This is a genomic window from Leifsonia sp. NPDC056824, assembly GCF_042789575.1.
Lineage (GTDB): Bacteria > Actinomycetota > Actinomycetes > Actinomycetales > Microbacteriaceae > Leifsonia.
In genome coordinates, this window is the sequence record NZ_JBHUAV010000001.1 from 109,381 (window position 1) to 163,667 (window position 54,287).

At 71.4% G+C, this 54,287-nt stretch carries 56 protein-coding genes and 1 tRNA gene (1 of these 57 running past the window's edge); 30 read left to right on the top strand and 27 right to left on the bottom strand.

Annotated features, from left to right (window positions below; all coding sequences use genetic code 11):
• Positions 1-102 precede the first annotated feature (102 nt).
• Positions 103-795: a response regulator transcription factor gene (locus ACFRFH_RS00580; RefSeq protein ID WP_179605211.1), complete on the top strand. Its 693-nt coding sequence runs from the start codon at positions 103-105 to the stop codon at positions 793-795.
• Positions 796-845: 50 nt separating this feature from the next.
• The gene (locus tag ACFRFH_RS00585; RefSeq protein ID WP_382461091.1) at positions 846-2,558 is read left to right on the top strand and encodes an ATP-binding protein; all 1,713 of its coding nucleotides are present in this window, start codon (positions 846-848) and stop codon (positions 2,556-2,558) included.
• 20 nt (positions 2,559-2,578) lie between these two features.
• Here ACFRFH_RS00585 and ACFRFH_RS00590 read toward each other — a convergent pair whose 3' ends face one another.
• The 5 genes from ACFRFH_RS00590 to ACFRFH_RS00610 form a co-directional block, all read right to left on the bottom strand.
• Entirely contained in the window at positions 2,579-3,697 is a 1,119-nt protein-coding gene (locus tag ACFRFH_RS00590; protein ID WP_382461092.1) for a hypothetical protein, read from the bottom strand.
• Positions 3,698-3,789: 92 nt separating this feature from the next.
• Positions 3,790-5,409 carry a chaperonin GroEL gene (gene groL / locus ACFRFH_RS00595; RefSeq protein WP_382461093.1) on the bottom strand — a complete coding sequence of 540 codons (1,620 nt, stop codon included), beginning with the start codon at positions 5,407-5,409 and terminating at the stop codon, positions 3,790-3,792.
• A gap of 193 nt (positions 5,410-5,602) precedes the next feature.
• The gene (locus ACFRFH_RS00600) at positions 5,603-5,806 is read right to left on the bottom strand and encodes a cold-shock protein (protein ID WP_382461094.1); all 204 of its coding nucleotides are present in this window, start codon (positions 5,804-5,806) and stop codon (positions 5,603-5,605) included.
• A 180-nt stretch (positions 5,807-5,986) separates the two neighbouring features.
• On the bottom strand, positions 5,987-6,535 hold the full coding sequence (locus ACFRFH_RS00605) for a LytR C-terminal domain-containing protein (RefSeq protein ID WP_382461095.1): 549 nt from the start codon (positions 6,533-6,535) through the stop codon (positions 5,987-5,989).
• A gap of 22 nt (positions 6,536-6,557) precedes the next feature.
• Positions 6,558-6,851 (bottom strand): DUF3263 domain-containing protein, encoded by a 294-nt coding sequence (locus tag ACFRFH_RS00610; protein ID WP_382461096.1) that lies wholly within the window; start codon positions 6,849-6,851, stop codon positions 6,558-6,560.
• Between the two features lie 177 nt (positions 6,852-7,028).
• Here ACFRFH_RS00610 and msrB point away from each other — a divergent pair, with 177 nt between their 5' ends.
• Both msrB and ACFRFH_RS00620 read left to right on the top strand, forming a co-directional pair.
• Complete coding sequence (msrB, locus tag ACFRFH_RS00615; protein WP_382461097.1) at positions 7,029-7,460, top strand: peptide-methionine (R)-S-oxide reductase MsrB; 432 nt, start codon at positions 7,029-7,031, stop codon at positions 7,458-7,460.
• Positions 7,460-8,011, top strand: coding sequence for a nitroreductase family protein (locus ACFRFH_RS00620; protein WP_382461098.1), 552 nt, complete (start codon positions 7,460-7,462; stop codon positions 8,009-8,011). The genes msrB and ACFRFH_RS00620 overlap by 1 nt, the downstream gene beginning before the upstream one ends.
• Before the next feature lie 78 nt (positions 8,012-8,089).
• Here the strand turns inward: ACFRFH_RS00620 and ACFRFH_RS00625 are convergent, their stop codons facing one another.
• The 5 genes from ACFRFH_RS00625 to pdhA form a co-directional block, all read right to left on the bottom strand.
• Positions 8,090-9,049: a DMT family transporter gene (locus ACFRFH_RS00625; protein ID WP_382461099.1), complete on the bottom strand. Its 960-nt coding sequence runs from the start codon at positions 9,047-9,049 to the stop codon at positions 8,090-8,092.
• A gap of 80 nt (positions 9,050-9,129) precedes the next feature.
• Complete coding sequence (locus ACFRFH_RS00630; RefSeq protein WP_382461100.1) at positions 9,130-9,297, bottom strand: hypothetical protein; 168 nt, start codon at positions 9,295-9,297, stop codon at positions 9,130-9,132.
• A complete protein-coding gene (locus tag ACFRFH_RS00635; RefSeq protein WP_382461101.1) occupies positions 9,294-10,676 on the bottom strand; it encodes a dihydrolipoamide acetyltransferase family protein in 1,383 nt (460 codons plus the stop codon). Before ACFRFH_RS00635 ends, ACFRFH_RS00630 begins: the two co-directional genes overlap by 4 nt.
• A complete protein-coding gene (locus ACFRFH_RS00640) occupies positions 10,673-11,734 on the bottom strand; it encodes an alpha-ketoacid dehydrogenase subunit beta (RefSeq protein WP_382461102.1) in 1,062 nt (353 codons plus the stop codon). The genes ACFRFH_RS00635 and ACFRFH_RS00640 overlap by 4 nt, the downstream gene beginning before the upstream one ends.
• A complete protein-coding gene (gene pdhA, locus ACFRFH_RS00645) occupies positions 11,731-12,846 on the bottom strand; it encodes a pyruvate dehydrogenase (acetyl-transferring) E1 component subunit alpha (protein ID WP_382461103.1) in 1,116 nt (371 codons plus the stop codon). The genes ACFRFH_RS00640 and pdhA overlap by 4 nt, the downstream gene beginning before the upstream one ends.
• A gap of 127 nt (positions 12,847-12,973) precedes the next feature.
• Between pdhA and ACFRFH_RS00650 the strand changes: the two genes are divergently transcribed.
• From ACFRFH_RS00650 to ACFRFH_RS00680, 7 genes are all read left to right on the top strand, one after another.
• The gene (locus ACFRFH_RS00650) at positions 12,974-13,402 is read left to right on the top strand and encodes an Lrp/AsnC family transcriptional regulator (RefSeq protein ID WP_382461104.1); all 429 of its coding nucleotides are present in this window, start codon (positions 12,974-12,976) and stop codon (positions 13,400-13,402) included.
• A gap of 108 nt (positions 13,403-13,510) precedes the next feature.
• Entirely contained in the window at positions 13,511-13,909 is a 399-nt protein-coding gene (locus ACFRFH_RS00655; protein ID WP_382461105.1) for a hypothetical protein, read from the top strand.
• Positions 13,906-14,145: a hypothetical protein gene (locus ACFRFH_RS00660; protein WP_382461106.1), complete on the top strand. Its 240-nt coding sequence runs from the start codon at positions 13,906-13,908 to the stop codon at positions 14,143-14,145. Before ACFRFH_RS00655 ends, ACFRFH_RS00660 begins: the two co-directional genes overlap by 4 nt.
• On the top strand, positions 14,142-15,338 hold the full coding sequence (locus tag ACFRFH_RS00665) for a low temperature requirement protein A (protein ID WP_382461107.1): 1,197 nt from the start codon (positions 14,142-14,144) through the stop codon (positions 15,336-15,338). Before ACFRFH_RS00660 ends, ACFRFH_RS00665 begins: the two co-directional genes overlap by 4 nt.
• 39 nt (positions 15,339-15,377) lie before the next feature.
• Positions 15,378-16,574 (top strand): thiolase family protein, encoded by a 1,197-nt coding sequence (locus ACFRFH_RS00670; protein WP_382461108.1) that lies wholly within the window; start codon positions 15,378-15,380, stop codon positions 16,572-16,574.
• Positions 16,574-17,317: an enoyl-CoA hydratase/isomerase family protein gene (locus ACFRFH_RS00675; RefSeq protein WP_382461109.1), complete on the top strand. Its 744-nt coding sequence runs from the start codon at positions 16,574-16,576 to the stop codon at positions 17,315-17,317. Before ACFRFH_RS00670 ends, ACFRFH_RS00675 begins: the two co-directional genes overlap by 1 nt.
• Positions 17,314-18,216, top strand: a complete 903-nt coding sequence (locus ACFRFH_RS00680) for a 3-hydroxyacyl-CoA dehydrogenase family protein (protein ID WP_382461110.1) — start codon at positions 17,314-17,316, stop codon at positions 18,214-18,216. Before ACFRFH_RS00675 ends, ACFRFH_RS00680 begins: the two co-directional genes overlap by 4 nt.
• Here ACFRFH_RS00680 and ACFRFH_RS00685 read toward each other — a convergent pair.
• A complete protein-coding gene (locus ACFRFH_RS00685; RefSeq protein WP_382462710.1) occupies positions 18,188-18,544 on the bottom strand; it encodes a PaaI family thioesterase in 357 nt (118 codons plus the stop codon). The genes ACFRFH_RS00680 and ACFRFH_RS00685 overlap by 29 nt on opposite strands.
• Before the next feature lie 114 nt (positions 18,545-18,658).
• Between ACFRFH_RS00685 and paaZ the strand changes: the two genes are divergently transcribed.
• Positions 18,659-20,710: a phenylacetic acid degradation bifunctional protein PaaZ gene (gene paaZ / locus ACFRFH_RS00690; protein WP_382461111.1), complete on the top strand. Its 2,052-nt coding sequence runs from the start codon at positions 18,659-18,661 to the stop codon at positions 20,708-20,710.
• Between the two features lie 68 nt (positions 20,711-20,778).
• On the opposite strand, the gene ACFRFH_RS00695 is transcribed toward paaZ, so the two are convergent.
• Together ACFRFH_RS00695 and ACFRFH_RS00700 are read right to left on the bottom strand one after the other, a co-directional pair.
• A complete protein-coding gene (locus ACFRFH_RS00695) occupies positions 20,779-21,387 on the bottom strand; it encodes a TetR/AcrR family transcriptional regulator (protein ID WP_382461112.1) in 609 nt (202 codons plus the stop codon).
• Between the two features lie 88 nt (positions 21,388-21,475).
• A complete protein-coding gene (locus tag ACFRFH_RS00700; RefSeq protein WP_382461113.1) occupies positions 21,476-22,933 on the bottom strand; it encodes a PLP-dependent aminotransferase family protein in 1,458 nt (485 codons plus the stop codon).
• Between ACFRFH_RS00700 and ACFRFH_RS00705 the strand changes: the two genes are divergently transcribed.
• The 8 genes from ACFRFH_RS00705 (at position 22,932) to ACFRFH_RS00740 (ending at position 30,006) form a co-directional block, all read left to right on the top strand.
• Positions 22,932-23,900, top strand: coding sequence for a DMT family transporter (locus ACFRFH_RS00705; protein ID WP_382461114.1), 969 nt, complete (start codon positions 22,932-22,934; stop codon positions 23,898-23,900). The two genes, ACFRFH_RS00700 and ACFRFH_RS00705, sit on opposite strands and share 2 nt — an antisense overlap.
• 86 nt (positions 23,901-23,986) lie before the next feature.
• The gene (paaA, locus tag ACFRFH_RS00710) at positions 23,987-24,973 is read left to right on the top strand and encodes a 1,2-phenylacetyl-CoA epoxidase subunit PaaA (protein ID WP_382461115.1); all 987 of its coding nucleotides are present in this window, start codon (positions 23,987-23,989) and stop codon (positions 24,971-24,973) included.
• Positions 24,970-25,275, top strand: a complete 306-nt coding sequence (gene paaB, locus ACFRFH_RS00715) for a 1,2-phenylacetyl-CoA epoxidase subunit PaaB (protein ID WP_382461116.1) — start codon at positions 24,970-24,972, stop codon at positions 25,273-25,275. Before paaA ends, paaB begins: the two co-directional genes overlap by 4 nt.
• Entirely contained in the window at positions 25,272-26,108 is an 837-nt protein-coding gene (gene paaC, locus ACFRFH_RS00720; protein WP_382461117.1) for a 1,2-phenylacetyl-CoA epoxidase subunit PaaC, read from the top strand. Before paaB ends, paaC begins: the two co-directional genes overlap by 4 nt.
• A complete protein-coding gene (gene paaD / locus ACFRFH_RS00725; RefSeq protein WP_382461118.1) occupies positions 26,105-26,587 on the top strand; it encodes a 1,2-phenylacetyl-CoA epoxidase subunit PaaD in 483 nt (160 codons plus the stop codon). Before paaC ends, paaD begins: the two co-directional genes overlap by 4 nt.
• Before the next feature lie 10 nt (positions 26,588-26,597).
• Complete coding sequence (paaE, locus tag ACFRFH_RS00730) at positions 26,598-27,686, top strand: 1,2-phenylacetyl-CoA epoxidase subunit PaaE (protein ID WP_382461119.1); 1,089 nt, start codon at positions 26,598-26,600, stop codon at positions 27,684-27,686.
• 27 nt (positions 27,687-27,713) lie between these two features.
• Positions 27,714-28,484 carry an enoyl-CoA hydratase/isomerase family protein gene (locus ACFRFH_RS00735; RefSeq protein ID WP_382461120.1) on the top strand — a complete coding sequence of 257 codons (771 nt, stop codon included), beginning with the start codon at positions 27,714-27,716 and terminating at the stop codon, positions 28,482-28,484.
• 136 nt (positions 28,485-28,620) lie between these two features.
• On the top strand, positions 28,621-30,006 hold the full coding sequence (locus ACFRFH_RS00740) for an LLM class flavin-dependent oxidoreductase (protein ID WP_382461121.1): 1,386 nt from the start codon (positions 28,621-28,623) through the stop codon (positions 30,004-30,006).
• A gap of 170 nt (positions 30,007-30,176) precedes the next feature.
• On the opposite strand, the gene ACFRFH_RS00745 is transcribed toward ACFRFH_RS00740, so the two are convergent.
• Together ACFRFH_RS00745 and ACFRFH_RS00750 are read right to left on the bottom strand one after the other, a co-directional pair.
• Complete coding sequence (locus tag ACFRFH_RS00745; RefSeq protein ID WP_382461122.1) at positions 30,177-31,532, bottom strand: hypothetical protein; 1,356 nt, start codon at positions 31,530-31,532, stop codon at positions 30,177-30,179.
• A 19-nt stretch (positions 31,533-31,551) separates the two neighbouring features.
• On the bottom strand, positions 31,552-32,991 hold the full coding sequence (locus tag ACFRFH_RS00750) for a M23 family metallopeptidase (RefSeq protein WP_382461123.1): 1,440 nt from the start codon (positions 32,989-32,991) through the stop codon (positions 31,552-31,554).
• A 260-nt stretch (positions 32,992-33,251) separates the two neighbouring features.
• On the opposite strand from ACFRFH_RS00750, the gene lepB reads away from it, so the two are divergent.
• The gene (gene lepB / locus ACFRFH_RS00755) at positions 33,252-33,962 is read left to right on the top strand and encodes a signal peptidase I (RefSeq protein WP_382462711.1); all 711 of its coding nucleotides are present in this window, start codon (positions 33,252-33,254) and stop codon (positions 33,960-33,962) included.
• A 4-nt stretch (positions 33,963-33,966) separates the two neighbouring features.
• On the opposite strand, the gene ACFRFH_RS00760 is transcribed toward lepB, so the two are convergent.
• Positions 33,967-34,887, bottom strand: a complete 921-nt coding sequence (locus tag ACFRFH_RS00760) for a siderophore-interacting protein (protein ID WP_382461124.1) — start codon at positions 34,885-34,887, stop codon at positions 33,967-33,969.
• A 112-nt stretch (positions 34,888-34,999) separates the two neighbouring features.
• Between ACFRFH_RS00760 and ACFRFH_RS00765 the strand changes: the two genes are divergently transcribed.
• From ACFRFH_RS00765 to ACFRFH_RS00775, 3 genes are read left to right on the top strand one after another with little or no spacing between them, the layout of a single operon-like run.
• Positions 35,000-35,464 (top strand): hypothetical protein, encoded by a 465-nt coding sequence (locus ACFRFH_RS00765; RefSeq protein WP_382461125.1) that lies wholly within the window; start codon positions 35,000-35,002, stop codon positions 35,462-35,464.
• Positions 35,465-35,497: 33 nt separating this feature from the next.
• Entirely contained in the window at positions 35,498-35,827 is a 330-nt protein-coding gene (locus tag ACFRFH_RS00770) for a YciI family protein (protein ID WP_382461126.1), read from the top strand.
• A gap of 22 nt (positions 35,828-35,849) precedes the next feature.
• Positions 35,850-36,227: a PLD nuclease N-terminal domain-containing protein gene (locus ACFRFH_RS00775; RefSeq protein WP_382461127.1), complete on the top strand. Its 378-nt coding sequence runs from the start codon at positions 35,850-35,852 to the stop codon at positions 36,225-36,227.
• A 67-nt stretch (positions 36,228-36,294) separates the two neighbouring features.
• On the opposite strand, the gene ACFRFH_RS00780 is transcribed toward ACFRFH_RS00775, so the two are convergent.
• The 4 genes from ACFRFH_RS00780 to ACFRFH_RS00795 form a co-directional block, all read right to left on the bottom strand.
• Entirely contained in the window at positions 36,295-38,076 is a 1,782-nt protein-coding gene (locus ACFRFH_RS00780; protein ID WP_382461128.1) for a beta-galactosidase family protein, read from the bottom strand.
• Between the two features lie 63 nt (positions 38,077-38,139).
• The gene (locus ACFRFH_RS00785; RefSeq protein ID WP_382461129.1) at positions 38,140-39,489 is read right to left on the bottom strand and encodes an ABC transporter substrate-binding protein; all 1,350 of its coding nucleotides are present in this window, start codon (positions 39,487-39,489) and stop codon (positions 38,140-38,142) included.
• Between the two features lie 47 nt (positions 39,490-39,536).
• Entirely contained in the window at positions 39,537-40,472 is a 936-nt protein-coding gene (locus ACFRFH_RS00790) for a carbohydrate ABC transporter permease (RefSeq protein ID WP_382461130.1), read from the bottom strand.
• Positions 40,472-41,398 (bottom strand): carbohydrate ABC transporter permease, encoded by a 927-nt coding sequence (locus ACFRFH_RS00795; protein ID WP_370054443.1) that lies wholly within the window; start codon positions 41,396-41,398, stop codon positions 40,472-40,474. The genes ACFRFH_RS00790 and ACFRFH_RS00795 overlap by 1 nt, the downstream gene beginning before the upstream one ends.
• A gap of 185 nt (positions 41,399-41,583) precedes the next feature.
• On the opposite strand from ACFRFH_RS00795, the gene ACFRFH_RS00800 reads away from it, so the two are divergent.
• The gene (locus tag ACFRFH_RS00800; RefSeq protein ID WP_382461131.1) at positions 41,584-42,654 is read left to right on the top strand and encodes a LacI family DNA-binding transcriptional regulator; all 1,071 of its coding nucleotides are present in this window, start codon (positions 41,584-41,586) and stop codon (positions 42,652-42,654) included.
• 6 nt (positions 42,655-42,660) lie between these two features.
• Here ACFRFH_RS00800 and ACFRFH_RS00805 read toward each other — a convergent pair whose 3' ends face one another.
• Positions 42,661-43,455: an SDR family oxidoreductase gene (locus ACFRFH_RS00805; protein WP_382461132.1), complete on the bottom strand. Its 795-nt coding sequence runs from the start codon at positions 43,453-43,455 to the stop codon at positions 42,661-42,663.
• Positions 43,456-43,526: 71 nt separating this feature from the next.
• On the opposite strand from ACFRFH_RS00805, the gene ACFRFH_RS00810 reads away from it, so the two are divergent.
• Positions 43,527-44,387 (top strand): sigma-70 family RNA polymerase sigma factor, encoded by an 861-nt coding sequence (locus ACFRFH_RS00810; protein ID WP_382461133.1) that lies wholly within the window; start codon positions 43,527-43,529, stop codon positions 44,385-44,387.
• Between the two features lie 78 nt (positions 44,388-44,465).
• Here the strand turns inward: ACFRFH_RS00810 and ACFRFH_RS00815 are convergent, their stop codons facing one another.
• Complete coding sequence (locus ACFRFH_RS00815; RefSeq protein ID WP_382461134.1) at positions 44,466-44,846, bottom strand: VOC family protein; 381 nt, start codon at positions 44,844-44,846, stop codon at positions 44,466-44,468.
• 140 nt (positions 44,847-44,986) lie between these two features.
• Positions 44,987-45,340 (bottom strand): YciI family protein, encoded by a 354-nt coding sequence (locus ACFRFH_RS00820; protein WP_382461135.1) that lies wholly within the window; start codon positions 45,338-45,340, stop codon positions 44,987-44,989.
• 199 nt (positions 45,341-45,539) lie between these two features.
• On the opposite strand from ACFRFH_RS00820, the gene ACFRFH_RS00825 reads away from it, so the two are divergent.
• Positions 45,540-47,192, top strand: coding sequence for a thiamine pyrophosphate-binding protein (locus ACFRFH_RS00825; protein ID WP_382461136.1), 1,653 nt, complete (start codon positions 45,540-45,542; stop codon positions 47,190-47,192).
• Between the two features lie 150 nt (positions 47,193-47,342).
• Positions 47,343-48,167 carry an aldo/keto reductase gene (locus ACFRFH_RS00830; protein WP_382461137.1) on the top strand — a complete coding sequence of 275 codons (825 nt, stop codon included), beginning with the start codon at positions 47,343-47,345 and terminating at the stop codon, positions 48,165-48,167.
• A gap of 10 nt (positions 48,168-48,177) precedes the next feature.
• Here ACFRFH_RS00830 and ACFRFH_RS00835 read toward each other — a convergent pair whose 3' ends face one another.
• On the bottom strand, positions 48,178-49,578 hold the full coding sequence (locus ACFRFH_RS00835) for an MFS transporter (RefSeq protein WP_382461138.1): 1,401 nt from the start codon (positions 49,576-49,578) through the stop codon (positions 48,178-48,180).
• Positions 49,579-49,724: 146 nt separating this feature from the next.
• On the opposite strand from ACFRFH_RS00835, the gene ACFRFH_RS00840 reads away from it, so the two are divergent.
• On the top strand, positions 49,725-50,468 hold the full coding sequence (locus tag ACFRFH_RS00840) for an IclR family transcriptional regulator (protein ID WP_382461139.1): 744 nt from the start codon (positions 49,725-49,727) through the stop codon (positions 50,466-50,468).
• 54 nt (positions 50,469-50,522) lie between these two features.
• Here the strand turns inward: ACFRFH_RS00840 and ACFRFH_RS00845 are convergent, their stop codons facing one another.
• From ACFRFH_RS00845 to ACFRFH_RS00855, 3 genes are all read right to left on the bottom strand, one after another.
• Positions 50,523-52,424, bottom strand: a complete 1,902-nt coding sequence (locus ACFRFH_RS00845) for an FAD-binding monooxygenase (protein WP_382461140.1) — start codon at positions 52,422-52,424, stop codon at positions 50,523-50,525.
• Positions 52,425-52,566: 142 nt separating this feature from the next.
• Positions 52,567-52,639: transfer RNA gene (locus ACFRFH_RS00850), tRNA-Thr, on the bottom strand.
• A 79-nt stretch (positions 52,640-52,718) separates the two neighbouring features.
• On the bottom strand, positions 52,719-53,618 hold the full coding sequence (locus ACFRFH_RS00855; RefSeq protein WP_382461141.1) for a DsbA family protein: 900 nt from the start codon (positions 53,616-53,618) through the stop codon (positions 52,719-52,721).
• 345 nt (positions 53,619-53,963) lie between these two features.
• On the opposite strand from ACFRFH_RS00855, the gene ACFRFH_RS00860 reads away from it, so the two are divergent.
• Positions 53,964-54,287: the start of an ABC transporter ATP-binding protein gene (locus ACFRFH_RS00860; protein ID WP_382461142.1), read on the top strand. It continues 771 nt past the right edge of the window; the window shows 324 of its 1,095 coding nt (coding positions 1-324); its start codon is at positions 53,964-53,966; its stop codon lies beyond the right edge, outside the window.

Genomic DNA, 54,287 nt, shown 5'->3' on the forward strand with positions numbered 1-54,287 from the left:
GGCGCGCGTGGGCCGGTCGCACTGCCCGCACCGGCCCCATACACTCACCGCGCACCGTCCACTCACAGACAGAATTCAGCAGACGCGCAGATACTGTTTCGCATGAACGCAGGACCCCGCATTCTCATCGTCGACGACGAGCCGAACATCCGCGATCTCCTCACCACCAGCCTCCGTTTCGCCGGCTTCGCCGTGCGCGCGGTCGGCAACGGAGCCCAGGCGATCTCCGCGGTCCTCGAAGAGGAGCCAGACCTCATCATCCTCGACGTCATGCTCCCGGACATGAACGGGTTCGGCGTCACCAAGCGGCTCCGCGGCGCCGGCTACACCGCGCCCATCCTGTTCCTCACCGCCAAGGACGACACCGAGGACAAGATCACCGGCCTCACGGTCGGCGGCGACGACTACGTCACCAAGCCGTTCAGCCTCGACGAGATCGTCGCGCGCATCAAGGCCATCCTGCGCCGCACGATGCAGGCCGACGAGGACGCCGTCATCCGCGCGGGCGAGCTCACGATGGACCAGGACACCCACGAGGTCTACGTCGGCGACACCCCCATCGAGCTCAGCCCGACCGAGTTCAAGCTGCTGCGCTACCTGATGCTCAACCCCAACCGCGTGCTGTCGAAGGCGCAGATCCTCGACCACGTCTGGGAGTACGACTTCAACGGCGACGCGGGCATCGTGGAGTCCTACATCTCCTACCTGCGCCGCAAGGTGGACGCGCACTCCAGCGAGCCGCTCATCCAGACCAAGCGCGGCTTCGGCTACATGCTCAAGGCCGCGAAGGCGTGACCGGCGCTCACACCCTCGGCTCAGCACCGTCTGCTTAGACTGGCGGCCTGATGCACTCACGCCTGCTCGACCGCTGGAACGCGATCTCCCTCCGGACCAAGATCACCGGGGTGACCGTGCTCATGCTGACGCTCGGGCTGCTGGTGACCGGCATCGGGACGATGTCGATGCTGAAGCCGGTGCTGATCGACCAGCTCGACGCGCAGCTCTCGGCGGCGTCAGGGGCCACGTACGTCAACACGTACCTGTTCGGCTCGTCGTCGGACAAGGACAAGATCGCCACCGACTCGAGCCCGTCGGACTATTTCGCGGCGCTGTACGACGCCAGCGGCAACCTGGTGAAGACGAACTGGAGCAACATCCCGTTCGCCCACCGGCCGGCCATCCCCGAGAAGCTCAGCCTGACGGAGGCCAAAGCCCTGCCGGCCGGCGGCTTCTCGATGGCGAGCAACGACGGCCACACCGCGTACCGGGCGCTCGTCACGACGCAGACGTTCGCGCAGACCGGTGAGCTCGCAACCGCGATCGTCGCCACCACGACGAGCCAGATCGACACCGTGATGGCGAGCTTCCTGGCGATCTTCCTCGGCTTCGGCGTCATCGTCATCATCGTCGGCGCCGGCCTCACTCGGATGCTGGTGACGACGACGTTCTCCCCGCTGCGGGAAGTCGAACAGACGGCCGCGGCCATCGCCGACGGCGACTTCAGCCAGCGCCTCGGCGGCGCGACGCCGAACACCGAGGTCGGCCGGCTCAACCGTTCGCTCAACACGATGCTGAACCGCATCGACCGGGCCTTCAACGACCGCGCGCGCACGATCGACCAGATGCGACGGTTCGTCGGCGACGCCTCCCACGAGCTGCGGACACCGCTCGTCTCCGTGCGCGGCTACGCCGAGCTCTACCGGATGGGCGCGCTGCAGACACCGGAGGACGTGGCCCAGGCGATGGACCGGATCGAGAAGGAGGCCATCCGCATGGGCCTCCTCGTCGAGGACCTCCTGGAGCTGGCGCGGCTCGACGAGACGAAACCCCTCGACCTCCAGCCGGTCGACCTGGTGCGCATCGCGCAGGACGCCGCGATGGACGCGATGGCCGGCGCCCCCGGCCGCCGGGTGACCGTGCTGACGCCCGCGCCGGTGCCGGCCGTGCTGCGGACCGACCCGGCCGAGCCCGGGCTCGACACCGTGCCGATGAGCCTCCCGGAGGACCTGACCCGCCCGCCGGGCGCGACCGGCCCGATCGCCTTCGCCGGCTCGGCGCTGGCCCGGCTGCGCCGCAGCAACCGCGGACGCCGGGGCAGCACGGGCCCGATCGCGGTCACGACCGCGGAGAAGGTCGTCCTCGCCGCTCCCCCGGCCGAGCCCGCGATCGTGATGGCGGAGGAGAACAAGCTCCGCCAGGTCGTCACCAACCTGATGGGCAACGCCCTCCGTTACACCCCGGAGGACAGCCCGATCGAGATCGCGGTGCAGGTCGACCACCGCGCGGACCGCGCCGTGCTCGAGGTGCGCGACCACGGCGAGGGCATCCCGCCGCAGATCCGCGACAAGATCTTCCAGCGCTTCTGGCGCGCCGACTCCTCCCGCGCCCGCGAGACCGGCGGCAGCGGCCTGGGCCTGGCGATCGTCTCCTCCATCGTGGCGGCGCACCACGGCACCGTGGAGGTCGTGGAGACCGACGGCGGCGGAGCGACCTTCCGGGTGTCGCTGCCGCTGGTGGACCCGCGCCGGGCGACGGAGGCTCCGCGCACGGCTCTCTGACCGCGTCAGAGCCGGCCGGGTCAGAGCCGGCCGGCCACCCACCCCACGACCGAGGCCGCCTGGTCGTCGGAGCCGGACACCGCGGCGAACTGGATCCACGCGTCGCCGACCAGAGCGTCCACCACCGTCTCGGCGGGCGTGGACCCGGACGCGTCCGTATGGCGGACCAGCGTGGCGAGCTCGGTGCTGCCGAGCTTGATCGTGCCACCGCTGGCGTCCGGGTCGCGGCCCACGACGAGGCCGTGATAGGTCGCGAACGCGGCGGACGCACCTCGGAGGACGGAGACGGTGCCGATCAGCGAGGAGTCTCCCGTGCCCGCGCGGTACGCGCAGACCGTGACCCGCGGGTCCGCGAGGAGCGCGTTCGGCAGTCCGAAGGTCGCGGCCGGGGCGAGGACGGCGACAGAAGCCGCGCCGTAGCTGCCGGCGACGGCCTTCAGCCAGGCGGCGTCGGCGCAGGACAGCGGCTTCACCGGGGCGGGTGTCGCGGCGCGTGCGTCGATCGCGGCGACGGTGGGCACGAACGATTGGACGAGCGCGTGGAACGCCTTCTCGTCGATGGTGGAGGTGCTGCTCACGGCGTCGACCGCCAGCCAGGAGCTGCCGACCAGCACGTTCGTGTGGCAGGTGCTCCCCCCTGACGTCGCCGGGCCGCAGTCGCCGCCGCGGGACTCGCCGCCGTCGTAGTGCGCGCCCGTCGCCGCGGTCTGGGCGTACTGCTGGGCCTGCCACTGCCAGTTCGCGGTCGCGCGCGGCAGGAGCTGCACGGAGAGCAGGTGCACCGGCGCCGTGGAGGCCGCGGGATTCGCGGCGGGGTCGTCCCCCCAGCGGCACCAGCCGCCGCCCGCCGCCTGGGCGCCGAACGGTCCGCGCCCGGACGGCGTCGTGAGCGCCCCCGCCGGGGTCGTCGCCAGTGGCGCTGCGCCGCCGAGCAGTGCCTCGACCGCGGGCGTGGCGGTGAAGGCCGCGCAGTCGAAGGGCGGTGCGACGTCCACGGCGGGCGCGGAGGTCGCGCGCGGGCTCGCCGGCCCGGCGCCCGGCAGCCCGAGCGCCTGGCAGCCCGACAGGCAGAGCAGCGCGGCAGCCAGGCCGGCGACGGCCGCCGCCCGGGACCACCTTGTCGCCGCCCTGTTCGCCACCCGCTCCGCCTCCGCCCGATCGTGACGACGATAACAGCGAAGAGGGCGCCTCCCGCGAACGGGAGGCGCCCTCTACTGCGTGTCGGACGGACTCAGAAGTCCATGCCGGCGCCCGGGTCGCCGACCGGCGCCGAGTTCTTCTCGGGCTTGTCGGCGACGACGGCCTCGGTGGTGAGGAACAGGCCCGCGATGGACGCGGCGTTCTGCAGCGCCGAGCGGGTGACCTTCACCGGGTCGTTGATGCCGGAGGCCAGCATGTCGACGTACTCGCCGGTCGCGGCGTTGAGGCCGTGACCCACGGGGAGCTCGCGCACCTTGGCGACCACGACGCCGGCCTCGAGGCCCGCGTTGATGGCGATCTGCTTCAGCGGCGCCTCGATGGCGACGCGGACGATGTTCGCACCGGTCGCCTCGTCGCCCGTGAGCGACAGCTTCTCGAAGGCGGTCTTGCCGGCCTGGATGAGGGCGACGCCACCACCGGCGACGATGCCCTCCTCGACGGCGGCCTTCGCGTTGCGGACGGCGTCCTCGATGCGGTGCTTGCGCTCCTTGAGCTCGACCTCGGTGGCCGCGCCCGCCTTGATGACGGCGACGCCGCCGGCGAGCTTCGCGAGACGCTCCTGGAGCTTCTCACGGTCGTAGTCCGAGTCGGTGTTCTCGATCTCGCCACGGATCTGGGCCACGCGGCCGGCGATGGCGTCGGGGTCGCCCGCGCCCTCGACGATGGTGGTCTCGTCCTTGGTGATGACGACCTTGCGGGCCTGGCCGAGCAGGTCGAGGGTGACGTTCTCGAGCTTGAGGCCGACCTCCTCGGAGATGACCTGGCCGCCGGTGAGGATCGCGATGTCCTGCAGCATGGCCTTGCGGCGGTCGCCGAAGCCCGGGGCCTTGACGGCGACGGACTTGAAGATGCCGCGGATCTTGTTGACGATCAGGGTGGCCAGGGCCTCCCCGTCGACGTCCTCGGCGATGATGAGGAGCTGCTTGTTGGCCTGGATGACCTTGTCGACGATCGGGAGCAGGTCCTTGATCGAGGAGATCTTCTGGTTGGCGATGAGGATGTAGGTGTCCTCGAACACCGCCTCCTGGCGGTCCTGGTCGGTGACGAAGTACTGCGACAGGAAGCCCTTGTCGAAGCGCATGCCCTCGGTCAGCTCGAGCTCGGTGCCGAAGGTGTTCGACTCCTCGACGGTGACGACGCCCTCCTTGCCGACCTTGTCGATGGCCTCGGCGATGATCTCGCCGATGGTGGTGTCGCCGGCGGAGATGGACGCGGTGGCGGCGATCTCGGCCTTGGTCTCGACCTCCTTGGCGCTGGCGATGAGCTCCTCGGTCACGGCCGCGACGGCCTTCTCGATGCCGCGCTTCAGCGTGATGGGGTCGGCGCCGGCGGCCACGTTGCGGAGGCCCTCCTTGACGAGCGCCTGAGCGAGCACGGTCGCGGTGGTGGTGCCGTCGCCCGCGACGTCGTCGGTCTTCTTGGCGACCTCTTTGACGAGCTCCGCGCCGATCTTCTCGTACGGGTCGTCGAGCTCGATCTCCTTCGCGATGGAGACGCCGTCGTTCGTGATGGTGGGAGCGCCCCACTTCTTCTCGAGGACGACGTTGCGACCGCGCGGGCCCAGCGTCACCTTGACGGTGTCGGCCAGGATGTTGAGGCCGCGCTCGAGGCCGCGACGGGCTTCCTCGTCGAAAGCAATGATCTTTGCCATGTGTTTCTCGTCCCTCCCGGACGTCTGCGAAAGATTCGGTGTGTTAGCACTCGATCAGGCGGAGTGCTAAAGCGATTCTGGCACTCGCGACAGTGGAGTGCAAGGTGACCGGTGCGCCGGGAGCGGACAGAGAGAAAGGAGCGCCGCCCCGAAGGGCGGCGCTCCTCTTAATGGTCTTGCCGATCGCTGCGTACTACAGCGGACGCACCGCCTCGGCCTGCGGGCCCTTGTTGCCCGACCCGACCTCGAACTGCACCTGCTGGCCCTCTTCGAGAACCTTGTAGCCGTTCATGTCGATTGCGGAGTAATGAACGAAAACGTCCTGTCCCCCACCCTCGACGGTGATGAATCCGTAGCCCTTTTCAGCGTTGAACCACTTCACGGTCCCGTTCGCCATGCATTACTCCCATTGCTGTGTCGCTCGCGTGGTCCAGCGCCGCGCGTTGACTCCCGATCCTAATGCTTGCAATAGCCGTTTCCGCCAGTCTTTTCGCCAATCCGTTACCAAATCGGCTCAAAGTTAAACACGCGTGAAACAAAGGGATGAGCGCGCGTACACGCGCGGAACGACGCGGTCTCAGCCCTTGTAGTCGCTGCCCACGACCACGGTCAGGTCGGCGCCGCTGGCCGCGAAGTCCTGCGTGAGCGCGACGGTCGCGCCGGGGAGCGACTGCGCCACCCCGAGCGCCGCCGCCTGGTTCTTGGCGTCGGCGTAGTAGACGATCGTCTGGGTGAGGTCCTGCTTGTCGGCGTTCGCGATGGCGCCGACCTTCCAGCCCGCCTTCGTCAGGGTGTCGCCGACCTTGCCGCCGAGTCCGGAGGTCGTGGTGCCGTTCAGCACGTTCACCGTCAGCGAGGGGTCGACGGTCGGGACGATCGTCGGCGTGGGCGTCGCGGTCGGCGTCGGGGTGCCGGTCGGGGCGTTGGTCGAGCCGTGGAAGGAGATGGAGCCGCTGACCAGCGAGAGCCCGAAGATACCCGCCGCCACGAGGACGACGACGGCGAGCGCGGCCCAGCCGACCGCGATCCAGCCGCGGCCCTTCGGCCGGGGAGCCCGGTGCGCACCGACGCGCTGCAGACCGTCGGGGATGTCGTCGAACCGGTCTCTCGGGTACTTCTCTGCCATCTACAGGTATTTCCTCGCGGTGTCAGTCGCCGGACGGGAGTGTCCGGGATCGCCGTGCTGCCAGCCGGGTCTCGCGCAGCCGGAGCAGGCGCTTGACGAGCATGGGGTCGTGCTTGAGCGCCTCCGGCCGGTCGATCAGCGCTCCGAGGAGTTGATAGTACCGGGCGGCGGAGAGACCGAACTCCTCGCGGATGGCCTGCTCCTTGGCGCCGGCATGCCGCCACCATTGACGCTCGAACGCGAGGATGGCCGCCTCACGGTCGGTCAGGCCGGTCGCGTCCGGCACGGGGATCCGGTGGTCCGCAGCCTCCGCCACAGTGCACCGCCTCCCCTCACCGTCTTCGAGTCAGCCCTTCCCCGCGCTCGCGCCTCATCCTAGGGGCGCTGTCCTGTGCGTTACCCGTTTGCGCCCGGCAGGTCGCAGGCCGGAACAGGGAACAGGCGCACAGGCGCCGCCGTTTAGGCTGGGGACGGACGACGAAAGGAACGCACGATGAGCGCATCGCACGACGAGGCAGCGCAGGGCACCCACGGTGTCGAGAAGACCGACGAGGAGTGGCGCCGCGAGCTCAGCCCGGAGCAGTACGCGGTGCTGCGCGAGGCGGGCACGGAGCGGCCGTGGACCGGCGAGCTGCTCGACGAGGGCCGCGCGGGTCTCTACACCTGCGCCGCGTGCGGGGCGGAGCTGTTCAAGTCGGGCACCAAGTTCGACAGCGGCTGCGGCTGGCCGAGCTTCTACGAGTCGATCCGGCCGGAGGCCGTGCAGCTCCTGGAGGACGACAGCCTGGGCATGGCGCGCACCGAGGTGCGCTGCGCGAACTGCGACTCGCACCTGGGCCATGTGTTCCCCGACGGCTTCGGCACTCCGACCGGCGACCGCTACTGCATGAACTCGATCTCGCTGAACTTCACGCCAGAGGCCTGATGTCGGAGCTCGTCGAACGGGTCGCCGCACGCCGGTCGTACTCGCGCGTGACCTCCGCGGCGCCGACGCACGAGGAGCTGCTGCCGCTCGTGGCCGCTGCCGGCCGCGTCGCCGACCACTCGGCGCTGCACCCGTGGCGGGTCATCGAGCTGCGCGGCGACGCGCGCGTGCGGCTGGGCCACGCGTTCGTGAAGGACGCCAAGGCGACCGGCGAGGAGGCCGAGAAGCTGGCGGCCAAACCGCTGCGCTCGTCGCTGCTGCTCGCGATCGTCGCGGTGCGCACGCCGAGCGAGAAGGTGCCCGGCTGGGAGCAGGACGCGGTCGCCTCCGGTGTCGCGCACCTCCTGAGCCTGTTGCTCCACGACGCCGGCTGGGGCGTCATGTGGCGCACCGGCCACCACACCCGGTCGAAGGCCGTGCACCGGATGCACGCTCTCGCTAAGAACGAGCGGCTCCTGGGCTGGCTCTACGTCGGCGGCGTGCCCGACGACGGCAAGGAGGCCCACCGCACCTCCATCGACCCCGAGCGCTTCCTGACGACGCTCGACTGACGCGGCTTCCAGGGGTCGCAACACGCCGTCACGCCGAACGAGTAGCGGCGTGTTGCGTCCCCTCGATGGAGCGCGTCGTCAGTCGGCGGCCGAAGAAGGACGCCGTCGGCGCCAGCGGATGCTCGCCACGGCGACGGCGACGAGGGCGAGCAGCGTGCCGGCGACGGTCGAGAACGCGACGGGCGCGGGCGAGCTCGGCGCGAGCACGTCGAGCAGGAGCGCGGTCACGAGCTGGCCGGCGACGGTCGCGAGGCCGAGCAGCAGCACGCCCGTGATCCGGACGAGCAGCGCGGCGGCCGCGATGAACACGCAGCCGATCGCGCCGCCGAAGTAGAGCCACGGCTCGGTCGGCAGCGGCTTCGGGAGGCCGCGCAGACTCCAGTCGACGGCCATGATCACCAGGAGCACGGTCGTCCCGACGACGAAGTTGATGAAGGTCGCGGTCAGGGCGCTCTCGGCGACCACCCGCACCTGGCCGTTGACGGCCTGCTGCCAGCCGAGGCCGAGGCCCGCGATCAACGGAAGCAGCATCAGCCAGATCGGCACGGGGCCGCCGAGCTGCGCGGACACCGCCCAGGTCACGGCGCCGAGGGCGATCAGGGCGCCCGTGAGCCGCGCGGGCGTGATCGGGCGGCGGCCTCCGGGGCCCAGGCCGATGCGGTCGAGGACCAGGCCGCTGACGGTCTGGCCGGCCACGACCGCGACCGTGAACAGCGCGACGCCGAGCACCGCGGCGGCGACGCCCTGCGACAGCACCAGGAACGCGCCCGCGCATCCGCCGGCGACATACCACCAGGGCAGCTCGCGCGTGCGGAGTGCGGCGACGACCCGGCCGAAGCCGCGCCGCCCGGCGGGGGCGATCGCCATCGCGACGAGGAGGATCACCAGCCCGGAGCCGAAGGAGATGACGGCGGCCGTGACCCCGTCGCCCAGCCGCTGCCCCAGCTCACCGTTGATGCGCGACTGCAGGGCCACACCGGCCCCGCAGAAGATCGCGCAAACGAGCGCGAGCCAGAGGGGGAAGGAGCGGGAGGTCACTCCTCCAAGCCTAGGGGCTGGTGAATTCGTGCCGAATGTCGGTTCTCGCGGCGCGAGAGTCGACATTCGGCACGAATCGCTCAGGGGGCGGGGGCGTCGCCGTCGGTCGGCGTCGGGTGCGGGAGCCAGGGGATGTTCTCCTCCGGCGCGACGTCCTTCTCGAAGTCGAGGTCGTAGTCGTCGCCCTGCTCCACCACATCCGCCTTGTCGGCGTCGTCGGGCTGTTCGTCGCGCGGCTTGTCGGTCATTCCCTCACCGTACCCGGCGCCTCGTCGGCGAGGAAGGCGATCGGCGACTCGATGGCGTCGGCGATCTCGCGCAGGAACCGGGCGGCCACTCCACCGTCGGTGACGCGGTGGTCGAAGACCAGGCTGAGCTGCACGATCCGGCGCGCGACGACGGCGCCGTCGACCACCCACGGGCGCTCGATGACGCGGCCGATGCCGAGGATGGCGACCTCCGGGTGGTTGATGATCGCGGCGCTGCCGTCGACGCCGAGACTGCCGTAGTTGTTCACGGTGAAGGTGGAGCCGGTCAGGTCCGCGGGCGGCAGCACGCCGTCGCGCGCGGCGGCGGACAGGCGGCCGAGCTCGGCGTCGAGCTCGCGGACGCTCGACCGGTCGGCGCGGCGGATCACCGGGACCAGCAGGCCGCGCGGGGTGTCGGCGGCGAAGCCGAGATTCACCCCGGCGAACACCTCGATCCCGTCGCCGCCGGCGGTGACCCTGCCGGCCAGCTCGGGATGCCGCGCGAGCGCGCTGAGCGCGAACCGCGAGATGAAGGCGAGCAGCGACGGCGGCTTGCCCGACTTCCCGAGGGTCTGCCTGGCCTCCCAGAGCTCGGTGGCGTCGACGTCGACCCAGACGGTCGCCTCCGGGATCTCGGAGCGACTGCGCGTCATGGTCTCGGCGACCGTGCGGCGGAGGCGGGAGAACGGGGTGACGGAGGCGATGTCGAGGCCGGTGCGGGCGTCGGTCCCCGGCGCGGCTGCGGTGGGGGCCGGACGGGTCACGGGAGCCGGGCGAGTGGCCGGCGCGCTGGGCGCGGTGGCCTTGGCGGCGGCGAGCGCCGCCTCCACGTCGCGCCGCGTGACGACCCCGCCCACGCCGCTCGGAGTGAGCGAGGCGAGGTCGATGCTGTGCGTCCGTGCGAGCGCCCGGACGACGGGCGACACGACGGGGACGATGCGGCTCGGAGCTCCGCCGGTCACGGCCGTGCCGTGCTGGGAGGCGCGGCCTCGGCGGCGGGCGGTCGCGTGATCGGTGGTGCCGTAGCCGACGAGCACGGCGCCGGAGCCGGCTGCGACGGGTTCGGGTTCCCGCTCCTCGGAAGGGCTCTCGGCCGCGACGGTCTCCACGGGCACGGCGGCCTCCACGGCGGACTCCACATCCGCGTCCTCCCGCACCTCCAGCAGCGGCGAGCCGACCAGGATGGTCTCGCCCTCCTCGCCGTGGCAGACGGCGACGACGCCGGCGTACGGCGACGGCACCTCGACGACCGACTTGGCGGTCTCCACCTCGGCGATCGGCTGGTCGACGGTCACCGTGTCGCCGACCGCGACCAGCCAGTGGACCAGTTCGGCGTCGGCGAGTCCCTCGCCCAGGTCGGGCAGCGTGAAGACCTTCATGCGTCCTCCCATTGCAGGCTGTCGACGGCGTCGAGCACGCGGTCCACGCCCGGCAGGTAGTAGCGCTCCAGCTTCGGCGGCGCGAACGGGGTGTCGAAGCCGGTCACCCGGCGCACCGGCGCCTCCAGGTAGTGGAAGCAGCGCTCGGAGACGCGGGCGGCGATCTCGGAGGCGACGCTGGCGAAGCCCGGCGCCTCGGCCACGACGACGGCGCGGCCGGTCGCACGGACGGCGGCGCAGACGGTCTCGTCGTCGAACGGGGTCAGGGTCCGCACGTCGATCACGGCGAGGCTGCGGCCCTCCTCGGCCGCGGCCTCCGCGGCGGCGAGCGCCACCGGCACGGTCGGGCCGTAGGCGATCAGGGTCGCGTCGGTGCCCTCCCTGGCGACGCGCGCGCGGCCGAGCTCGGGCAGCGGCGCGGTCGTGTCGACCTCGCCGGTCGACCAGTACAGCTTCTTCGGCTCCATGAAGACCACCGGGTCCGGGGAGGCGATCGCCGCGCGGAGCAGGCCGTAGGCGTCCTGCGGCGTCGCCGGCGACACCACGGTCAGGCCGGGCGTGTGCACGTAGTAGGCCTCGGACGAGTCGGAGTGGTGCTCGACGCCGCCGATCCCGCCCGCGAACGGGATGCGGATGACCATCGGCAGCCGGACCTTGCCGCGGGTGCGGTTGCCCATCTTGGCGACGTGGTCCACGATCTGCTCGAACGCCGGGTAGGCGAACGCGTCGAACTGCATCTCGACGACCGGGCGCATCCCGTTCATCGCCATCCCGACCGCGGTGCCGACGATGCCGGACTCGGCCAGCGGGGTGTCGAAGCAGCGCTGCTCGCCGAAGCGCTTGGTCAGGCCGTCGGTGATGCGGAAGACGCCGCCGAGCGTGCCGACGTCCTCGCCGAAGACGAGGACGGCCGGGTCTTCCGCGAGGGAGTCGGCGAGGGCACGGTTGAGGGCCTGCGCCATCGTCATCGTGGCGACGGCGGGCGCGGGCGGCTGCTCGGGCTCGGGCTGACGGTCGTCCGGCTGACGGTCGGCGGGGGCGGCGTGCATGATCGTCATCGGGCGACCTCCTCGGTGCGGGACTGCGCTGCCCGGGACTCCGCGGCGAGCTCGGCGGCGAGCAGTGCGGACTGCTCCCGGAGCTGCGGCGTCGGCTCGGCGTAGACGTACTCGAACAGGTCCATCGGCTGGGGCTCGGCATCCGCCATGATGCGGGTGCGGAGGTCGACGGCGACTCGATCGGCCTGGGCGCGGAACTCAGCGTCGTCGTCGTCGGTCAGCGCGCCCTCGGCCGTCAGCCAGGTGCGCAGGCGCAGCAGCGGGTCGCGCGCGATCCACGGCTCCACCTCCGCGGAGGTGCGGTAGCGGGTGGCGTCGTCGGCGTTGGTGTGCGACTTCATCCGGTAGGTGAGCGCCTCCACCAGCGTCGGACCGCCGCCTTCACGGGCCTCGGCGACGGCCTCGCCCAGCACCGCCAGCAGCGCGGCGAGGTCGTTGCCGTCGACCAGGCGGCCGCGCATCCCGTAGCCGACGCCCTTGTGCGCCAGGCTCGGCGCGGCGGTCTGCCGGCTGAGCGGCACGGAGATCGCGTAGCCGTTGTTCTGGACGAGGAAGACGACGGGGAGGTGGAACACGGCCGCGAAGTTGAGCGCTTCGTGGAAGTCGCCCTCGCTGGTGGCGCCGTCGCCGCACAGCGCGACGACGACGGTGTCCTCGCCACGCAGCCTGGCCGCGTGGGCGAAGCCGACCGCGTGCAGGAGCTGGGTGGCGAGCGGGGTCGCCTGCGGGGCGACGCGGTACTCGTTCGGGTCGTAACCGGAGTGCCAGTCGCCGCGCAGCAGCAGGAACGCCTCGAAGGGGTCGACGCCCCGGGAGAGGACGGCGACCGAGTCGCGGTAGGTGGGGAACAGCCAGTCCTGCTCGCCGAGCACCATCGCCGCGGCGACCTGGCAGGCCTCCTGGCCGTGCGAGGACGGGTACACGGCCAGCTTGCCCTGCCGCACCAGGGCGTCGGCCTGGTCGTTGAGCCGCCGGCCCTGCACGAGGCGGCCGTAGCCGTCGCGCAGCTGTTCGGCGGTCGGGAACGCGTAGTGCTCGTGCGGGTGGCCCGAGCCCTGCTCGTCGATGAGCCGCAACGGGGTGTCGCCCGGCATCAGGTCGTCGGCGTGCATCGCTTCTCCTTCGAAAGACGTCGCTGATCCTCAGAATGACTTCGCTGGACCTGTTTTGCCACATGTGTGAGACTTTCGAGACGAACGGGTGCGAGGTGGCATGATCGATGGCAAACTGTCTCCCATCATGGACGACATCGACACCCGCATCGTGGACGCACTGCGCGCCGACGGCCGCGCCTCCATCACCGCCGTCGCGGAGGCGGCGCACGTCTCCCGGGCCAACGCATACGCCCGCGTCTCCCGCCTGGTCGAGGACGGCGTCATCACGGGCTTCACGGCGAAGGTCGACCCGCGCCGCTCCGGCCGCGCGTCGTCGGCCTACGTGACGATGCGCGTGGAGCAGGCGGCCTGGCACGACCTCCGCGCGCGGCTGCGCGCCATCCCGGAGGTGGAGCACTTCGCGCTGGTCGGCGGCGACTTCGACGTCATCCTGCTGGTGCGCGCACGCGACAACGAGGACCTGCGGCGGGTGGTGCTCGAGGAGCTGACCACCATGCCGTCGGTGCGGGACACGAAAACGTCGCTGGTTTTCGAGGACCACGACCTCCGCTGACGCCGCGACATTCGTGACGAATGTCGCGAAAGCGGCGGCGAGACGCGACATTCGTGCGGAATGTCGGGGCTGGTGCGTGGTGGGGCGGGAGTCGATACGCTCGGGGGCATGGCGGGAGGGATCGCGTCGGAGTTGACGGTGGGGGACCTGATGGCCCTCGCCCGGCTGGACGACCGCGCGGCGGTGGACGGGCTCACGGTGGCGCTCACCTGGCGGTACGAGCACACGCTGACGCTGGCGAAGGCGCTGGCCGCGGCGGGGTCGGGAGTGATCCTTTCGCTCGTGGTGCCTGTGTTGCAGTCGAATCCGGCCGTGAACCCGGTGCCCGTCGCCGCGTGGCTGTGGGTGCTCGTCGCCGGGACGGTCACGATGGCCAGCGGTGGCGTCTTCTACCTGCTCGCCCGGCGGGCTCAGCGGACGTTCGTGCTCGCGCAGGGGCTCCTCGCCGAGCTGCTCGCTCTCCGCAGCGCGCCGCCCGCCCCGCCCGCGCCGGGAGGTCCCCGATGAGTATCACCATCGTCGTCGTGCTCGCCTCCATCGTCGTGGTGCTGGCCGTCGCCGTCGCCGTCGCCGCGCTCCTCGTGCGGGCGAACCGACTCCGCTCCGACCGCGACCGGGCCGCCGCGCTCGGCAGCCCGGCCGCGTTGAGCGCCCTCGACGGGATCACCCTCAGCGGGTACGCCGACGACGAGCGCGTGCGGGCAGCGGTCGACGGGTTCCTCGCGGCCGGCCGGCGCGGATGAGCGGCGGCAGGCTCCCCCGGCTCCCCGTCGCCGGCGACCGGGATCCGTCGCGGGCGCACTGGATGGAGCTGTTCTTCGACCTCGTGTTCGTTGCGCTGGTCGGGCAGCTCGCGCACGGGCTGCACACCGCACCGTCGTTCGGCACGCTCGCCGTGTTCGTCGCCCTGTTCGCGTCGGTCTGGTGGTCGTGGGTCAACCTGACCTTCGTCGTGGACGTGTCGCCGCAGCTCAGCGCGCGGCGGCTGTCGATCGTGATGCTGATCGCGATGTTCGCCGTCGGGGCGCTCGCGGTCGCGGCGCCGGAGGCGGTCGGCGACCGGGCCTGGCTGTTCGCGGCAGGCAACGCGCTGCTGCGGGTGCTGCTCCTGGTGGTGTGGATCGGCTTCTCCTGGTCGAACGGGAGGGCCTCACGGGTCCGCATCCTCGTCTACAACGGGCTGACCGCCGTGCTCTGGCTGGTGTCGATCGCCCTCCCCGCGCCCGCGAACTACGTGCTGTGGGCGGTCGCGATCGTCCTGGAGGTCGTGCTGCTGACCGCGACCTCCGGCAGCTGGGCGGCGATCGCGCTCGACCGGCTGAACGTCGAGCACCTGTCGGAGCGGTTCGGGCTGCTCGTCATCATCGTGCTGGGCGAGTCGGTGCTGAGCATCGTGGACGCGGTGTCCGGCGCCTGGACGCTCGCCGCCGGGCTCGTCGGGGTGCTCGGCCTGCTGTTGACCGCGGGACTGGCGTGGTCCTTCTTCCTGTACGGCGTCGACGTGATGGCGAGCGGGCTGGAGCGCCTGCTGGAGGCCGGAGACGCCCGCACGATCAGGGACACGGTCGCGTTCCTTCCGTTCCTGCTGCTGGCCGGGGTCACCGCGCTGTCCGGCGCGCTCGCCGAGGGGATCGCGCACCCGGGCGAGCCGCTGCCGCCGGCGCTGGCGGTGTCGCTCGGCGGCGGGATCGCGCTGTTCTATCTGACCAACGCGATCATCGCGCGCCGCTACGGCGACCCGTGGCGGGTCGTGCTGCGCTGGGCGACGCCGGCGGTCGGACTGTCCGCGGCGCTCGCGGTCGCGGCACTGTGGCTGCCGGCCGCGGCCGCGATCGGCTGCGCCGTGGTGATACTGGGGGTGGTCGTCGCGTCGGCGGAGGTCGCCTCGCGCTCGCGCCGGTTGCTCGAGGGTCGGGGTTCTGCGACTATTTACTAGCTGAACGTTCGTTCGGTAATTCGCTTCGAAGGAGCTGCGATGGCGGAGGCCTACCTCGTCGGCGGTGTGCGCACGGCGGTCGGACGCTACGGCGGAGCATTGGCGGGCATCCGGCCCGACGACCTCGCCGCGCTGGTGGTCGCCGAGGCCGTGCGCCGCGCGGGAGTCGACGGGTCGGCACTCGACGACGTCATGCTCGGAGCCGCCAACCAAGCGGGCGAGGACAACCGGAACGTGGCCCGCATGGCCGCGCTGCTCGCCGGCCTCCCGGACAGCGTTCCCGGCGTCACGGTCAACCGGCTGTGCGCGTCCGGCCTCAGCGCCGTCACCCTCGCCGGTCAGGCGATCCGCGCGGGCGACGCCGACCTGATCGTGGCCGGTGGCGTGGAGTCGATGACGCGGGCGCCCTGGGTGCAGGCCAAGCCGGCACGACCGTGGGCGAAGCCGGGTGAGCAGTTCGACACGTCCATCGGCTGGCGGTTCACCAACCCGCGATTCCTGGAGCGCGACAAGGCGACCTACTCGATGCCGGAGACCGCGGAGGAGGTCGCCCGCCTCGACGGGATCAGCCGCGAGGACGCCGACGCGTTCGCGCTGGAGAGCCACCGGCGCGCCGCTGCGGCGACCGACGCAGGGCGCTTCGCCGACGAGATCCTCCCGGTCACGACCCCGGCCGGGGAGGTCACGGCCGATGAGAGCATCCGCCGCGACACCGACGCCGCCGCCCTCGCTGCGCTGCGGCCGGTCGTCGCGGGCGGGAGCGTCGTCACCGCAGGCAACTCCTCGCCCCTCAACGACGGCGCGTCCGCCCTCGTGGTCGCGAGCGGCGACGCCGTGCGGCGCTACGGTCTCACGCCGCGCGCCAGGATCGTCGCCTCGGCGAGCGCCGGCGTCGCACCGGAGGTGATGGGGCTCGGTCCCGTCCCCGCGACCAACCGTGCGCTGGAGCGCTCCGGCCTGGAGCTGGGCGACATCGGCAGCATCGAGCTCAACGAGGCGTTCGCCGCCCAGGCCATCGCGTGCCTGCGCCGCCTCGGCCTGGACGACGAGGACGGCCGGGCGCGGGTCAACGCCGACGGCGGCGCGATCGCGCTCGGGCACGCGCTGGGGTCGAGCGGCGCGCGCATCCTGGTGACCCTGCTCGGCCGAATGGAGCGCGAGCAGTCCCGGTACGGGCTGGCGACGATGTGCGTCGGCGTCGGCCAGGGCGCCGCCCTGATCGTGGAGGCGCTGTGATGACGGCGCCGACGACCCTGCTCATCGCCGAGAGCGCCGACCGCGTGGTCGCGACGCTCAACCGCCCCGAGGTCCGCAACGCGATCGACCAGCGGATGGTGGACGAGTTGCACGCGCTCTGCGAGGACCTGGAGCGCGACCCGCGCATCCTCATCCTCACCGGGTCGGAGGGCGTGTTCGCCTCCGGCGCCGACATCGCCGAGCTGCGCGAGCGCACCGCGGCCGACGCCCGCCGCGCGATCAACGCGACGATCTTCATGCGCATCGCCGAGTTGCCCATGCCGGTGATCGCCGCGCTCGACGGCTACGCGCTGGGCGGCGGCGCCGAGCTCGCCTACGCGGCGGACTTCCGGCTCGGCACCACGCGGCTGCGGATCGGCAACCCGGAGACCTCACTCGGGATCATCGCCGCGGCCGGCGCGCTCTGGCGGCTGCCCCAGCTCGTCGGCGAGCCGCTCGCCGCCGAGATCACGATGGCCGGGCGCGTGCTGAACGGCGAGGAGGCGCTGGCCGCCGGGCTGGTGAGCGACCTGTTCGAGCCGGGCGAGCTGCTCGCCGGCGCGCACGCCCTCGCGGACCGCATCGCGAAGAACGACCCGCTGGCGACCCAGTACACCAAGCGCGTCCTCCGCGCGCCGCTGGGCGACCATCCCCGGGCCGAGCGGGAGGCGCAGGCCGTGCTGTTCGAGTCCCCGGAGAAGCAGCGCAGGATGACCGAGTTCCTGGAGAAGAGGCGGCGATGAGCGACGGCAAGAACGGTGTCCCGGAGCAGGTCGCCCTCATCGGCGGCGGCCGGATGGGCGCAGGCATCGCGCACGCGTTCCTGATGGCGGGCGCCCGCGTCGCCGTCGTCGAGCGCGACGACGCGTCTGCGGCCTCCGCCCGCGAGCGCGTAGAGGCCGCGATCGACGGCAGCGTGCGCCGCGGCGCGACGGCCCCCGCTCCTGAGCGCCTGATCGCCACGACCTCCTGGGACGCGCTGCGCGGCGCCGCCCTCGTCGTGGAGGCCGTGCCCGAGCTCCCCGAGCTCAAGCACGACGCGCTCCGCCGCGCCGAGGAACTCCTGGAGCCCGGCGCCGTGCTGGCGAGCAACACCTCCTCGCTGTCCATCGACGGCCTCGCCGAGGTGCTGCAGCGGCCCGCCGGCTTCCTCGGCATGCACTTCTTCAACCCCGTCCCGGCCTCCGCGCTGGTGGAGATCGTGGCCGGGCAGGCGACCGCGCCGGACGCCGTCGACCTCGCCACCGGCTGGGTGGAGGCGCTCGGCAAGACGCCGATCGTGGTCCGCGACTCCCCCGGCTTCGCGTCGTCCCGTCTCGGCGTGCTGCTCGGGCTGGAGGCCGTGCGGATGGTCGAGGAGGGCGTCGCGTCCCCCGAGGCCATCGACACCGCGATGACCCTCGGCTACAAGCATCCGGTCGGGCCGTTGCGGCTCACCGACATCGTCGGGCTGGACGTGCGGCTCGACATCGCGGAGTACCTCGCGAGCGAGCTGGGGCCGCGGTTCGAGCCTCCCGCGCTGCTGCGCCGCATGGTCGCGGACGGCCTGCTCGGCCGCAAGTCCGGGCGCGGGTTCTACGTGTGGGACGGCGACGCCGCGGGCGGAGCACCGCTCACGCGCGCTCCGGAGCCTCCACGATGAGGTTCGTGATGCGCACGGTGCAGAGCCGGTTGCCCTCCTCGTCGGTGAGGACGACCTCGTGCGAGGTGACCTTCCTGCCGAGCCGGATCGCCGTCGCGGTGCCGGTCACCAGACCGCTGCGCGCGGACCGGTGGTGCGTCGCGTTGATGTCGAGCCCGACCGCGCTGCGTCCGGGGCCGGCGTGGATCACGGCCGCCCACGAGCCGAGCGCCTCCGCGAACGCCACCGAGGCGCCGCCGTGCAGCAGCCCGAACGACTGGCGGTTGCCCGCCACCGGCATCGTCGCGACGACACGCTCCGCGGATTGCTCCAGGATGCGCACGCCCATCTTCTCGTCGAGCTCGCCGAGCTCGATCGTCCAGTCTTCATCGGCCACGGCACCAGCCTATGTCCGAACCAGCGGAGCGCCGTCGCTCCAGACCCTCCCGGGAGGAACCGAATCATGAGTCTGCCCAGCTACCTGCACGACCAGTGGTGGAGCCCGGCGTCCGACGAGGGCGCGGCGGAGGTGCGCGACGCCTCCACCGGCGAGCTCGTCGCCCACGTCAGTGCTGAAGGCGCCGACCTGGCCGGCGCGCTCGAGTACGCGCGCACCGTCGGTCAGGCCTCGCTCGGCGAGCTGACCTTCCACCAGCGCGCCGTCCTGCTCAAGCGGATGGCGCAGGTGCTGACCGAGCGCAAGCAGGAGCTCTACGACCTCTCCGCCCGTGCCGGCGCGACCCGGGCGGACTCGTGGATCGACGTGGACGGCGGCATCGGCACGCTGTTCACCTTCTCGTCGAAGGGCCGCCGCGAGCTCCCGAACGCGCAGGTGGTCGTCGACGGCCCCGCGGAATCGCTGGCGAAGGACGGCTCGTTCCTCGGGCAGCACATCTTCACCCGGCTGCCCGGCGTCGCCGTGCAGATCAACGCGTTCAACTTCCCGGTCTGGGGGCTGCTGGAGAAATTCGCGCCCTCGTTCCTCGCCGGGATGCCGACCCTCGCGAAGCCCGCGACGCCGACCGCGTACGTCGCGGAGGCGATGGTGCGCATCCTGGTCGAGTCCGGGCTGCTGCCCGCCGGCTCCCTCCAGCTCGTCTGCGGCGGACTGCCCGGGCTGTTCGACCACCTCCGGCTGGGCGACCTGGTCGCGTTCACCGGGTCGGCGTCCACCGCGGAGCGACTGCGCGCGCACGACTCGGTGCAGACCGGCGGCGTGCGGTTCACGAGCGAGACGGACTCCATCAACGCCTCGGTGCTCGGGCCCGACGCACTGCCCGGAACGCCCGAGTTCGACGCGTACGTCAAGCAGCTCGTGGTCGAGCTGACCGCCAAGGCCGGCCAGAAGTGCACGGCCATCCGCCGCGCGATCGTCCCGGCCACCGCGGTCGACGACCTGCTCGCCGCGGTGCGCTCGCGCATCGAGGAGCGCGTGGTCGTCGGTGACCCTCGTGCGGAGGGCGTCACGATGGGGCCGCTCGCCTCGCGCGAGCAGCGCACCGAGGTGCTGCGCCAGGTGGCGAAGCTGGTGGAGGCCGGCGGCGAGCTGGCCATCGGCGGGCTCGACCAGCCGAGCGTCCGCCGCGGCGACGGCAGCCTCGGCGTCGAGCTGGAGGGCGCATTCGTCGCCCCGATCGTGCTGCGGTTCGCCGACGCGCGCACCCCGGCGGCGCACTCCGTGGAGGCGTTCGGACCGGTCGCGGCCGTGCTGCCGTACGACTCGGCGGCCGAGGCGGCCCAGCTCGTCGCGCTCGGCGGCGGGTCGCTCGTGACCAGCGCGGCCACGCACGACCCGGACTTCGCCCGCGAGCTGGTCATGGCGACGGCGGCGTACAACGGCCGCATCCTGCTGCTCGACCGCGACGACGCGCGCACCTCCACCGGCCACGGCTCGCCGATGCCGCACCTCGTCCACGGCGGCCCCGGCCGCGCGGGCGGCGGCGAGGAGCTGGGCGGCATCCGCGCGGTGCTGAATCACATGCAGCGCACGGCGATCCAGGGCTCGCCCGACCTCCTCACGGCGGTGACCGGCGTGTGGCACGAGGGCGCCGCGGCCGTGACCGACGGCCCGCACCCGTTCCGCAAATCGCTCGCGACGCTGCGGATCGGCGACCAGGTGCAATCGGAGACGCGCCGGGTGACGCTGGACGACATCGAGACGTTCGCGACCTTCACCGGCGACACGTTCTACGCGCACATGGACGAGGAGGCCGCGGCCGCGAACCCGTTCTTCCCCGGCAGGGTCGCGCACGGGTACTTGCTGGTGTCGTGGGCGGCCGGCCTGTTCGTGGACCCGGCGCCGGGCCCCGTGCTGGCCAACTACGGGCTGGAGAACCTGCGGTTCCTGACGCCGGTCTCCCCAGGCGACAGCATCCGGGTGGCGCTGACGGCCAAGCAGATCACGCCGCGCGAGACGGACGAGTACGGCGAGGTGCGCTGGGACGCGCGCATCCTCAACCAGAAGGACGAGCTCGTCGCCTCCTACGACGTTCTCACCCTCGTCGCGAAGCAGTAGCCCTTCCGCCGAGGGGCACGTCGTTGTCACTTTCGAGCGCGAAAAGTGACAACGACGTGCCCCTCGCGTCAGGAACGGAGGGCGAGGGCGAGGATGGTGTCCGCGAGTTCGGTGGGCGGGACGGGCCCTGCGGGGTCGTACCACTCGGTGAGCGAGTTGATCATGCCGAACAGGAGGCGGGCGACGACCGCCGGGTCGGCGTCCACCCGCAGCGAGCCCTCGTCGCGGGCCTCGGCCACCAGATCCGCCACCGCGTGGTCGAAAGCCCGCCGGCGCTGCAGCGCGGCCCGCTCCACCTCGGTGTTGCCGCGCACGCGCAGCAGCAGCGTGACGTACGGGAGGCGGTCCGCCAGCACGAGCACGGCCTCGCGGAGCACCTGGGCCAGCCGCTCGGCGGCGGTCCCGGTGGTCTCCTCGGCGGAGCGCAGCGCGCCTTCCAGGCCGTCGAGCGCTTCGTCGAGCGCGAGCGCCAGCAGCTCGTCCTTGGAGGCGACGTGGTGGTAGATCGCCGACTTGGACAGCCCGAGCCGTTCGGCGAGCATCCCGATGGAGGTCGCGTCGTAGCCGTGCTCGTTGAACGCGGCGACGGCGACCTCGAGGATGCCGCGCTGGTCGTAGCCGGGCCGGCCCCGGCGCAGCGGCAGGGGCTCGGGCTCAGCCGTCCGGGTGTCGGTCACCCAGCAAGTGTGGCATGAACCCACCCGCCTCGCATATACTGAACGAACGATCAGTAAGTATTGATGGCAGTGTTCTCACGTCTCCCGCCTAGACATCGGTGTTCGAGATGACGTCCGCCAGCCGGTGCGCTGCCTCCTCCACGTCCGCGATGCCTGGCGTGGCCACGTAGCTGATCCGGAGGTGCGGCTGATTCTCCTGGCCGGGCAGGTAGTAGTGCGCCCCAGCAGTGACGGACACGTTTCGAGCGAGCGCACGGCCGGCAATCGTGACGCTGTCCATGCCAGGGGGAAGCCGGACCCAGAGATGGTATCCGCCATGAGGGCGCACACCGAGGGCCGAGGAGCCGAGTCCCCGTGCGAGAGCCCCGGCGGCCGTCTGACAGCGATCACGCAAGTGAACGCGCAGATCGCGCTGGGCGCCTCGCCACCCGGGCGAACGGACAAGCTCAAGAACTGCGTACTGGAGCACAGCCGGAACGACGAGCGTGTCGACCATCAGCGCAGCTCGAATCCGTTGATTGGCGGCGCCGCGCGCCGCGATGGCCGCCACCCTGATATTCGGGGAGGTGCACTTGGTCAAGGATCGCAGCAGGATGACCGTTCCGTTCGGGTCCTCTGTGATCAGAGGGGCGGGTTGGTCCGGAGCATCGGCATGGGTGAGCATCCGCGCGAAATCGTCCTCTATCACGAACGCCGAGTGCTGCCGGGCGATATCTCTGATCTGACGCTGCCGATCGGGAGTCATCGTCGTGGCGGTGGGGTTCTGATGCAATGGCTGGACGATCACGACGCGAGCCCGCGTGCGGGAGAGCGCTTCGTCGAGCGCGTCGGGCACCATCCCGTCGCCGTCCAAGGGTACGGGAACGGGGTGGAGCGCGGCGGCCTGGGCGGCCGCGATGATACCGGGGTAGGTAGGAGACTCCACGATGATCGGATCACCCGGCTGGGTGAGCGCCCGGACAGTCGTTGCGAGAGCGGCCTGGCCGCCGGGGGCAATGAGGACATCGCCACGCCCCAGCCCACCGCCGATCTCTGTCGCGAACCAGTCTCGGAGAGCGGGCACTCCGCCGATCGCGGGGCGTTCCCACACGTCCCGGCGCTTCGCGACACGGGACATGGCTGTAGTGAGAAGGCGCAGCGGCTGAAGGTTCGGATGGAGGTACCCGCTGCTGAGATCCACGACGTCTGGCCCGTGATCGCGCATGGCGCCCGCAAGGTCGGCGCCCATGAGCCGCCGAGGCACGCCGATCCCGCTCTCGCTCTCGCTGAAGTTCAGCGCGGTTTCCTGCCAGTCGTAATTGCCGACACGCTCATGCGGGAAGTGTTGAGCGCGAAAAGACCCTGCCCCGGGACGGGACTCCACCAGTCCGGAGTGCGCGAGGATCACCAGTGCCTGCGCAACTGTCGTGGCGCTCGCCTGGTAGCGCGTCACCAGGTCTCGCTGGGATGGCAGCCGTGTGCCGGCTGGCAGCGGCAAGAACTCCCTCGCGAGCGCGTCCGCGATGCGCACCGCCGCCGAAGTCCCTCCAGTGCTATCGTTGTTCATGAGACGCAATGATAGTGCTATCAACCACCAAGCACAGCCGCCACTGCTGACTGCCCGATCGCTCTGGGTGAGCGTCGCCTGCGGAATCGGGGCCAACCTGGTTTGGGGGCTGGCGTTTCTGCTCCCGGTGATCGTTGCCCCAACGGACTCGGTCACCCTGGCTATCGGCCGCTATCTGTGTTTCGGGGCTGTGTCGCTGGGCATCCTGATCGGTCGCCGCGGTCGGATGCTGACCGGGGTGGGCGCCCGAGAGTGGCGCCAGGCCGGCCTGTTCTCCCTGACCGGACACTTCGGCTACTACCTGTTGCTCGTGCTCGGCATCTTGTTGGCCGGGCCGACCATCGCCACAGTGATAATCGGTGTGCTGCCGGTGTCTGTCGCGCTGACCGGAAGCTGGATCCGGCGCGAGTTCGCCGTGTCACGGCTGGTGCTTCCATTGGCCCTCATCGCAGTGGGTCTCGCCGTCGTCTACGCCATCGAACTGGACTGGGGAAGCGGGAGCGGCCGCTCCGACATCCAGGTGATCGCCGGTGTCGGAGCTACGGTGCTGGCGCTGGCCCTCTGGACGTCGTACGCCGTGATGAACGCCCGCTTCCTTCGCGACCATCCCTCCGTGTCGTCGACGAGTTGGTCTACGTTGATGGGAGTCTGCGCGCTCGGATGGGGGCTTGCCGCCCTGCCGCTGGCGGCGGTGGCCGGAGGCATGCGACCCGCTGATCCGGGACCCGTCCTGGTGTCGAGTGTCGTGCTGGGCGTGGTCGTCTCGTGGTTCGGCACTGTGCTGTGGAACCGGGCATCAGCGATCCTTCCCGTCTCGATCGCGGGACAAATGGTGGTTCTCCAGGTCATGGCGGGTTTGGCCTACGTCTTCGTCTGGGAGGCTCGGCTCCCGCCGCTGATCGAACTGCTCGGCATGGCGTTGCTGATCGCGGGGGTGCTCGTCGCACTGCAGCGCACCCGCACCTGATCGCGCTGGCAGGTCTGGCATGAACCCACCCGCCTCGCATATACTGAACGAACGATCAGTAAGTATTGATGGGAGAGCTTGGTTCAATGGCGAACACGACGGAAGCCACCACCCCCACGGACGACGACGCCGCCGGCGAGGCGCTCTTCGAGCAGCTCATCGCCGCCGACTCCCGCATCGAGCCGCGCGACTGGATGCCCGACGCCTACCGGCGCACCCTGATCCGCCAGATGTCGCAGCACGCGCACTCCGAGATCATCGGCATGCAGCCGGAGGCCAACTGGATCAGCCGGGCGCCGAGCCTGAAGCGCAAGGCCATCCTGATGGCCAAGGTGCAGGACGAGGCGGGCCACGGGCTCTACCTCTACTCCGCGACGCAGACGCTCGGCATCACGCGCGACGAGATGACCGAGCAGCTCATCACCGGCGCCGCCAAATACTCCTCGATCTTCAACTACCCCACGCTGAGCTGGGCCGACATCGGCGCGATCGGCTGGCTGGTCGACGGCGCCGCCATCTGCAACCAGGTGCCGCTCTGCCGCTGCTCTTACGCCCCCTACGGCCGCGCGATGGTGCGGATCTGCAAGGAGGAGTCCTTCCACCAGCGCCAGGGCTTCGAGATCCTGCTGACGCTGATGCGCGGCACCCCGGAACAGCAGAAGATGGCGCAGGACGCCGTGAACCGCTGGTACTGGCCGTCGCTGATGATGTTCGGGCCACCGGACGGCGACTCCCCCAACTCGGCGCGGTCGATGGCGTGGAAGATCAAGCGGTTCTCGAACGACGAGCTGCGGCAGCGCTTCGTCGGGATGCTCGTGCCGCAGGCGGAGGCGCTCGGCGTGACCGTCCCCGACCCCGACCTGCGCTGGAACGACGAGCGCCAGGCGTACGACCTCGGCGAGATCGACTGGAGCGAGCTGCAGCGCGTCATCGCCGGCGACGGCCCGTGCAACGCCCAGAGGCTGCAGCGCCGCCGCGACGCGCACGAGGGCGGCGCCTGGGTACGCGAGGCCGCGGCGGCATACGCAGAGAAGAAGGCCCAGCAGACCCGGACCCAGGAGGTCGCCGCATGAGCGCCCAGCAGAAGCCCGCCCACGAAGTCTGGCCTCTGTGGGAGGTCTTCGTGCGCGCCTCCCGCGGCCTCAGCCACGTCCACGTCGGCTCGCTTCACGCGCCCGACGAGGAGCTCGCGGTGCGCAACGCCCGCGACCTCTACACCCGGCGCGGCGAGGGCGTCTCGATCTGGGTGGTCCGCTCCGACGCGATCACCACGAGCGACCCGGACGCCAAAGACGCGTTCTTCACCTCGCCGGAGGGCAAGAACTTCCGGCACGCCACGTATTACACGGAGAGCGAAGGGGTGAAGCACCTGTGACCGACCACGACTCGCACGACCACGACGAGCACGGCCACGTCGAGCTCAGCACCGTGACCCTGTCGGCCGAGTTCGTCGCCGACGAGGCCACAGCCTCCCCCGACGCCGCCGAGTACGCGCTCTGGCTCGGCGACGACTCGCTGGTGCTCGCCCAGCGACTCGGCTGGTGGATCTCCCGTGCGCCCGAGCTGGAGGAGGACGTCGCGCTCGGGAACATCGCCCTCGACCTGCTCGGCCACGCCCGCGCCCTGCTGCGCTACGCCGGCAGCGCCACCGAGCGGTCGGAGGACGACCTCGCGTACTGGCGCGACGAGCAGGACTTCCGCTCGGCGCACCTCTTCGAGCAGCCGAACGGCGACTTCGCGCACACGATCGTGCGGCAGTTCGCGGCCGCCCACTACCTCTACGAGCTCTACGAGCGGCTGCGCGCCTCCGAGGACCCGGTGCTCGCGGCGATCGCGGGCAAGGCGGTCAAGGAGGTCGCCTACCACTGCGACCACGCCGACCAGTGGGTGCTGCGACTGGCGCTCGGCACCGACGAGTCCCGGCGCCGCACGCTGACCGCATTCGACGACCTCTGGCCGTACGTGGCGGAGCTGTTCCGCGACGAGCCGCTGATGGACCGGCTGGAGGGCGTGGCCCCGCGGCCGTCGACGCTGCGCGACGCGTTCGACGCCGCCGTCGCGCCGATCGCGGTGGAGGCCGAGTTGGAGCTCCCGAGCACCTTCACCGCCGCAGGCGGCGGACGCGAGGGCCGGCACTCCGAGCACCTCGCACCGCTGCTCGCCGAGATGCAGGTGCTCACGCGCTCGCACCCCGGAGCGACCTGGTGACCGGGCACGCGGCCGAAGCGGGCCGGGCCTGGGCGGCCGCCGCCGCCGTGCTCGACCCGGAGGTCCCCGTGCTGAACATCGACGACCTCGGTGTGCTGCGCGAAGTCACCGTGACCGACACCGGGGTGGAGGTCGTGCTCACGCCGACCTACTCCGGCTGCCCCGCGATGGACACCATCCGCGAGGACGTCGTTCGCGCCCTCGCCGCCGAGGGCTTCGGCGACGTGCGGGTGAGTCTCGCGCTCGCCCCCGCCTGGACGACCGACTGGATCAGCGAGCACGGCCGCGCCGCGCTTCGCGACTACGGCATCGCCCCGCCTCCCGGCACCGGCCCCGTCCGGCTCACGCTCGCGATCAAGTGCCCGCGCTGCAGCTCGCTGAAGACCAGGGAGATCTCCCACTTCGGCTCCACTGCGTGCAAGGCGCTCTACGTCTGCGACGAGTGCGGCGAGCCGTTCGACCACTTCAAGGCTCTGTGAGGTTCCCCTGATGGCGCGTGCGCGATTCCACACGCTCGCGGTCGCAGAGGTGCGCCCGCTGACCGCTGCGAGCGTCGAGGTGACGTTCGCCGTCCCCGACGCCCTGTACGGCGAGTACGACTACCTGCCCGGGCAGCACGTCGCCCTCCGCGCGACGGTCGACGGCAAGGAGCTGCGGCGCAGCTACTCGATCTGCCGCCCGCCGTCGCCCGGCCGGATCAGCGTCGCGATCAAGCGCGACCTGGGCGGCGCGTTCTCCACCTGGGCGACCAGCGAGCTGCGCACCGGCGACCGGATCGATGTGATGAGCCCGCAGGGCACGTTCACGATCGACCTCGGCGCCATCGACGGCGTGCACATCGCCGGCATCGCGGCCGGGTCGGGCATCACGCCGCTGATGGCGCTGGCCTCCAGCGTGCTCGCGGCCTCCGACACCAGCTCGTTCACCCTCGTCTACACGAACCGCACGGCGATCGACGTGATGTTCCTGGAGGAGCTGGCCGACCTCAAGGACCGCTACCCGTCGCGCCTCGCGCTGCACCATGTGCTCTCCCGCGAGCAGCGCTCGGCGCCGCTGCTCTCCGGCCGGATCGACGAGGAGCGGCTGCGCACCATCCTCGACGCCCTGTTGCCGCCGGACACGGTCGACCAGTGGTTCCTGTGCGGTCCGTTCGAGCTGGTGCAGCTCTGCCGCGACGTGCTGGAGACGTACGACGTGCCGCGGTCCCGCGTCCACTTCGAGCTGTTCACGACCGGCGAGCCGGGCGAGGTCCGCGGCGACGTCGGGCACCCGGTCGTCGTGCACGAGGGCGAGAAGACGGCGGAGATCGAGTTCACGCTCGACGGCCAGACCTCCACGGTGACGACGCCGGTGGACGCGAACGAGTCGGTGCTCAACGCCGCGCTGCGGGTGCGGCCGGACGTGCCGTTCGCCTGCACCGGCGGCGTCTGCGGCACCTGCCGCGCGCGGCTGCTCTTCGGCGACGTGCGGATGACCGAGAACTACGCGCTCGAGCCGGAGGAGCTGGAGAGGGGCTACGTGCTCACCTGCCAGTCGCACCCGCTCACCGAGAAGGTCGCGGTCGACTATGACGTCTGAGTCGACCATGAATGCTGAGGAGGCGCTGTGATCGAGCTCACCATCCAGGACGACGTCGCGCATGTCACGCTGAACGCGCCGGAGCGACTCAACGCGCTCGGGCCCGACGACCTCCGCGCGCTCGACGCCGCCTACGCCGACGCCGAGGCGGCCGGGGTGCGTGCGCTCGTGCTGCGCGGTGAGGGGCGCTCGTTCTGCGCGGGCCGCGACATCGCCGGCGTCGACCCGGCGACCGACGACGTGACCGGCTACCTTGACGGGCTGGTGACGCCGCTGCTGCGCCGGATGAGCGGCTTCCCTGCGCCGACCTTCGCGGCGGCGCGCGGCGCGGCCCTCGGCGTCGGCCTCGGCCTCCTGGTCGCCACGGACGTCGTGTACGTGGCCGAGGACGCCAAGGTCGGCTCGCCGTTCGCCGCCTTGGGCGCCGCGCTCGACTCGGGCGGCCACTGGCTGCTGGTGTCGCGGCTCGGCCCGCACCGCGCGCTCGATCTCATCTACTCCGGGAAGCTGATCTCCGGGGCGGAGGCCGTGGCGGGCGGGCTGTTCAGCCGCGTGCTGCCCGCGGACGAGGTGGAGGCCGCCGCTGCAGAGGCCGCGAGCGCCGCCGCCCGCGGCGCGACCCAGGCGTACCTGGCGAGCAAGCGCATCGTCGCCGGCCTGCGCGACGGCGCCCTCGACCTCTGGTCGTCGGTCGCCGCCGAGAACGCTTCGCAGGCGGAGCTGCGCGACACGCACGACTACCACGAGGGCTTCGCCGCCTTCCAGCAGAAGCGCCGCCCGGTCTTCCGCGGCAACTGACTCCATCCGTTCCGGAGTTGTGTACGCGACACGCCGCGGCGGAGCGTACACAACTCCGGAAAAGGTGGAGGGGCGGCCGTTACGGAATGTGGCGGGCGACGTGCGGGGCGCCGAAAACGCATGCATTGTTGAGCGCATGACGCGGCAGATCCGATTCAACGCTTTCGATATGAACTGTGTGGCGCACCAGTCCTCCGGGATGTGGCGTCACCCTGAGGACCAGGCGTGGCGGTACAAGGACCTCACCTACTGGACGGAGCTCGCGAAGCTGCTCGAGCGCGGCACCTTCGACGGGATCTTCATCGCCGACGTCCTCGGCACCTACGACGTCTACGGCGGCAGCAACGAGGCCGCCATCCGGCACGGCGCTCAGGTCCCGGTCAACGACCCGCTCCTCCTCGTCTCCGCGATGGCGCTGGTCACCGAGAACCTCGGCTTCGGCGTCACCGCGGGCACCGCCTACGAGCACCCCTACCCGTTCGCGCGCCGGATGTCGACGCTCGACCACCTGACCAACGGCCGGGTCGGCTGGAACGTCGTCACCGGCTACCTGCCGTCGGCCGCGCGCAACATGGGCCACGACGACCAACTCCAGCACGATGACCGCTACGACCACGCCGACGAGTACCTCGAGGTGCTCTACAAGCTGTGGGAGGGCTCCTGGGAGGACGACGCCGTCATCCGCGACCGCGAGTCCGGCGTCTTCACCGACCCGGCGAAGGTGCACGAGATCGGCCACAAAGGCAAGCACTTCACCGTCCCGGGCATCCACCTGTCCGAGCCGAGCCCGCAGCGCACCCCGGTGATCTACCAGGCCGGCGCCTCCAAGCGCGGCATCTCGTTCGCGGCGGAGAACGCCGAGGCGATCTTCGTCGCGGCCTCCACCAAGGAGGGCCTCAAGGAGACCGTCGGCAAGCTGCGCGACGCTCTGGAGGCCGCAGGCCGCGACCGGTACTCGGCCCGCATCTACACGCTGCTCACGATCGTCACCGACGAGACCGACGAGAAGGCGCAGGCGAAGTTCGAGGACTTCTTGCAGTACACGAACGACGAGGGCGCGCTCGTCTTCATGTCGGGGTGGATGGGCGTCGACCTGTCCCAGTACGACCTGGACGAGCCGATCGGCAACGTCAAGAGCAACGCCATCCAGTCGGCGGTCGCCAACTTCCAGCGGCCGAACGCCGAGGGCGGCGAGTGGACGGTCCGCGACATCGGCCGCAACGGCGTCATCGGCGGCCTCGGCCCGTTCATCGTGGGCGGCGCCGTCAGCATCGCCGACCAGCTCCAGGAGTGGGTCGAGGAGACCGACGTGGACGGGTTCAACCTGGCCTACGCGATCACGCCCGGCACCTTCGAGGACATCGTCGAGTTCGTCATCCCCGAGCTGCGCAAGCGCGGAGCGTACCCGGAGGCCTATGCCGAGGGCACCCTGCGCAACAAGCTGCACGGCGCGGGCGACCGGCTCCCGGAGGGCCACCGCGGGGCGAAGTATCGGATCGGCGCGAAGGCCGCGTCGGCCTGACGCACTCCGCGCGGCCGCGGGTAGACGGCAAGGTCTGTCTCCCCGCGGCTCAGCGCACGCCGCACAATTCCCCCACGGCGGGCATGGGCTTCAAAGATGTCCGCCTACGCGGCGCCCGGGCGTGCGGGTAACACGCCCGGCGCCGCGGCCGTCCGTCCCGGCCGCAGGCCTCAGTGCGCGACCCCGGCCGCGTCACCCAGCAGCCGGTCGACCGCCGAGCGCGGGATGGGGATCCAGCTCGGCCGGTGCCTGGCCTCGTAGGTGATCTCGTAGACCGCCTTGTCGAGTTCGAACGCCGCCAGCAGCCCGGCGAACTCGTCCAGGACGTCCCCGGCCACGCTCGTGTAGCCCTCCAGGTACGCCTTCCTGGCGTCCGCCGCCCACCGAGAGGCGTCGATCGGGTCCTCGCGCCGGGCGAGCGAGCCGGCGACGTAGTCGAAGGAGCGCAGCATCCCGGCCACGTCGCGCATGGTCGCGTCGGGCAGGGCGCGCTCGGCGAGCGGCCGCAGCGGCTCGCCCTCGAAGTCGATGAACTGCCAACCGCGATCGGGCGAGAACAGCACCTGGCCCAGGTGCAGGTCGCCGTGGATACGCTGCAGCACCGGCAGCGGAGCCGTCGCGGCCCCTTCGTAGACCGACGCGATCGCCGCGCGCAGCGTCTCGACCTCCGGGACCTCCGTGGTGGTGATCGTGAGCCGCTGGAACATCCCGTCGAGCGCGACGCGCACGTCGTCGGGCTCTGCACGCTTGGTCGGCAGCACGTTCGCGAGCTGGCGGTGCAGCTCGGCCGTGCCCGCACCGAGTGCGAAGGCGCGCTCGGTGAAGTCCTCGCCAGCCTCGGCCGCACTGACTGCCAGCTCCCAGCCGTCCTCCGCGCCGGGGACGAAGTCCTGCATCAGCGCCAGCTCGCCGGCCGCGGCAGCGCCGTCGGGCGCCGGCCACGATCCAGTCAGCCAGCCGAGCAGCGCGGGCGTGCGCTCTGAGCCGCCGGCGGTCAGCGCGGCGAGCGTGGAGATGTCCGGATTCTCGCCGTCCTGCACCACCCGGAAGACCTTCACGAGCGCGAGCCGGTCGCTCAGCTCGGCGACGATGGAGGTGTTCGACTGCTCCGCCGAGAGCCGCCGCGACGACAGCACGGGGATGCGTTCACCGAGCGTGTGGCCGCCCGCGCGCGCGTGCTCGCCGTCCGCCGCCCCCGCTCCGGTCATCAGGGCCGCGAGCGCCGCGACGTACGCCTCCTCGACCGGGCCGTCGTAGAGGTACCGGCCGCCGGCCTCCCCCACGAACCCGGCCGGATCGCCGTCCCGGCGCACGCGCGCGACCAGTGGCACCTGGTACACGCGGGGCGTGCGGGGCGCGTCGTCGCAGAAGAAGTGCGTGATGATCCGGGAGCCGTCGTCCGCGCTCTCGGGCGCACGCTCCAGTTCGAAGGAGCCCAGGAGCCGCAGCCTCGGTTCGAACGCTTTGGTCGAGTACCAGCGCTGGCGGCGCATCCACGAGCCCACCAGCTCCGTCAGTTCCGTCATGCTCTGAACCGTACGCCTCTCACCTGGTTCCGACGATGACCCCCCTGGCCGCGAGGAAGGGGTACGGATCTATTTGCACGCCGTTCACCCGGACCTCCAGATGCAGGTGGCAACCCGTGGAGGCCCCGGTCGAGCCGACCTGCGCGATCGGCTGCCCGACCGCGACGTGCTCGCCGACCGTCACGCCGATCCCGCCGTCGCGGATGTGGCCGTAGGCGGTCTCGACGCCGCCGCCGTGGTCGATCAGGATGAAGTTCCCGTACGACCCGTTCGGGCCGGCAGCGAGGATCGTGCCGGCCGCGGCGGCGACGATGGTCGTGCCGCAGGAGGCGCCGATGTCGTCGCCCGGGTGGAAAGGCGCCGTCCCGGCCGGGCGCGACGGCCGCGGGCCGAACGGGTCAGTCATCGGGCCGTGCACGGGGAGCGTCCACCCGGTGGCGATGGCGGACGGGTCGACGGTGAGCGCCTGCCAGCCCGTCCCGGCGGTGAGCACGGTGGGCAGCTGGGCGAGGGCGGCGGAGTCAGAGTCGACCTGCGCCTGCGCGTCGGCGACCGCCTGCTGGCTGGCGTCGACGTCGATGCCGGCGAGCGCGTCGGCCGCCTGCTTCGCCTGGCCGCTCAGGCTGGTCGCGGCCTTGGCGTCGGCCGCCGCATCGCGCAGCACGGTCGCCCGGTCGGCGGAGAGGGCGCGCAGCCGGTCCACGGCGCCGAGCTTCGAGAGGAGGTCGCCGTTCGTCCCAAGCACCGCCGCGAGCGGGTCGGACCCGAGGCCCTTCCAGCCGGCGGCCCGGATCAGCGCCGTCGCGAAGGCGGCGGAGGCGGCGGCTTTCTTCGTCGCGGCCTTCGCCTGCGCGGCGAGCGCGTCGGACGCGGCCTGCGCCTGGGCCTGCTCGCGCTGCGCGCCGAGGTTGGCGGTGGTGGCGTCGGCGAGCGTCTGCTGGGCGGTGGCCAGGTCGCTGGCGAGTTGCGCCGCCTGCTCGACCTGAGCGGTGTCGGACTGCACGGTGCCGCCGAGGTCGGGCGGGATGAGCAGCGGGATGTCGTCGATCGGGGCGGGGGTGGGTGCGGGGGTCTGAGTGGAGGTCTGGGTAGGGGTCGGGGTGGGCGTCGGCGTGCGGGTCGGCGTCGGGGTGGGCGTGGGAGTCGGGGTGGGGGTCGGCGTCGGTGTCGGTGTCGGCGTCGGTGTCGGCGTCGGCTTCGGCGTCGGGGTGGGTGTCGGCGTGGGCGAGGGTGTCGGAGGGGGTGAATCGTCCGGATCGGGCGGCGGCGTCGGCGTCGAGGTGGTGCAGTCCTGGCCCTGGCACTCGTCGGCCGAGGCCGGCAGCGGCGCGAGCACGAGTCCGGTCGCCAGGAGCAGCGCCGCCGCGTGGGCCAGCGCCCTCAGGACCGATCCGCCGTGCGGAGGCGGACCTCCCGCTGCGACCCCGCGGAGCCCGGCCGGGCCGCCGGCAAAGGGCAACGGGCCTGCCGCACGGAGGGCAGGATCAGGTCGGATGCGCCCTCGATCGCCGCGGCGCGGAGGTTCGCGTCGTGTCAGCAGTCTGAAGCGCGCCAACGCATCCCGCATGATCACGCGGGCCCCCGACGGGCGTCGGGTCGGCCCGTCCTTCGATCCTGTCACCCCGCCGGGCAGGAGGACAATCCCTCGTCAGGGGGTCGGATGCGTCTCACAGCCTGGGCACGCTAGCGTGAAGCCTTGTGACCGACAGCACCGAGACCATGCGACCCCGTCGTGCCACCCGCAAGTCCGGCTGGAAAGTCCTCCTCCGCGACGTCGTGGTCATCTTCGTCATCGCGGTGCTGGTCTCGTTCCTGATCAAGACGTTCGTCGCCCGCTCGTTCTACATCCCCTCCGGGTCGATGGAGAACACGCTGCAGATCAACGACCGGATCATCGTCAACGAGCTGCAGCCGTCGGTCTTCCCGCTCTCCCGCGGCGATGTGGTCGTGTTCAAAGACCCGGGCGGCTGGCTGCCCGCTGCGGCGCCGCAGACCGGAAACCCCGTCCAGCAGGGCGTCGGAGCCGTGCTCGACTTCGTCGGCCTCGGCGCCTCGGACAGCGACCAGCACCTCGTGAAGCGCCTGATCGGTCTCCCGGGCGACCACATCACCTGCTGCAACGCACTCGGTCAGATGAGCGTGAACGGCGTGCCGCTCAAGGAGCCGTACGTGCTGCTGCCGGCCGGGCAGCAGGCCGTTTCGGCCAAGCCGTTCGCCGTGACCGTGCCCGCAGGCAAGATCTGGGTCATGGGCGACAACCGGTACAACTCGGCGGACTCCCGGTACCACATGGACGACCCGACCAAGGGCTTCGTGCCGATGGGCGACGTGGTCGGTCGCGCCTTCGTGGTGAGCTGGCCGGTGAGCCACTGGAGCTGGCTGAGCAACTACCCCGAGACGTTCACCGGCACCGAGGTCAAGGGCAAGTAGCGCGCTACGCCTGCTCGGCCCGCCCCCGCCGCCAGTACCCCATGAACGCCACGCGCCCGCGGTCGATTCCGTGCCCGCGCACGAGGAGCCTGCGGAGCGTCTTGACGACCCCTGACTCCCCCGCGATCCAGGCGTAGAACCCGCCGGCCGCCTCCTCGGGGCTGTCCCACAGGATGTCCGCGTCCACGTCGACGTCCTCCAGCCGCTGCGCGCGTCCCGCCGCCGCCGCCGCGACCACGTCCGGATGCGCGCCCAGCCAGCCGGTCACGGCCGGGAGGAGGGCGCAGCCGTGCTCGCCGCCGTCGCGCGCCACCCAGGTGACCTCGACATGCCGCCCGATCCGCAGCGGGAGCGCGTCGGCCGCCGTCGGGACCTCGATGAACGCGCGAGCCGTGCGCGTCGGCGGCAGCGCCTCCAGGATCGACGCGATCGCGGGCGCCGCGGTCTCGTCGCCCGCGAGGAGCAGCTCGGTGGCCTCCCCCGGCCGCCAGTCGATGCCGACGCCGGAGTGCGGGCTGAGCGCGTCCGGCCCGATCACCACGAGCTCGTCCCCCTGCGCTGCGGAGGCCAGCCAGCGGGCGGCCGGGCCGCCGTCGCCGTGCACCACGAAGTCCACGTCGACGCGGCACTCGTGCGGGTCGACGTCGCGCACCGTGTAGGTGCGGAACGGGTTGCGGCGGTGCTCGGGCAGCGCGCGCCAGTGGCCGTACCAGTCGCCCGCGTCGAGCGGGCTGAAGCTGCCGCCGGACAGCGGGAAGACCAGCTTGATCCGCTGGTCCAGCCGCTCGGCGCCGAAGGTCTCGAAGTCGTCGCAGCCGAGGCTCACGCGCGTGAAGCCCGGGCTCAGCCTCCTGATCGCCAGCACCTGCGCGCGATACGGCCGGTACGCCGGACGCTCGGTCAGCAGCGGGGCGAGCACGGGCACAGCGGGTCCCTTCGGGGCCGGGAGCGGGGCGGGGATTCGAGTAAGGTAAGGCTACACTAACCAATTCGCCGAACGCTGGACGCCCCCGCCGCCCGCACAGTATCGTCGGGCCGTGACGATCGCGCACCACCACCCGCTACTCGGGAGGGACGCGCGCCTGGTCATCCTGATCACCGGCGTGCTCGCGGGCGCCGCCGTCGGCTTCCTGCACATCATCGACTACGAGCTCGGCAGCGACACCAAGCGCGAGCTCCTCAGCCCGCAGCTCTTCCTCTACGGCCCGGCCGCCGCGGGCGTCGGGTTCATCAGCGCGGCCGTGCACTACGCCTGGTTCGCCCAGGCCCGGCCGGGCGGCGTCCACTGGTGGCGGCACGTCTGCGCCACGGCGAGCGCGTTCGTGGTCGCGTGCGTCGGCTACATCCTGCTCTGGCTGACCACGCCGGCGACGTATCTCGGCTGGTTCAGCGAGCCGCTCGGGGCCGCCGTGGTGGCCGGGACCGTGGAGTACGTCGTCCACCGGCTCATCCTCGAGCGGCGGAATGTCGAGCGGCGGCCGCTCCGTTCGACGTCCGAGTGAACCGACAACCGATTCTCGAAAGGACCCACCCCGATGAAGTACATGATGTTCGTGATCACCGACTCCCAGCCGGACACCGAGACCGACGAGTCCGACGTCGACCTCTGGGTGGACCCGCTCGACGCCAGCGGCAAGCGGATCATCGGGGAGGTGCTGCAGCCGCAGTCCGAGTCGCGCGTCGTCCGCGTGCGCGACGGCAAGCGCTACGTGACCGACGGGCCCTTCACCGAGACCAAGGAGGTGATCTGCGGCTTCGACATCCTGGACGTCGAGGACCTGGACGAGGCCGTCGAGATCGCCTCCCGGCACCCGATGGCGCGCAATGGCCAGCTGGAACTGCGGCCCTTCATGGTCTGGGAGTGAACGCGACCCCTAGACTCGGCGCATGGCCGTCGTCCCGCTGCTGATCCTCGTCTTCTTCGTCGTCGCGCTGATCGACATCATCCTGCGCGACAGCAGTCAGGTGAAGCACCTGCCGAAGGTGGCCTGGATCTTCATCGTGATCCTGCTCCCGCTGATCGGCGGCGTCCTGTGGTTCGCGGTCGGGCGGGAGTACAGCGGCACAGGACACGGCGGCGCAGGGTACCGCCGCCCGCGGGGGACGTACGTCGTCCGCGAGCAGGCGGCGCCGGCGGCCCGGCCGCTGTCGACGGAAGAGCAGCTCGCCGCTCTCGAGCGCGAGATCGAGGACGATCGCATCCGGCAGCTGGAGGCCGAACTCCGCACCCGCCGCGACCCGGACCCGGACCCCACCCCCTCCTGACCACCGTCGAGGGGCACGTAAACGCCCCTAAAACGCGGTTTTAGGGGCGTTTACGTGCCCTTCGGCGTCAGAAGTCGGTGTGACCGAGGCGGGGTTCGGAGACGAAGGACGCGGTGGCGTCGGCGGCGGACTCCAGCTCCAGGATCACGAGCTCGTTGCGGCCGGCGCGGGTGACCGGCGCGGGGACGTGCAGCGTCTCCTGGGGGCCGCGGGTCCAGTAGCGGCCCAGGTTGAAGCCGTTGATCCAGGCGACGCCCTTGCCCCAGCCGGTGGTGTCGAGGAACAGCGTCCCCTGCTCCTCCAGATCGAAGACCGCGCGCGCGAACACCGGCCCGGCGAGCCGCTCCGGTTCGCGCTCCACATCGCCATCCGCGGCGCCCGCGGCGTCGAGCTCGGCACGCACGGCGTCCAGCGACGGCAGGCGCAGCGGGAGGACGCTCCAGCGCCGTAGCCCTTCGCCGTTCAGCCGGACCGGGCCGATCAGGCCCTTGGGCTCGCCGATCCGCGGGCCGTAGTCGACGCGGCCCTGGTCCTCCACGAGCACGGTGAGCGTGCCGCGGCTCGGTGACAGCGTGATCGCACTGTCGTGGTGGTCGCGGGCGAGCACGCCGACCCGGGTGGAGCCGACGAAGACGTACGCGCGGTCGCGCACCTCGCCGAACTCCAGCACGGCGGGCTCCGTCGTGTCGATCTCGGTGCGGTAGAGCCCGAAGCCTGCGTAGTGGTCGAGCGCGTCGAAGGTCGGGAGGTCGTCCGTGTGCCGCCAGTCGCCCAGCTTCGACGCGACCGCGAACAGCGGGACGGCGTCGAGGAACGGCACGCTGAACGCGGGCGCTGCTGCGGCCACGACGGGCTCCTCCGCGGGGACCGGCGCGTGCTTGGCGATCACGTCGCGGAACGCCCAGAACTTCTCGGTGGGCTCGCCCGCCTCATCCAGCGGGGCGTCGTAGTCGTAGCTGGTGACGATCGGCTGGTAGACGCCCTTGTCGTTGGCGCCGTTCGTGAAGCCGAAGTTCGTGCCGCCGTGGAACATGTAGATGTTGACCGAGGCGCCGAGCGCGAGCAGCTCGTCCAGGTCGGCGGCGGACTGCTCGACGGAGGTCGTGTGGTGGTGTGCGCCCCAGTGGTCGAACCAGCCGTCCCAGAACTCGGAGCACATCAGCGGCCCGGTCGGCTGATGCTCGCGCAGGGTGGCGAGCCGTTCGCGCGAACGGGAGCCGAAGGAGGCCGTCTTGAGCAGGCCGGGCAGCGAGCCGTTCTCGAGCATCGCCGGCTCCGGCTGGTCGACGGTCGTCAGCGGCACGGTGATGCCCGCACCCCGGAAGACCTCCACGAGGTGCCGGAGGTAGTCCTCGTCGTCGCCGTAGGCGCCGTACTCGTTCTCGACCTGCACGAGCAGCACCGGGCCGCCCTCCGTCACCTGCAGCGGGCGGACGATCGCGAGCACCCGCTCCAGGAACGCCGTGACCGCGGCCAGGAACACCGGCTCCGAGCGCCGGATGCCGACCGCCGGGTCGGTGAACAGCCACGCGGGCAGGCCGCCGTTGTCCCACTCGGCGCAGATGTACGGCCCCGGCCGCACGATCGCGTGCATCCCCTCCTCCTGCACCGTGCGCAGGAAGCGCGCCAGGTCGAGCGCACCCTCCGCGGTCCACTCGCCCGGCCGCGGCTCGTGGGCGTTCCACGGCACGTACGTCTCGACCGTGTTCAGGCCCATCAGCCGCGCCTTGCGGATGCGGTCGGCCCAGTCGTCGGGGTGGACGCGGAAGTAGTGGATCGCCCCCGACAGGATGCGGTGGGGACGGCCGTCGAGGAGGAAGTCGTCCCCGGCGATCTCGAACGTGCTCATGTGCTCTCTCCTCCCTCGGGCGCCCGCCGTCGCGCAGCGGACGCCCGAGGGCGATGGACGTGGTTACTTGCCGGAGACCGTGAAGCCCTGCTGGTTGCCGTAGCTCACCAGCGCCTTCTGCCAGGCCTGCAGGCCGGGGTTCAGGCTGGAGTTCGCGGTGTACGACTGGCCGACGGTGTCGCCGTAGATGCTGTTCGCGTAGACCTGGAAGGGCAGGTACTGCCAGCCGGTCGAGACGTTCTTCGCACCGTCGACGAGCACCTCGTTGATCTTCTGGCCGCCGAAGTACTCCGGGGCCTGGGCGAGGAAGTCGGACGAGTTCAGGTCCTTGGTCGTGGACGGGAAGCCGCCGGACTGCAGGAAGACCTTGATCGACGCCGGGTCGTTGTTCAGCCACTTCAGGAAGCCCGCGGCGAGCGCCTGGTTCTTGGACTGCTTGAGCACGACCTGCGCGCCGCCGCCGTTCTCCGCGTTCGTCGGCGTGCCGTCGTAGGTCGGGATGGGCGCGACGCGCCACTGGCCGGAGCCGTCCTTCACCGAGGACTCCAGCACGCCGGGCATCCAGGCGCCGGTGACCAGGGTCGCGATCGAGCCGTTGCCGAGCGCCTTGAACCAGTCGTCGCTCCAGCCGGGGACGGTGGAGAGCAGCTTGCCCTGCACCAGCTTGTCCCAGGTGCCCGTCCACTTCGTGGTGCCCGCGTCCTGCAGGTTGATCGACACCTTGGTGCCGTTCACCTGGAACGGCCGGCCGCCGGCCTGCCAGATCATCGAGGTGGTGAAGCCGGAGTCGCCCGAGTCGCTGGTGATGTACTTGGTCGGATCGGCCGCGTGCAGCTTCTGCGCATCCGCGACGTACTCGTCCCAGGTCTTGGGCACGGTCAGGCCGTACTTGTCGAAGACCGTCTTGTTGTAGAACATCGCCATCGGGCCGCTGTCCTGCGGGAGGCCGACGAGCTTGCCGCCGACGTTGACCGAGCCCCACGGGCCGGGCGTGTAGTCGCTCTTGAGCGAGTCGAAGCCGTACTGCTTCAGGTCGACGAGCGAGTCGGAGAGCGCGAACTGCGGGATGGCGTAGTACTCGACCTGCGCGACGTCTGGCGCGCCGGAGCCGGCCTTCACGGCGTTCTGCAGCTTGGTGTACTCGGTGGTGTTGGTGCCGGCGTTGACGAGCTTGACCTTCACCTTCGGGTAGGCCTTCTCGAACGCGGCGACCTGGGCCTCCGCGGACGGGGTCCACGACCAGTAGGTGATGGTGCCGCCCTGCTTGAGGGCCGCGTCGACGTCGGAGGCGCTGCCGCCGCCGGTGGAGCCGGAGCCCGACGAGCACGCGGCGAGCGAGGCGCCGATGACGGCGCTCGCGACGACGGCGGTCGCTACGCGGCGCAGGTTCCGTGAACGCAGGATGCGCTTCATGGTGGTGTTCCTTTCACTTCCTTGTGGGTGGGAGGGCGGTGCTGTGTTCACTGCTTGACGCTTCCGGCGGCCAGACCCGACTGCCAGTAGCGCTGGAGCACCAGGAACGCGGCCACGATCGGGATGATCGTGACGAGCGATCCGGTGATCACGAGGTTGAAGATCGGCTGGGCGCCGACCCCGGTCGCCTGCGCGCTCCACTGGCTCAGGCCGACCGTCAGGGGGTACCAGGTCGGGTCGCTGAGCATGATGAGCGGCAGGAAGTAGTTGTTCCAGGTGGCGACGATCGCGAACAGCGCGACGGTCACGACGCCGGGGGCGAGGAGGCGGAGCGAGATGGTGAAGAAGGTGCGGAACTCTCCCGCGCCGTCCATCCGGGCGGCCTCCAGCAGCTCGGTCGGGATGGCCTCGCTGGCGTAGGTCCAGATCAGGTAGAAGCCGAACGGGCTGATCAGCGACGGCAGGATGACCGCCCACGGGGTGTTCGTGAGCCCCACCTGGCTGAACATCAGGAAGGTCGGGACGGCCAGCGCGGTGCCGGGCACCGCGATCGCGCCGAGCACGATGGCGAAGACCGCGCGCTTGCCCGGGAAGTTGAACTTCGCCATCCCGTAGCCTGCGACTGTGGCGAGCAGCGTCGCCCCGCCCGCGCCGACCACGACGTAGAGGAGGGGGTTCCCCAGCCACTGCAGGAAGATCCCGTCGCGGTAGGTGAACAGCTGCGCGATGTTCTGGAAGAGGTTGAAGTCCTTGCCGAACCAGAGCCCGAACGACGAGTACAGGTCGGGCTGGCTCTTCGTCGCGTTGACGATCAGCCAGACCAGCGGCACGAACGAGTACAGCGTGAAGACGATCATCACGATGGTGAGCACGGTCGACTTGCGGGTGCGGCGGCCGGAGGTCGGCGCGGCTGCGCGGGCGGCGCGGTTGGAACGGGCGGCGGCGCGCGAGGGCGGCGTGCGGCGTTCGGTGAGCGCGGTCATCAGCGGACCTCCTTGCGCGAGCCCCGGAGCTGGACGACGTAGGCGATCACCGCGGTGATGACCCCCATCACGATCGCGACCGTGGCCGCGTAGTTGAACTGCTGACCGGCGAACGACAGGTTGTAGGCGTACATGTTGGGCGTGAAGTAGCTGCTGATCGCGTTGGGCGCGAGCTGCTTGAGCAGGTTCGGCTCGTTGAAGAGCTGGAAGCTGCCGATGATCGAGAAGATCGTCGCGATGACGATCGCGCCGCGGACGGCGGGGAGCTTGATGCTGAACACCGTGCGGAACGCGCCCGCGCCGTCGATCTCCGCCGCCTCGTACAGCTCGCCGGGGATGACGCGCAGCGCCGCGTAGAAGATGAGCATGTTGTAACCCATGAACTCCCAGGTCACGATGTTGCCGATCGAGCCCAGGATCCACTGCCCGGCCAGCGGAGCCAGCTGTGTACCGAGCAGGTGGTTGACGCTCGCGGTGAGGCCGAACTGGTCGCCGTAGATGAATCCCCAGATCAGCGCGGCGACCACACCGGGGACGGCATAGGGCAGGAACAGCGCGATGCGGAAGAACCCGGCGCCGTACAGCCGAGCCGAGTCGAGCGCGAGGGCTGCGACGAGCGAGAGGACGAGCATGATCGGCACCTGCACGACCAGGAAGAGCGCGACCCGGCCGAAGGATTCCCAGAACTTCCCGTCCTGCAGCAGCCCGATGTAGTTGTCGAGTCCGACGAACGCGTTGCCGCCGATGAGCTGCTGGCGGAACAGGCTGAGGTAGAGCGCGTAGATCACCGGCGCGACGATCATGAGGGCGAACACGACCAGGAACGGGGCCACGAAGGCCCAGCCTCGCCAGTCGCGGCGCGGACGGCGGAGGCGCCGCTGCGGGGATGCCGGCGGGGCGGCCGGCGTGAGGGACGTCGTTGTCATGGCCTTCCTCGGTGATTCGGTGCTCGCTGCGGCGTGCAGTGGTGTCCTGCGGTGTCGCGGCGGATGTTTACGTCAACATCTGGTTGCATACCCTAGCATGTTGACGTCAACATGTTGCAAGTCCCGTTACCGCCTCCGGGCTGTCGCGGCAGGAATCACCGCAGTCTTCACCAGAATGGGGAACCATGACCGAGTCGATCGCCGACCCGGCGCCCGCGCGCCGCGGCGGCCGCACCCGCGGCCCGTCCCTCGGCGACGTCGCCGCGCACGCCGGGGTCTCCACCCAGACCGTCTCGCGCGTCGCTAACGGCCTCACCAACGTGGAGGCCGCCACACGCGACCGCGTGCTGGCCTCCATGCAGGCGCTCGGCTACCGGCCCAACCGCGCCGCGCGGGCGCTGCGCTCCGGGCTGTTCCGCAACATCGGGGTCGTGATGTTCACGCTCTCCTCGTACGGCAACATGCGGACACTCGACGCGATCGCCGGCTCGGCCGCGACCGCCGGCTACTCGATCACCGTCGTGCCGGTGGAGCGTCCCACTCAGCAGGACGTCAGCGTCGCCTTCACGCGGCTGCTGGAGCAGGCGGTGGACGGCATCATCATCGTCATCGAGGCCCACATCGTCGACCGCGCCGACGTGGAGCTGCCGTCCGGCCTGTCCGTCGTGGTCATCGACTCCACCGAGCGGCCCGACTACCCGCAGGTGGACACCGACCAGGCGGAGGGCGCGCGCCAGGCCACCGAGCACCTGCTCTCGCTCGGCCACGAGACCGTCTGGCACATCTCCGGTCCGGCCGACTCGTACTCGGCCGCGCGTCGCGAGCAGGCCTGGCGGGACACGCTGGCGGCCGCGGGGGCCCCGGTGCCGGAGGTGTTCCGCGGCGACTGGTCGACGACGGCCGGGTACGGCTACGGGCGGGAAATCGCCGCGCGCCCCGAGATCACCGCCGTCTTCGCCGCGAACGACCAGATGGCGCTCGGCGTGCTCCGCGCGCTCCACGAGGCCGGCCGACGGGTGCCGGCCGACGTGAGCGTGGTCGGCTTCGACGACATGGCGGAGGCGGACTCGTTCTGGCCGCCGCTGACCACCATCCACCAGGAGTTCGAGGCCACCGGCCGCCGCGCGGTGGAACTGCTCATCGCCGAGATCGAGGGACGGCCGGAGCCGGTGCGCTCGTCCGTCCTGCCCACCCACCTCGTCGTCCGCGCCAGCAGCGGCCCCGCGCCCACCCTCCCGTCGCCGAAGGGCACGTAAACGCCCCTAAGACCGCGTTTTAGGGGCGTTTACGTGCCCCTCGGCGGTCAGTTCGGGCGCGGTGCGGAGGAAGTCGGCCCAGGTGAGGCGGCCGCGCCGGGCGGCGGCGCCGGCGAGGTTGGCGTCGGCGCGGTAGGCGGCGCCCACTTTTCCCGGCAGGCCGAAGCGCACGAACCGGCGACGGAGGCCGCGCGCGTCGGCGTACTGATGCAGCAGCTCCTCCGCCTCCAGCACCTCCGGTCCCGCGATCTCACCGGCCAGCCCCGCCGGCGACCCCTCCGCCAGCTCGGCCAGCCGTTCGGCGACCTCCGCCGCGTCCACCGGCTCGAAGCGGATGCGCGGCGCGGGCGCCACGGGCAGCTTCGTCATCCCGGCCGCCATCCGCAGCACGAGCTGGTGGACCTGCGCCGCCCGCAGCACGGTCGACGGCACCGCCGACGCTGCGAAGATCGCCTCGACCTGCTCCTTCGCGCGGAAGTAACCGATCGGCATGCGTCCGGCGCCGACAACCGAGAGGGTCAGGATGTGCCGCACGCCCGCGCGTTCGGCCGCGGCCGTGACGTTCGCCGCCGCCACGTCGTCGCCCTTCGCCGCTCCAGCGAGGTGGACCACGACCTCCGTGCCCGCCATCGCGACGTCGAGGCCTGCGCCGGTCATCACGTCGCCCACGACGTGATCCGCTGCGCCCTCCACCGCGTGCCGGGTCAGCACCCGCACCATCGCTCCGCGCTCCTCCAGCAGCGGTACCAGCCGCCGCCCGATCGTGCCGCTCCCGCCGGTCACGAGAATCCGTCCGTCCATGTCGCCCTCCTGTCACATCGAGGCGCACTGCCTCGTCGATAGGGTGACGAGCAGGTGACGGAGGATGTGACATGACCGAGGACGACGACCGGTTGACGGCTCGTTTCGAGGCCGCGCGGCCACGGCTGCGCGCGATCGCGACCCAGCTGCTGGGCTCGGCGGCCGACGCCGACGACGCCGTCCAGGAGGCCTGGCTCCGCCTCCGGCGCACCGACATCGCCGCGATCGAGAACCTCGACGCCTGGCTCACCACCGTGGTCTCACGGGTCTGCCTCGACCAGCTCAAGAGCGCGCGGCGCACCAGGGAGCGGTCGTGGGAGGTCCTGCCCTGGCGGGACGAGCCCGTGTCCGACCTCGGCGACCCCGCCGAGCTGGCGGCGCTCGGCGACCGGGTGAGCGTCGCGCTGCTGGTCGTCCTGGAGACGCTCTCGCCCGCCGAGCGCCTCGCCTTCGTGCTGCACGACGTGTTCGGCCTCCCGTTCGAGGAGGTCGCCGAGGTGCTCGACCGCTCCCCCGACGCCGCGCGCCAGCTCGCCTCCCGCGCCCGCCGCCGGCTCCGGGACGCGCCCCCGCCCGCCCGCCAGGCCCGGCGCGAGGAGCGCGGCGTGCTCGATGCCTGGCTGCGCGCGGTGCAGGAGGGCGACCTGTCGGCGCTGCTGGCACTCCTGGACGACGGCGCCGTGCTGCACGCCGACTACGGGCGCGGGCGGCTGCAGACCCTCGTCGGCGCGACAGCCATCGCCGAGCAGGCGACCCTCGCGGCGCGCCTCGCGCAGACCTCCGTCCCGGTCCTCATCGACGGCCGGCCGGGCGTGGCCGCCGTGGTCGACGGCAGGGTCGTGTCGGTGATGGCGTTCGACATCGCCGGCGGCCGCATCCGCGGCCTGGACGTGCTCTTCGACCCCGCCCGCCTCGCGAGCACCCGCCTCTAAGCGCGCTCCCCCGCGCCCGAGGGGCACGTTGTTGTCACTTACGCGCGCGAAAAGCGACAACGACGTGCCCTTCGACGGTCAGGTTGCGCGCTCGACGACCTCGAAGCGGTTGCCGTCCGCGTCCCGCGCCTGGAACATCGCGGGGACGCCGGGCCAGCGCAACAGCGCCCCCACGTCCACTCCGCGCCGGGTCAGCTCCTCGTGGGTGGCCCCCGCGTCCGCGCTCTCGAACCGGATGCCCGTCTCGATGCCGGCCGGGACGTCCTCGCTCGCGACCACGAGCGACACCGACACCGCCGATCCGGGCGGAGCCAGCATGATCCAGCGCCCTCCCGTCGGCAGCGGCGCGTCCACGCGCACCTCGAACCCGAGCACGTCCCGGTAGAAGGCCAGCCCCCGGTCCTGGTCCCCGACCGGAATGCCGATGGTGTTCACCCCGATGATCCCCGTACCTGTCATGCCCGCATCCTCCTCCTGCCACCCCACCCCTGTCACCCGCGGCCTGTCACCCGCAGCCAACGGAGGAGATCCCTCCCCCACACCCCCGGATCTCATCCGCTCACTGCGTTTCCCGGGCGCGTCGGCCCGGAAGTCCTCCGTTACCGCATCACCAACGGGCGTACCTCGATCCCCCCGTGCCCCTGCCGAGCCTCCGCAAGCGAGCTCGCCAACGCGACCGCCTCCTCCTGACTCTCCGCCTCGATCAGGTAGAACCCGCCGACGACCTCCTTGGACTCCGAGAACGGCCCGTCGGTGGGCCGTGGCTCACCGTCCGGGCCGGTGCGGACCGTCATCGCCGTGGACGACGTCTGCAGCTCCCCCGCAGCGCGCACCCCCGTGCCCGCCTTCTCGTTGAACGCCCGGTGGGCCTCGTCGACCGCGGCGCGCCCCTCCTGGTCGAGCGCGTCCCAGCGACTCTCGTCGCCGTAGATGAGGATCAGATAGCCGGTCATGTCTCTCCCTTTCGTGGATGCCGAACACCTGGACGTCGAACGGGCGGAGCCGTTTTCGACAGCGGATATACTGCTGACGTCCGGCCGTCCAACGGCCCGGTGCTCGAAAAATGGGCACGAAGCCGCGCTCGGCGAAACAGCAGCGCGCGAGACACATACGGATCATCGCATCTCCGTTCCCGTCTCGAAAGGCACCGTCATGCCCTCCGTCTCCGCGCACGTCGCCACCACCCTCGCCCGCCACGTCGACCAGGTCTTCGGGGTGATGGGCAACGGCAACGCCCACTTCCTCGACGCCATCGAGCGCCAGGGGCGGGTGCCGTACACCGCCATGCGCCACGAGGCAGGCGCGGTCGTCGCCGCCGACGCCTACCACCGCGCGTCCGGCAGGCTCGCCGCCGCGACCGCCACCTACGGCGCCGGGTTCACCAACACCCTGACCGCGCTGGCGGAGGCCCGCCAGGCGCACATCCCGCTCGTCCTCGTCGTCGGCGACGAGCCGACCTCCGGCCCGCGCCCATGGGGCGTCGACCAGATCGCGCTGGCCAGCGCGGTCGGTGCTCGCACCTACACGGTCGGCCGCACCGACGCCGCGGCGACCACGGCCATCGCGGTCGAGCACGCGCTCACCTATCGCGTCCCCACCGTGCTCGCGATCCCCTACGACGTCGCCACCCGGGAGGCCGGCCCGGTGCCCGAAGCGCCGGCGCCCGCCCTCCCCGCACCCCTCGCCCCCACTGGGCCGTTCGCGCGCGGCGCGATCGTGGACGCCGCCGCAGCGCTCGCGGGCGCCGAGCGGCCGTTCCTGCTCGCCGGCCACGGCGCCTGGATCGCCGGCGCCGGCGACGCGCTCGGCGCCCTCGCCGACGCGACCGGCGCCCTCACGGCGGGCACCGCGCTCGGCCGCGGCGTGTTCCCCGACGCCCGCTACGACCTCGGCGTGACCGGGGGCTTCGGCGCGGAGGGCGCGATGGAGGCTGTCCGCTCGGCCGACGTCGCGGTCGTCTTCGGCGCCTCCCTCAACCAGTTCACGATGCGCTTCGGCGACCTGTTCGCGCCCGGCACGCGCGTCATCCAGGTGGATGTCGCCCCCGCCGCGACCCACCCGAACGTCGGCGCCTTCCTGCGCGGCGACGCCCGCGTGGTCGCCGAGGCGCTGCTGGAGGAGCTGCGCACGCTCGGCGCCGCACCCTCCGGCTGGCGCGAGTCGGCCGACCTCCCGGCACTCCGTGAGCGCCCGGCCGGCGACGGCTTGGCCGCGGACGGCCGCCTCGACCCGCGCACAGCCGCGGCCCGCATCGGCGAGCTGCTGCCCGCCGACCGCGTCGTCGTCTCCGACGGCGGCCACTTCATCGGCTGGGCGAACATGTACTGGCCCGTGGCCTCCCCGGACCGGATGATCATGGTCGGCACCGCCTACCAGTCGATCGGCCTCGGCTTCCCGAGCGTGGCGGGCGCCGCGCTCGCCCACCCGGAGTCGACGATCGTGCTCACGACCGGCGACGGCGGCGGCCTGATGGCCCTGGCCGACCTGGAGTCCGCGGTGCGGGTCGCGGGCGGCCGCGGCCTCTGCGTGGTCTGGAACGACGCCGCCTACGGCGCGGAGGTCAACCTCTACGGCCTGAAGGGCCTCGCCCAAGGCCCGATGCGCATCCCGGAGGTCGACTTCGCCGGCCTGGGCGCCGCGGTCGGCGCGGAGGGCGTCGTGGTGCGGACGCCCGAGGACCTGGAGGCGCTGGCCCGCTGGGCGGCGCGCCCGATGGCCGACCGGCCGTTCCTGGTGCTGGACCTGCGCATCTCGGGGGACGTGGTGGCGCCGTATCAGGAGGAGATCATCCGGGTGAACTCCTGACCGCTCGCCCTTCCCGTCTCCGTCGCACGGCGGGCGATGTGTGAGACTGACCACCCGGAGTGACGGCGAGGAGACGACGTGGTTGTCGGTGGCGATGTGCAGGAATCGACGGATTCCGGGTGGCGACTCGGAACCGTGCGCGTGAGCCGGATGGGCTTCGGGGCGATGCGGCTTGCCTCCGCCGCGGCGTTCGGACAGGGACCGAGCCGGGATCGCGCCGAATCCATCGCGGTGCTGCGGCGCGCCCGCGAGCTGGGCGTCACCCATTTCGACACGGCGGCGTTCTACTTCTCCGCACTGCGATCGGCGAACGAGTTGATCAACGCGGCGTTCCCCGACCAGCCGGACGATCTCGTCATCGCCACGAAGGTCGGCCCGGCCCGGAACGCGTCCGGCGAATGGGCCGATCCCGCCCGCCCGGATCAGCTGCGAGGGCAGGTCGAGGAGAACCTGCGCCAACTCGGTCGCGACCGGCTCGACCTCGTCTATCTGCGGGTGTTCGGCGCAGGCTCCGTCGGTGAGCATTTCGGCGCCCTCGCGGAGCTGCAGACCGAGGGCCTGATCGGCAATCTGGGTCTCTCGAACATCTCGACAGCGCAACTGGCGGAGGCCTCCGGTATCGCCGCGGTCGTCAGCGTCCAGAACCGCTTCGGGTTGGACCAGCGCACCCCGGAGGCACTGGCCGTCCTCGACGAGACCACGCGCCGAGACATCGCCTTCGTGCCGTATTTCGCGATGGCCGGGACGGGCGGGGAGCGCGGACGCTCCGCGGAGACGAATCCTGTTGTGACGGACATCGCGCACAAGCACGGCGCGAGCCCGTCGCAGATCAGGCTCGCCTGGACCCTCCACCAAGGCCCGAACGTCTTGGCCATTCCCGGCACCGGCGACCTCGCGCACCTCGAACAGAACGTCGCCGCTGCGGGCATCCGCCTCAGCCGCGAGGAGCTCGACAGCCTGGAAGCCGTCCGCTGAGCCTCGGCCGTCACCGCGTCCCGACGATCGGCGAGCGCGCCTGCTCGGCCTCGTGGTCCGGCCCGAGCGGGATGCCGGAACGGTCCCGCAGCAGCAGCGTCGCGATGAGCCCGACGACGGTCATGCCCGCGAGGTAGAGCGTCACGGAGAACGTCGTCCCCGTCGCCTGGACGAGGGCGGCCGCGATCGTCGGAGCGAACGCGCCGCCGAGGATGGCCCCGATCGCGTACGAGATGGAGACCCCGGAGAACCGGATCGACGCCGGGAACAGCTCCGCGTAGTACGCCGCCTGCGGTCCGTAGGTGAGGCCGAGACCGACGGTGAGCACCGCGATGCCCGCGAAGAGCGACCAGACGCTCCCGAGGCCGACCAACGGGAACAGCAGGAGCACGCCGCCGAGCTGCACCACCCAGCCCAAGAGGTAGGTGCTGCGCCGCCCGATCCGGTCGCTCAGCCGGCCCGCGAACCAGGTCGACAGCAGCCAGGTCACGGCCGATCCCGCCACCGCCCACAGCACCGGGCCGCGATCGAGGGCGAGCGGCCCGTCCGGGTTCGTCGCGTAGTTCTGGATGTAGCCGCCGGTGGTCATGTAGCCGACCGCGTTGTTGCCGGCGAAGATCAGGGCCGCGATCACGACCAGGGGCAGGTGCCGGCGGAACAGCTGCGCGATCGGCGTCCTGGTCTGCTCCTTGCGCGTGGCGATCTCGCGGAACACCGGGCTCTCCTCGACCTTCCGGCGGATGTACTGACCGACCAGGATGAGTGCGACCGACAGCAGGAACGGCACCCGCCAGCCCCACTCGAGGAAGGCCTGGCCCGGCGCGATCACCGCCATCAGCGCCATCGTCCCCGACGCGAGCAGCAGCCCGAGCGGGACGCCGATCTGCGGCGAGACCCCGAACAGCCCGCGCCGTGCGGTCGGCGCGTGCTCCACGGCCATCAGCACGGCGCCACCCCACTCGCCGCCGGCGGAGACGCCCTGCACGATGCGCAGCAGGATCAGCAGGACCGGCGCCGCGATCCCGATCGAGGCGTACGTGGGCAGCAGACCGACGAGCGCTGTCGCGACACCCATCGTCACGAGCGTGAGCATCAGCACGAGGCGCCTGCCGTGCCGGTCGCCCAGGTGGCCGGCGATGAAGGCGCCGAGCGGCCGGAACAGGAAGCTGACACCGACCGTGAGGAACGCGAGGATCGTCGCGAACTGCGGCCCCGCCGGCTCGAAGAACAGCTCTCCGAAGACCAGCCCGGCCGCGGCCGCATACACGAAGAAGTCGTACCACTCGACGGTGGTCCCGACGACGGTGGCGAAGACCACCCTCCGCCGGTCGGTGGCGGCCGCGAAGCTGCCGGTCGGAGTGAGCGCGGCCTCCGCCACGGGGCTCGGGGGCGTGTGATCCGGGAGGCTCATGCTGCGAATGCTCCTTCGTGCGACGTCGTCGTCGAGTCGAGCCGATCTGGCTCAGCGTTCCCCGATTGTATACGGTTTCATGTCAGATTTGAACAGACGATTCCCTGGGTCGCCGCCGGGCGTCCGGGATGCGAAAGAATGGGCGCATGGCGAGCACACCTGACGACGCGGGAGCACCGGAGGCGACCGACGTCGGCACCCCCGCCCCGCACTCCCAGACGCTCTCCCGCGGCATCCGCGTGCTGGAAGCGCTGGCCGACGCCGACCGCCCGCTCACCATCGCCGAGCTCGCCGCCGCGCTCGGCGTGCACCGCTCGATCGTCTACCGCATCCTCCGCACGCTGGAGGACCACGGCCTCGTCGTCCGCAACCCCGCGGGAGCCGCACTGCTCGGGCCGCGCATGGCGACCCTCGCCCGCGCCGTGTCCCGCGACCTCCAGTCCGCGGCCGTCCCGGAACTCGGCGCGGTCGCCAACGAGCTCGGGATGACCGCCTTCCTCGCCGTGCTCGACCGCGGCGAGGTCGTCACGCTGGTCAGCATCGAGCCCTCGCACGCGCACGCCGCCGTCGCGCAACGGCCGGGCAGCCGGCACCCGATCACCACGGGTGCGCCGGGCATCGCCCTCCAGTCGGTGCTCACCGAGGCGCAGTGGGGCGAGCTGCCCGACGGTCACCCGCGCGAGGAGGCGATGGAGGCCCGCGGACGCGGCTTCGCGACCAGCCACGACGAGGTCATCCCCGGCCTGGCGTCGGTGGCGGTCCCGCTCGTCGTGAACGGCCAGCCGCTCGCCGCGCTTGCGGTGGTGTACGTGGCGAACGGACGGGACGTGGCCGCGATCGGCGCGCGGCTCGGCCGGGCGGCGGCGACCGTCGCCGGCGAGCTGCGCTGAGCTACGAGCTGCGCTGAGCCGCCGAGCTGCGCTGAGCCGGCCGGCGGCCACGCGTCAGACGGCCGCGGCCTTCTCCGCCGCCTCCACCCGCAGGATCGGCGCGAAGAACTCCCCCAGCTCCGCAAACCTCGCCAGCGGCAGCACCTCCGCGACGTACTGATCCGGCCGCACGACGACGATCACGCCGCCTCGGTCGATCCCGCGCACGTCGAACACGTCGTCCCCCGGCGCCGTCGCGTACACCTTCTCGTAGTCGATCACCTCGAACGGCCCGGTCCGCGGGAGGAACGCCCCCGGCACCCGGCCGAGGTCGACACCGGTGTGGTCCTGCTGGTAGACGACCTTCACGTCGAACCAGGCGTCGACGTCGCCATCGCGCGGGGTCGCGGCGAGCGGCGACTGCGCGGAGGTCGTGAGCCAGTCCGCGAACGCCGGCACCAGCGCGCCCTCCCCGGCCGCCGCCGCGTCGGCGAACACGTAGATGCGCCAGCGCCCGTCCGCCGTCGCGTGGTGCCCGAGGTGCACCGGGTTGGCGTCGCAGACCCGCTCCACGATCGCGGACTTGAACCGCTTGCCGATCGGGAAGCCGGTCGCGAGCTCCTGGTGATCCGGCTCCCCCACGATCAGCGACGGCGCGTACTCGGTCAGGAACCCCGCGGGGAACTCCGCCGTGCGCACGTAGAAGTCCTCCAGCTCGGACGGGTCCTTCAGGTCCTCCGGCTTCGTGGCCATCAGCGTCGACCACTCCTTGTCGAAGTCGATCAGGTTCTTGGCGACCACATGCCGCTCCGCCGAATAGGTCGCCAGCAGCGACTCCGGGCTGCGGCCCTGCAGCACATGGCCGAGCTTCCAGCCGAGGTTGAAGCCGTCCTGGATGGAGACGTTCATCCCCTGCCCGGCCTTCGCGCTGTGCGTGTGGCAGGCGTCGCCCGCGATGAACACCCGCGGAGTGCGCGACCCGAGCGCGTCGAGCGGGACGTCGTCGAACCGGTCGGTCAGCCGGTGCCCGACCTCGTACACGCTGTGCCAGGCGACGTTGCGCACGTCGAGCGTGTAGGGGTGCAGGATCTCGTTCGCCTTCGCGATGATCTGCTCCATGCTCGTGGCGCGCACCGCGCCGTGGTCGTCGTCGGCCACCGAGCCGAGGTCCACGTACATCCGGAACAGGTGGCCTCCCTCGCGCGGGATGAGCAGGATGTTGCCGTACTCCGACTGGATCGAGCACTTGGTGCGGATGTCGGGGAAGTCGGTGACGGCGAGCACGTCCATCACGCCCCAGGCGTGATTGGCCTGGTCGCCGGCCAGGGTGCAGCCGATCGACTCGCGCACCTTGCTGCGTGCGCCGTCGGCGCCGACCACGTACTTGGCGCGGACCACCCGCTCCTCGCCCGTGTTCTCACCCACGGTGCGCGCGAGCGTCACGACGACCGGGTACTCGCCGCCCTCCTCGACGCGCAGGCCGCGGAACTCCCAGCCGTAGTCGGGCCGCATCCGCGTCGGGCCGTTGGTCATGAACTCGGCGAAGTAGTCGAGCACGCGCGCCTGGTTGACGAGCAGGTGCGGGAACTCGCTGATCCCGGTCGGGTCGTCGACCGCCCGCGCGGCCCGGACGATCCGGGTGGGGTCGGCCGGGTCCGGCTTCCAGAACGCCATCTCGGTGATGCGGTAGGCCTCGGCGGTGATCCGCTCCGCGAACCCGAACGCCTGGAAGGTCTCGACGCTGCGGGCCTGGATGCCGTCCGCCTGCCCAATCTCCAGCCGCCCGCCGCGGCGCTCCACGAGCCGGGTGCTGACGCCGGGGAACTGCGCGAGCTGCGCTGCGGTGACCATCCCGGCCGGCCCGGAGCCGACGACGAGCACATCCATGACCTCCGGCAGCTCGGGCGACCAGGCCGGTCCGACCGCGGGCAGCACATGCGGGTCGCCGGACACGTAGCCGTGGTGGTGGAACTGCATGGGGAGGCTCCTCACATCGTCGTGATCATGTGTTCTATATCCGAACAGCAGGTTCGGATTCCGCACATCCAGAATAGGACGCGCGACGACGACCGGCAAGCACGGCGAACCGCGCGCGACCGCGAAGGAGGGAGTGAAACGGAGCCGACTGCGAGGTTCGAACTCGCGACCGCTCGCTTACAAGGCGAGTGCTCTACCAGCTGAGCTAAGTCGGCGGAAAAACGACGGGACGCCCGTCGCGAACCATCCTAGAGGATGCGCGGCGGGCGCCCTGGTGCCGAACGGGGGGCCTGCTCAGCTCCCCGCGCTCGGCGACGGCGTCGGCGTGGAGGTCGACGAGTACTCGTCGCCCTGCGCCTGCAGGATGAACGCCTTGAAGTCGTCCGCGTTCGTCAGCGAGCCGGTGTACTGCTTGCCGTTGACGAGCACGAGCAGCGCGTTCGTCATCTTGTTCACGCGGGAGTTCGGGATCGGGCCGCTGAGCGCGCGGTCGCTGGCGGAGCCCACCCAGGTCTTGAACCGGCCGTCGTCGACGCAGGAGTCGATGTCCGACGGGGAGGCGCCGGCCGCGGCCGCGAGCTTCTTGAGCTGGGCGTCGGTGAGGCCGGGACCGCCGTCGGCCGGCTGGTTCTCGAACAGCGACTGGTTGAACGCCCAGAACGACCGCGGCGAATAGTTCGCGACGCAGGCCGCGGCGTTCGCGGCGCGCAGCGAGTACCGGGTGCCCGCGGAGTGGCTGGTGTAGATCGCCACCGGGTGCATCTCCACCGTGACCGCGCCGTCCTTCACCAGCGGCTGGAGCTGCTTCAGGTTCGTGCGCTGGAAGTCGCCGCAGAGCTTGCACAGGTAGTCGGCGTAGATCCGGATGTCGACGGAGCTGCCGTTCGGGTCGGGCTTGCTGGCGATCGGCTTCGCGTCGGCCGCGAGCGCCGGGGTCGTCTTGACCTTGAGGCCGGAGCCGACGACCACGCCGTCGCTCGCCATGTTCTTCGGGCCGGGGACGGTGGGACGGATCGCGCCCATGATGACCACCGCGACGATGGCCAGGACCGCGATCACGCCGATCACGATGCCGCCGGACAGCAGGGCCTTGTTCCTGCGGTCCCTGCGGTTCTGGCTCGCGCGGAGCTGTCGGGCTTTCTCCCGCGCGGCAGCGCGGACGTCGCCGCTGCGGCTCTCGTCGGGGTCGTTCATGGAACTCATATCTCGGGGGAATCGGCTCTCGGGGGTAGGCGGTGCGGCGCGCGGGGGGACGTGCCGCCGGGTGTGGCGTGAGCAGACGCAACCAGACGACCATATTGCGGCAGTCTGGGAATAGACCAGACATACCCCGCTCACGCCCCGAGCGCCACCTGGGGGTTGGCCCCCGAGTGCGGTACACCGGCCCGCGGCGGCCTCCCCGATACTCGTGGTAAGAGCAGCGCTTCGGATGCCTTACTATGGGGGTCGTGGCATCGACGCCCCTGGACGTCGACGCCACGTCTATTCCTCACAACGGATCGTCCGGCACGTACCTGCCGGTGAAGGAGACGAAACACAATGGCTACTGTCACGTATGACAAGGCGACCCGGCTCTATCCGGGTTCCAACCGCCCCGCGGTCGACGCCCTCGACCTCGACATCGCGGACGGGGAGTTCCTCGTCCTGGTCGGCCCCTCCGGCTGCGGAAAGTCCACCTCGCTCCGCATGCTCGCGGGCCTCGAAGAGGTCAACGACGGCAACATCTTCATCGGCGAGCGCAACGTCACCGACGTCCCGCCGAAGGACCGCGACATCGCGATGGTGTTCCAGAACTACGCGCTGTACCCGCACATGACCGTCGCCGAGAACATGGGCTTCGCGCTCAAGATCGCCGGCGTCGGC

Bases quoted from the DNA above. Each gene is read 5' to 3' on its own strand.
- ACFRFH_RS00580 (WP_179605211.1), top strand. From the start codon at position 103: ATGAACGCAGGACCCCGCATTCTCATCGTCGACGACGAGCCGAACATC.
- ACFRFH_RS00585 (WP_382461091.1), top strand. From the start codon at position 846: ATGCACTCACGCCTGCTCGACCGCTGGAACGCGATCTCCCTCCGGACC.
- groL (WP_382461093.1), bottom strand. From the start codon at position 5,409: ATGGCAAAGATCATTGCTTTCGACGAGGAAGCCCGTCGCGGCCTCGAG.
- ACFRFH_RS00600 (WP_382461094.1), bottom strand. From the start codon at position 5,806: ATGGCGAACGGGACCGTGAAGTGGTTCAACGCTGAAAAGGGCTACGGA.
- ACFRFH_RS00605 (WP_382461095.1), bottom strand. From the start codon at position 6,535: ATGGCAGAGAAGTACCCGAGAGACCGGTTCGACGACATCCCCGACGGT.
- msrB (WP_382461097.1), top strand. From the start codon at position 7,029: ATGAGCGCATCGCACGACGAGGCAGCGCAGGGCACCCACGGTGTCGAG.
- ACFRFH_RS00620 (WP_382461098.1), top strand. From the start codon at position 7,460: ATGTCGGAGCTCGTCGAACGGGTCGCCGCACGCCGGTCGTACTCGCGC.
- ACFRFH_RS00630 (WP_382461100.1), bottom strand. From the start codon at position 9,297: ATGACCGACAAGCCGCGCGACGAACAGCCCGACGACGCCGACAAGGCG.
- ACFRFH_RS00635 (WP_382461101.1), bottom strand. From the start codon at position 10,676: ATGAAGGTCTTCACGCTGCCCGACCTGGGCGAGGGACTCGCCGACGCC.
- ACFRFH_RS00640 (WP_382461102.1), bottom strand. From the start codon at position 11,734: ATGACGATCATGCACGCCGCCCCCGCCGACCGTCAGCCGGACGACCGT.
- pdhA (WP_382461103.1), bottom strand. From the start codon at position 12,846: ATGCACGCCGACGACCTGATGCCGGGCGACACCCCGTTGCGGCTCATC.
- ACFRFH_RS00650 (WP_382461104.1), top strand. From the start codon at position 12,974: ATGGACGACATCGACACCCGCATCGTGGACGCACTGCGCGCCGACGGC.
- ACFRFH_RS00655 (WP_382461105.1), top strand. From the start codon at position 13,511: ATGGCGGGAGGGATCGCGTCGGAGTTGACGGTGGGGGACCTGATGGCC.
- ACFRFH_RS00660 (WP_382461106.1), top strand. From the start codon at position 13,906: ATGAGTATCACCATCGTCGTCGTGCTCGCCTCCATCGTCGTGGTGCTG.
- ACFRFH_RS00665 (WP_382461107.1), top strand. From the start codon at position 14,142: ATGAGCGGCGGCAGGCTCCCCCGGCTCCCCGTCGCCGGCGACCGGGAT.
- ACFRFH_RS00670 (WP_382461108.1), top strand. From the start codon at position 15,378: ATGGCGGAGGCCTACCTCGTCGGCGGTGTGCGCACGGCGGTCGGACGC.
- ACFRFH_RS00675 (WP_382461109.1), top strand. From the start codon at position 16,574: ATGACGGCGCCGACGACCCTGCTCATCGCCGAGAGCGCCGACCGCGTG.
- ACFRFH_RS00680 (WP_382461110.1), top strand. From the start codon at position 17,314: ATGAGCGACGGCAAGAACGGTGTCCCGGAGCAGGTCGCCCTCATCGGC.
- ACFRFH_RS00685 (WP_382462710.1), bottom strand. From the start codon at position 18,544: ATGGGCGTGCGCATCCTGGAGCAATCCGCGGAGCGTGTCGTCGCGACG.
- paaZ (WP_382461111.1), top strand. From the start codon at position 18,659: ATGAGTCTGCCCAGCTACCTGCACGACCAGTGGTGGAGCCCGGCGTCC.
- ACFRFH_RS00705 (WP_382461114.1), top strand. From the start codon at position 22,932: ATGAGACGCAATGATAGTGCTATCAACCACCAAGCACAGCCGCCACTG.
- ACFRFH_RS00700 (WP_382461113.1), bottom strand. From the start codon at position 22,933: ATGAACAACGATAGCACTGGAGGGACTTCGGCGGCGGTGCGCATCGCG.
- paaA (WP_382461115.1), top strand. From the start codon at position 23,987: ATGGCGAACACGACGGAAGCCACCACCCCCACGGACGACGACGCCGCC.
- paaB (WP_382461116.1), top strand. From the start codon at position 24,970: ATGAGCGCCCAGCAGAAGCCCGCCCACGAAGTCTGGCCTCTGTGGGAG.
- paaE (WP_382461119.1), top strand. From the start codon at position 26,598: ATGGCGCGTGCGCGATTCCACACGCTCGCGGTCGCAGAGGTGCGCCCG.
- ACFRFH_RS00740 (WP_382461121.1), top strand. From the start codon at position 28,621: ATGACGCGGCAGATCCGATTCAACGCTTTCGATATGAACTGTGTGGCG.
- ACFRFH_RS00745 (WP_382461122.1), bottom strand. From the start codon at position 31,532: ATGACGGAACTGACGGAGCTGGTGGGCTCGTGGATGCGCCGCCAGCGC.
- lepB (WP_382462711.1), top strand. From the start codon at position 33,252: ATGCGACCCCGTCGTGCCACCCGCAAGTCCGGCTGGAAAGTCCTCCTC.
- ACFRFH_RS00770 (WP_382461126.1), top strand. From the start codon at position 35,498: ATGAAGTACATGATGTTCGTGATCACCGACTCCCAGCCGGACACCGAG.
- ACFRFH_RS00775 (WP_382461127.1), top strand. From the start codon at position 35,850: ATGGCCGTCGTCCCGCTGCTGATCCTCGTCTTCTTCGTCGTCGCGCTG.
- ACFRFH_RS00780 (WP_382461128.1), bottom strand. From the start codon at position 38,076: ATGAGCACGTTCGAGATCGCCGGGGACGACTTCCTCCTCGACGGCCGT.
- ACFRFH_RS00785 (WP_382461129.1), bottom strand. From the start codon at position 39,489: ATGAAGCGCATCCTGCGTTCACGGAACCTGCGCCGCGTAGCGACCGCC.
- ACFRFH_RS00790 (WP_382461130.1), bottom strand. From the start codon at position 40,472: ATGACCGCGCTCACCGAACGCCGCACGCCGCCCTCGCGCGCCGCCGCC.
- ACFRFH_RS00795 (WP_370054443.1), bottom strand. From the start codon at position 41,398: ATGACAACGACGTCCCTCACGCCGGCCGCCCCGCCGGCATCCCCGCAG.
- ACFRFH_RS00800 (WP_382461131.1), top strand. From the start codon at position 41,584: ATGACCGAGTCGATCGCCGACCCGGCGCCCGCGCGCCGCGGCGGCCGC.
- ACFRFH_RS00805 (WP_382461132.1), bottom strand. From the start codon at position 43,455: ATGGACGGACGGATTCTCGTGACCGGCGGGAGCGGCACGATCGGGCGG.
- ACFRFH_RS00810 (WP_382461133.1), top strand. From the start codon at position 43,527: ATGACCGAGGACGACGACCGGTTGACGGCTCGTTTCGAGGCCGCGCGG.
- ACFRFH_RS00815 (WP_382461134.1), bottom strand. From the start codon at position 44,846: ATGACAGGTACGGGGATCATCGGGGTGAACACCATCGGCATTCCGGTC.
- ACFRFH_RS00820 (WP_382461135.1), bottom strand. From the start codon at position 45,340: ATGACCGGCTATCTGATCCTCATCTACGGCGACGAGAGTCGCTGGGAC.
- ACFRFH_RS00825 (WP_382461136.1), top strand. From the start codon at position 45,540: ATGCCCTCCGTCTCCGCGCACGTCGCCACCACCCTCGCCCGCCACGTC.
- ACFRFH_RS00830 (WP_382461137.1), top strand. From the start codon at position 47,343: ATGGGCTTCGGGGCGATGCGGCTTGCCTCCGCCGCGGCGTTCGGACAG.
- ACFRFH_RS00835 (WP_382461138.1), bottom strand. From the start codon at position 49,578: ATGAGCCTCCCGGATCACACGCCCCCGAGCCCCGTGGCGGAGGCCGCG.
- ACFRFH_RS00840 (WP_382461139.1), top strand. From the start codon at position 49,725: ATGGCGAGCACACCTGACGACGCGGGAGCACCGGAGGCGACCGACGTC.
- ACFRFH_RS00845 (WP_382461140.1), bottom strand. From the start codon at position 52,424: ATGCAGTTCCACCACCACGGCTACGTGTCCGGCGACCCGCATGTGCTG.
- ACFRFH_RS00855 (WP_382461141.1), bottom strand. From the start codon at position 53,618: ATGAACGACCCCGACGAGAGCCGCAGCGGCGACGTCCGCGCTGCCGCG.